The sequence below is a fragment of the Hwanghaeella sp. 1Z406 genome (genome assembly GCF_048892425.1).
In the GTDB taxonomy this organism is placed as follows: Bacteria; Pseudomonadota; Alphaproteobacteria; order UBA8366; family Aestuariispiraceae; genus Pacificispira.
Window position 1 is genome coordinate 229366 of sequence record NZ_JBLZHU010000005.1, and the last position, 56101, is coordinate 285466.

The 56101-nt window shown below is 54.8% G+C and carries 55 protein-coding genes, 2 tRNA genes and 1 other RNA gene (2 of these 58 running past the window's edge); 29 read left to right on the forward strand and 29 right to left on the reverse strand.

Translation table 11 applies throughout. The features are described 5' to 3' along the window. The 3 genes in view from ACOSDR_RS12215 to ACOSDR_RS12225 are tightly spaced (at most 9 nt apart) and all read right to left on the reverse strand, a layout consistent with a single transcriptional unit that may run on beyond the window. On the reverse strand, positions 1-29 hold the beginning of the coding sequence (locus tag ACOSDR_RS12215; protein ID WP_420724785.1) for a lysylphosphatidylglycerol synthase transmembrane domain-containing protein. 1012 nt of this gene lie to the left of the window's left edge; only the first 29 of its 1041 coding nucleotides appear in the window; the start codon lies at positions 27-29; its stop codon lies beyond the left edge, outside the window. After that, the gene (locus ACOSDR_RS12220) at positions 19-1041 is read right to left on the reverse strand and encodes a glycosyltransferase family 2 protein (RefSeq protein ID WP_420731449.1); all 1023 of its coding nucleotides are present in this window, start codon (positions 1039-1041) and stop codon (positions 19-21) included. The genes ACOSDR_RS12215 and ACOSDR_RS12220 overlap by 11 nt, the downstream gene beginning before the upstream one ends. A 9-nt stretch (positions 1042-1050) precedes the next feature. Continuing rightward, positions 1051-2412: a glycosyltransferase family 39 protein gene (locus tag ACOSDR_RS12225; RefSeq protein WP_420731450.1), complete on the reverse strand. Its 1362-nt coding sequence runs from the start codon at positions 2410-2412 to the stop codon at positions 1051-1053. A gap of 442 nt (positions 2413-2854) precedes the next feature. Here ACOSDR_RS12225 and ACOSDR_RS12230 point away from each other — a divergent pair, with 442 nt between their 5' ends. From ACOSDR_RS12230 to ACOSDR_RS12250, 5 genes are all read left to right on the forward strand, one after another. Continuing rightward, complete coding sequence (locus ACOSDR_RS12230) at positions 2855-3634, forward strand: DeoR/GlpR family DNA-binding transcription regulator (protein ID WP_420731451.1); 780 nt, start codon at positions 2855-2857, stop codon at positions 3632-3634. Further along, positions 3631-4755 carry an ABC transporter ATP-binding protein gene (locus ACOSDR_RS12235; RefSeq protein WP_420731452.1) on the forward strand — a complete coding sequence of 375 codons (1125 nt, stop codon included), beginning with the start codon at positions 3631-3633 and terminating at the stop codon, positions 4753-4755. Before ACOSDR_RS12230 ends, ACOSDR_RS12235 begins: the two co-directional genes overlap by 4 nt. Before the next feature lie 73 nt (positions 4756-4828). Then, positions 4829-6115: an ABC transporter substrate-binding protein gene (locus ACOSDR_RS12240; protein WP_420731453.1), complete on the forward strand. Its 1287-nt coding sequence runs from the start codon at positions 4829-4831 to the stop codon at positions 6113-6115. A gap of 62 nt (positions 6116-6177) precedes the next feature. Continuing rightward, positions 6178-7053, forward strand: coding sequence for a carbohydrate ABC transporter permease (locus ACOSDR_RS12245; RefSeq protein ID WP_420724779.1), 876 nt, complete (start codon positions 6178-6180; stop codon positions 7051-7053). Then, a complete protein-coding gene (locus ACOSDR_RS12250; protein ID WP_420731454.1) occupies positions 7050-7865 on the forward strand; it encodes a carbohydrate ABC transporter permease in 816 nt (271 codons plus the stop codon). Before ACOSDR_RS12245 ends, ACOSDR_RS12250 begins: the two co-directional genes overlap by 4 nt. Positions 7866-7897: 32 nt before the next feature. On the opposite strand, the gene ACOSDR_RS12255 is transcribed toward ACOSDR_RS12250, so the two are convergent. The 5 genes from ACOSDR_RS12255 to ACOSDR_RS12275 form a co-directional block, all read right to left on the reverse strand. Beyond that, a complete protein-coding gene (locus ACOSDR_RS12255) occupies positions 7898-8488 on the reverse strand; it encodes a mobile mystery protein B (RefSeq protein WP_420731455.1) in 591 nt (196 codons plus the stop codon). Then, positions 8485-8949 (reverse strand): mobile mystery protein A, encoded by a 465-nt coding sequence (locus ACOSDR_RS12260; RefSeq protein WP_420731456.1) that lies wholly within the window; start codon positions 8947-8949, stop codon positions 8485-8487. Before ACOSDR_RS12260 ends, ACOSDR_RS12255 begins: the two co-directional genes overlap by 4 nt. A 192-nt stretch (positions 8950-9141) precedes the next feature. Continuing rightward, positions 9142-9218 (reverse strand) — tRNA-Arg (locus ACOSDR_RS12265). A 65-nt stretch (positions 9219-9283) separates the two neighbouring features. Further along, entirely contained in the window at positions 9284-9730 is a 447-nt protein-coding gene (locus tag ACOSDR_RS12270) for a VOC family protein (RefSeq protein ID WP_420724775.1), read from the reverse strand. 88 nt (positions 9731-9818) lie between these two features. Next, complete coding sequence (locus ACOSDR_RS12275) at positions 9819-11129, reverse strand: nucleoside recognition domain-containing protein (RefSeq protein WP_420731457.1); 1311 nt, start codon at positions 11127-11129, stop codon at positions 9819-9821. 180 nt (positions 11130-11309) lie between these two features. Here ACOSDR_RS12275 and ACOSDR_RS12280 point away from each other — a divergent pair, with 180 nt between their 5' ends. The 9 genes from ACOSDR_RS12280 (at position 11310) to metZ (ending at position 20432) form a co-directional block, all read left to right on the forward strand. After that, on the forward strand, positions 11310-12743 hold the full coding sequence (locus tag ACOSDR_RS12280) for a hypothetical protein (RefSeq protein ID WP_420731458.1): 1434 nt from the start codon (positions 11310-11312) through the stop codon (positions 12741-12743). Between the two features lie 133 nt (positions 12744-12876). Next, positions 12877-14193 carry an ABC transporter substrate-binding protein gene (locus ACOSDR_RS12285; protein WP_420731459.1) on the forward strand — a complete coding sequence of 439 codons (1317 nt, stop codon included), beginning with the start codon at positions 12877-12879 and terminating at the stop codon, positions 14191-14193. Between the two features lie 195 nt (positions 14194-14388). Continuing rightward, positions 14389-15270 (forward strand): branched-chain amino acid ABC transporter permease, encoded by an 882-nt coding sequence (locus tag ACOSDR_RS12290; RefSeq protein WP_420724771.1) that lies wholly within the window; start codon positions 14389-14391, stop codon positions 15268-15270. Next, positions 15267-16214 carry a branched-chain amino acid ABC transporter permease gene (locus ACOSDR_RS12295; RefSeq protein ID WP_420731460.1) on the forward strand — a complete coding sequence of 316 codons (948 nt, stop codon included), beginning with the start codon at positions 15267-15269 and terminating at the stop codon, positions 16212-16214. The genes ACOSDR_RS12290 and ACOSDR_RS12295 overlap by 4 nt, the downstream gene beginning before the upstream one ends. Beyond that, positions 16211-16948 carry an ABC transporter ATP-binding protein gene (locus ACOSDR_RS12300; RefSeq protein WP_420724769.1) on the forward strand — a complete coding sequence of 246 codons (738 nt, stop codon included), beginning with the start codon at positions 16211-16213 and terminating at the stop codon, positions 16946-16948. The genes ACOSDR_RS12295 and ACOSDR_RS12300 overlap by 4 nt, the downstream gene beginning before the upstream one ends. A 3-nt stretch (positions 16949-16951) precedes the next feature. Beyond that, on the forward strand, positions 16952-17647 hold the full coding sequence (locus ACOSDR_RS12305; protein WP_420724768.1) for an ABC transporter ATP-binding protein: 696 nt from the start codon (positions 16952-16954) through the stop codon (positions 17645-17647). 415 nt (positions 17648-18062) lie between these two features. Further along, positions 18063-18689, forward strand: a complete 627-nt coding sequence (gene pncA, locus ACOSDR_RS12310) for a bifunctional nicotinamidase/pyrazinamidase (RefSeq protein ID WP_420731461.1) — start codon at positions 18063-18065, stop codon at positions 18687-18689. Positions 18690-18772: 83 nt separating this feature from the next. Then, positions 18773-19207, forward strand: a complete 435-nt coding sequence (locus ACOSDR_RS12315; RefSeq protein ID WP_420731462.1) for a rhodanese-like domain-containing protein — start codon at positions 18773-18775, stop codon at positions 19205-19207. A 25-nt stretch (positions 19208-19232) separates the two neighbouring features. Beyond that, on the forward strand, positions 19233-20432 hold the full coding sequence (gene metZ, locus ACOSDR_RS12320; RefSeq protein ID WP_420731463.1) for an O-succinylhomoserine sulfhydrylase: 1200 nt from the start codon (positions 19233-19235) through the stop codon (positions 20430-20432). Between the two features lie 10 nt (positions 20433-20442). On the opposite strand, the gene ACOSDR_RS12325 is transcribed toward metZ, so the two are convergent. Next, positions 20443-21201, reverse strand: coding sequence for a phytanoyl-CoA dioxygenase family protein (locus ACOSDR_RS12325; protein WP_420731464.1), 759 nt, complete (start codon positions 21199-21201; stop codon positions 20443-20445). 216 nt (positions 21202-21417) lie between these two features. Here ACOSDR_RS12325 and ACOSDR_RS12330 point away from each other — a divergent pair, with 216 nt between their 5' ends. Beyond that, positions 21418-22656, forward strand: a complete 1239-nt coding sequence (locus tag ACOSDR_RS12330; RefSeq protein WP_420731465.1) for an MFS transporter — start codon at positions 21418-21420, stop codon at positions 22654-22656. Here ACOSDR_RS12330 and ACOSDR_RS12335 read toward each other — a convergent pair whose 3' ends face one another. Beyond that, positions 22657-23454: an alpha/beta hydrolase family protein gene (locus ACOSDR_RS12335; protein ID WP_420731466.1), complete on the reverse strand. Its 798-nt coding sequence runs from the start codon at positions 23452-23454 to the stop codon at positions 22657-22659. Between the two features lie 245 nt (positions 23455-23699). On the opposite strand from ACOSDR_RS12335, the gene ACOSDR_RS12340 reads away from it, so the two are divergent. After that, positions 23700-25370 carry a P-loop ATPase, Sll1717 family gene (locus ACOSDR_RS12340; RefSeq protein ID WP_420731467.1) on the forward strand — a complete coding sequence of 557 codons (1671 nt, stop codon included), beginning with the start codon at positions 23700-23702 and terminating at the stop codon, positions 25368-25370. Positions 25371-25396: 26 nt separating this feature from the next. On the opposite strand, the gene rnpB is transcribed toward ACOSDR_RS12340, so the two are convergent. Beyond that, an RNA gene (gene rnpB / locus ACOSDR_RS12345) (RNase P RNA component class A) lies at positions 25397-25835 on the reverse strand. Between the two features lie 108 nt (positions 25836-25943). Here rnpB and ACOSDR_RS12350 point away from each other — a divergent pair. Beyond that, the gene (locus ACOSDR_RS12350; protein WP_420731468.1) at positions 25944-26996 is read left to right on the forward strand and encodes a GlxA family transcriptional regulator; all 1053 of its coding nucleotides are present in this window, start codon (positions 25944-25946) and stop codon (positions 26994-26996) included. A 259-nt stretch (positions 26997-27255) separates the two neighbouring features. Here ACOSDR_RS12350 and ACOSDR_RS12355 read toward each other — a convergent pair whose 3' ends face one another. Genes ACOSDR_RS12355 through argH form a run of 4 tightly spaced genes read right to left on the reverse strand, consistent with a single transcriptional unit; the run spans position 27256 to position 32810 of the window. Then, complete coding sequence (locus ACOSDR_RS12355) at positions 27256-29874, reverse strand: TIGR02302 family protein (RefSeq protein WP_420731469.1); 2619 nt, start codon at positions 29872-29874, stop codon at positions 27256-27258. Positions 29875-29891: 17 nt separating this feature from the next. Beyond that, positions 29892-31184 (reverse strand): diaminopimelate decarboxylase, encoded by a 1293-nt coding sequence (lysA, locus tag ACOSDR_RS12360; protein WP_420731470.1) that lies wholly within the window; start codon positions 31182-31184, stop codon positions 29892-29894. A gap of 45 nt (positions 31185-31229) precedes the next feature. Next, the gene (locus tag ACOSDR_RS12365; RefSeq protein ID WP_420731471.1) at positions 31230-31403 is read right to left on the reverse strand and encodes a hypothetical protein; all 174 of its coding nucleotides are present in this window, start codon (positions 31401-31403) and stop codon (positions 31230-31232) included. Positions 31404-31427: 24 nt separating this feature from the next. Then, positions 31428-32810 (reverse strand): argininosuccinate lyase, encoded by a 1383-nt coding sequence (gene argH / locus ACOSDR_RS12370; protein WP_420731472.1) that lies wholly within the window; start codon positions 32808-32810, stop codon positions 31428-31430. Between the two features lie 51 nt (positions 32811-32861). On the opposite strand from argH, the gene ACOSDR_RS12375 reads away from it, so the two are divergent. Beyond that, positions 32862-33509, forward strand: a complete 648-nt coding sequence (locus ACOSDR_RS12375) for a TlpA family protein disulfide reductase (RefSeq protein ID WP_420724756.1) — start codon at positions 32862-32864, stop codon at positions 33507-33509. A gap of 25 nt (positions 33510-33534) precedes the next feature. Here ACOSDR_RS12375 and ACOSDR_RS12380 read toward each other — a convergent pair whose 3' ends face one another. Beyond that, positions 33535-34809 (reverse strand): O-antigen ligase family protein, encoded by a 1275-nt coding sequence (locus ACOSDR_RS12380; RefSeq protein WP_420724755.1) that lies wholly within the window; start codon positions 34807-34809, stop codon positions 33535-33537. A 136-nt stretch (positions 34810-34945) separates the two neighbouring features. On the opposite strand from ACOSDR_RS12380, the gene ACOSDR_RS12385 reads away from it, so the two are divergent. Further along, positions 34946-36061 carry an alpha/beta fold hydrolase gene (locus tag ACOSDR_RS12385; protein ID WP_420731473.1) on the forward strand — a complete coding sequence of 372 codons (1116 nt, stop codon included), beginning with the start codon at positions 34946-34948 and terminating at the stop codon, positions 36059-36061. Positions 36062-36084: 23 nt separating this feature from the next. Beyond that, complete coding sequence (ltaE, locus tag ACOSDR_RS12390) at positions 36085-37149, forward strand: low-specificity L-threonine aldolase (RefSeq protein WP_420731474.1); 1065 nt, start codon at positions 36085-36087, stop codon at positions 37147-37149. Here ltaE and carA read toward each other — a convergent pair. After that, positions 37144-38352 carry a glutamine-hydrolyzing carbamoyl-phosphate synthase small subunit gene (gene carA, locus ACOSDR_RS12395; RefSeq protein WP_420731475.1) on the reverse strand — a complete coding sequence of 403 codons (1209 nt, stop codon included), beginning with the start codon at positions 38350-38352 and terminating at the stop codon, positions 37144-37146. The genes ltaE and carA overlap by 6 nt on opposite strands. A gap of 266 nt (positions 38353-38618) precedes the next feature. Between carA and ACOSDR_RS12400 the strand changes: the two genes are divergently transcribed. Then, positions 38619-39071, forward strand: coding sequence for a GatB/YqeY domain-containing protein (locus ACOSDR_RS12400; RefSeq protein ID WP_420724751.1), 453 nt, complete (start codon positions 38619-38621; stop codon positions 39069-39071). Positions 39072-39088: 17 nt separating this feature from the next. On the opposite strand, the gene ACOSDR_RS12405 is transcribed toward ACOSDR_RS12400, so the two are convergent. The 4 genes from ACOSDR_RS12405 to ACOSDR_RS12420 all read right to left on the reverse strand — a co-directional run bounded on the left by ACOSDR_RS12405 (position 39089) and on the right by ACOSDR_RS12420 (position 41326). Then, positions 39089-39580 carry a periplasmic heavy metal sensor gene (locus ACOSDR_RS12405; protein ID WP_420724750.1) on the reverse strand — a complete coding sequence of 164 codons (492 nt, stop codon included), beginning with the start codon at positions 39578-39580 and terminating at the stop codon, positions 39089-39091. Beyond that, positions 39577-40038 carry a hypothetical protein gene (locus ACOSDR_RS12410; protein WP_420724749.1) on the reverse strand — a complete coding sequence of 154 codons (462 nt, stop codon included), beginning with the start codon at positions 40036-40038 and terminating at the stop codon, positions 39577-39579. The genes ACOSDR_RS12405 and ACOSDR_RS12410 overlap by 4 nt, the downstream gene beginning before the upstream one ends. Before the next feature lie 23 nt (positions 40039-40061). Further along, entirely contained in the window at positions 40062-40673 is a 612-nt protein-coding gene (locus tag ACOSDR_RS12415) for a sigma-70 family RNA polymerase sigma factor (protein ID WP_420724748.1), read from the reverse strand. A 125-nt stretch (positions 40674-40798) separates the two neighbouring features. Beyond that, positions 40799-41326 (reverse strand): EF-hand domain-containing protein, encoded by a 528-nt coding sequence (locus ACOSDR_RS12420; protein WP_420724747.1) that lies wholly within the window; start codon positions 41324-41326, stop codon positions 40799-40801. 181 nt (positions 41327-41507) lie between these two features. Here ACOSDR_RS12420 and parA point away from each other — a divergent pair, with 181 nt between their 5' ends. Then, positions 41508-42143 (forward strand): ParA family partition ATPase, encoded by a 636-nt coding sequence (gene parA / locus ACOSDR_RS12425; RefSeq protein ID WP_420724746.1) that lies wholly within the window; start codon positions 41508-41510, stop codon positions 42141-42143. Here the strand turns inward: parA and ACOSDR_RS12430 are convergent. Continuing rightward, positions 42140-42808, reverse strand: a complete 669-nt coding sequence (locus ACOSDR_RS12430; protein WP_420724745.1) for a putative 2OG-Fe(II) oxygenase — start codon at positions 42806-42808, stop codon at positions 42140-42142. The two genes, parA and ACOSDR_RS12430, sit on opposite strands and share 4 nt — an antisense overlap. A 291-nt stretch (positions 42809-43099) precedes the next feature. Here ACOSDR_RS12430 and ACOSDR_RS12435 point away from each other — a divergent pair, with 291 nt between their 5' ends. Next, positions 43100-44026 carry an alpha/beta fold hydrolase gene (locus ACOSDR_RS12435; RefSeq protein WP_420724744.1) on the forward strand — a complete coding sequence of 309 codons (927 nt, stop codon included), beginning with the start codon at positions 43100-43102 and terminating at the stop codon, positions 44024-44026. Positions 44027-44029: 3 nt separating this feature from the next. Here ACOSDR_RS12435 and ACOSDR_RS12440 read toward each other — a convergent pair whose 3' ends face one another. The 5 genes from ACOSDR_RS12440 to ACOSDR_RS12460 all read right to left on the reverse strand — a co-directional run bounded on the left by ACOSDR_RS12440 (position 44030) and on the right by ACOSDR_RS12460 (position 49106). Beyond that, positions 44030-45481: a sensor histidine kinase gene (locus tag ACOSDR_RS12440; protein WP_420731476.1), complete on the reverse strand. Its 1452-nt coding sequence runs from the start codon at positions 45479-45481 to the stop codon at positions 44030-44032. Beyond that, the gene (locus tag ACOSDR_RS12445) at positions 45478-45993 is read right to left on the reverse strand and encodes a molybdopterin-dependent oxidoreductase (protein WP_420731477.1); all 516 of its coding nucleotides are present in this window, start codon (positions 45991-45993) and stop codon (positions 45478-45480) included. The genes ACOSDR_RS12440 and ACOSDR_RS12445 overlap by 4 nt, the downstream gene beginning before the upstream one ends. Before the next feature lie 16 nt (positions 45994-46009). Beyond that, the gene (locus ACOSDR_RS12450) at positions 46010-47080 is read right to left on the reverse strand and encodes a MaoC family dehydratase (protein ID WP_420731478.1); all 1071 of its coding nucleotides are present in this window, start codon (positions 47078-47080) and stop codon (positions 46010-46012) included. A gap of 120 nt (positions 47081-47200) precedes the next feature. Continuing rightward, positions 47201-48085, reverse strand: coding sequence for an HpcH/HpaI aldolase/citrate lyase family protein (locus ACOSDR_RS12455; RefSeq protein ID WP_420724740.1), 885 nt, complete (start codon positions 48083-48085; stop codon positions 47201-47203). 88 nt (positions 48086-48173) lie between these two features. Next, the gene (locus ACOSDR_RS12460; RefSeq protein ID WP_420731479.1) at positions 48174-49106 is read right to left on the reverse strand and encodes a DMT family transporter; all 933 of its coding nucleotides are present in this window, start codon (positions 49104-49106) and stop codon (positions 48174-48176) included. Positions 49107-49246: 140 nt separating this feature from the next. Between ACOSDR_RS12460 and pdxY the strand changes: the two genes are divergently transcribed. The 3 genes from pdxY (at position 49247) to ACOSDR_RS12475 (ending at position 52580) form a co-directional block, all read left to right on the forward strand. Continuing rightward, positions 49247-50104, forward strand: coding sequence for a pyridoxal kinase PdxY (gene pdxY / locus ACOSDR_RS12465; RefSeq protein ID WP_420731480.1), 858 nt, complete (start codon positions 49247-49249; stop codon positions 50102-50104). A gap of 122 nt (positions 50105-50226) precedes the next feature. Beyond that, complete coding sequence (locus tag ACOSDR_RS12470) at positions 50227-51255, forward strand: hypothetical protein (RefSeq protein WP_420724737.1); 1029 nt, start codon at positions 50227-50229, stop codon at positions 51253-51255. A 122-nt stretch (positions 51256-51377) separates the two neighbouring features. Beyond that, positions 51378-52580 (forward strand): permease, encoded by a 1203-nt coding sequence (locus tag ACOSDR_RS12475; RefSeq protein ID WP_420731481.1) that lies wholly within the window; start codon positions 51378-51380, stop codon positions 52578-52580. 43 nt (positions 52581-52623) lie between these two features. Here ACOSDR_RS12475 and ACOSDR_RS12480 read toward each other — a convergent pair whose 3' ends face one another. After that, on the reverse strand, positions 52624-53427 hold the full coding sequence (locus tag ACOSDR_RS12480) for a phytanoyl-CoA dioxygenase family protein (RefSeq protein WP_420731482.1): 804 nt from the start codon (positions 53425-53427) through the stop codon (positions 52624-52626). Between the two features lie 70 nt (positions 53428-53497). Between ACOSDR_RS12480 and ACOSDR_RS12485 the strand changes: the two genes are divergently transcribed. After that, the gene (locus ACOSDR_RS12485) at positions 53498-54418 is read left to right on the forward strand and encodes a LysR family transcriptional regulator (RefSeq protein ID WP_420731483.1); all 921 of its coding nucleotides are present in this window, start codon (positions 53498-53500) and stop codon (positions 54416-54418) included. A gap of 56 nt (positions 54419-54474) precedes the next feature. On the opposite strand, the gene ACOSDR_RS12490 is transcribed toward ACOSDR_RS12485, so the two are convergent. Continuing rightward, positions 54475-54551, reverse strand: a tRNA-Pro gene (locus tag ACOSDR_RS12490). Positions 54552-54717: 166 nt separating this feature from the next. Here ACOSDR_RS12490 and ACOSDR_RS12495 point away from each other — a divergent pair. Both ACOSDR_RS12495 and ACOSDR_RS12500 read left to right on the forward strand, forming a co-directional pair. Then, entirely contained in the window at positions 54718-55266 is a 549-nt protein-coding gene (locus ACOSDR_RS12495) for a DUF924 family protein (protein WP_420731484.1), read from the forward strand. A gap of 95 nt (positions 55267-55361) precedes the next feature. Further along, on the forward strand, positions 55362-56101 hold the 5' portion of the coding sequence (locus ACOSDR_RS12500; RefSeq protein ID WP_420731485.1) for an MFS transporter. It continues 427 nt past the right edge of the window; 740 of the gene's 1167 nt are visible here — the first part of the coding sequence; its start codon is at positions 55362-55364; its stop codon lies off the right edge, out of view.

Consider the following 56101-nt stretch of genomic DNA (forward strand, 5'->3'; position numbering starts at 1 on the left):
CGCAAACCTACCTGGAAATCAGGGCGCATCGGGCGCTTTCGGAAGTTTGGGGTGCAGGGCGGTTCGGGGTTGGTTGGCAATGTCGAAATTCAGGGCGGATAAGAACAGGTTCAGTCCAATAACGATAGGGAGTGCCGCGATCATGACGGTCCCTGCGGTTGCGGCAACGCCCTGGCTGGTGGCATTTACCCAACTGAGAACACCGAAAATAACGCCAAAAAGCATTAAAATCGGTCCCAGAACCCATTCCAGGGAGGCCACTGAAAAATCGCGCAGAAAGTAATTATAGAAAATGCGTCTGAAAAAGTTGCTGGTATGACGCGACAATAGGGGCCAGATCATTCTGCTTGGGACAAGATGGCTTTGTTCATCGCCATAAATTGACATGTGGGGAATATCGACCACGACGGCCCTCAGGGTGCCCAAGCGATATAGCATCTCTGTTTCAAACAGATAGGATCTGTCCAGTTTTTCCATCGGCATCAATTGCAATAGGGAACTGTGAATTGCGCAATATCCGTTGGTCGGATCAAAAATATGCCAATATCCAGATGAAAACTTGTTCAGAAAGGAAAGCACGGCATTCCCGATAAGGCGCCCTGCGGGCATGGCGCGAACGGAGTCGGGTTGGAAGAATCGGTTCCCTTTGGTGTAGTCCGCCAGCCCCAGTTGAATTGGTTCTATAAAGCGGGGAATCAGGGTCGGATCCATTTGTCCGTCGCCGTCAATCTTGACGATAATTCTTGCCCCATCTGCCATAGCCTGCCGATACCCGGTAAGGGTCGCCGCCCCAACGCCCTGGTTGTCTTCGTGACGCAGTACTGTAATCCGTGGGTCCGTCGCAGTGCGTTCCACATATTCACCGGTCTTGTCCGGACAGCCGTCATCAATGCAATAGATCTGATCAACACAGGCTGGCACTGCCGATAGGACATCGGCAATCAACCTTGTTTCCCGATAACAGGGGATAACAACGGCAATTTTGTCGGCGTTTCCCTTTGCACTGTTAATATCTTGTGCTGTCCCGGATTTTGGTGCCATCGGTCTCCTTCAGTCCTGGTTGATTGCTGTTGAAGTAGGCGCGCGGTTTACTCGATCCCAGATATAAAACCCTGCATAGGCGAAAAGTGCAGCATAAATGATGACGAGACTGTAATTATAGCGGGGAATGTTTATCGAAATGCCGGCATGGAAGCCGGCCATCAGGAAAAAAGGTGATGCTAATATCAAGAAGTTTTTGGCGCGCCCCTGTCGCCACAGCCCGGTCACAACGGGGATGAGTAACAATATCGCCGCCAACCCAACATATTTCGCCACCCATAGGCCACGCAAGAAGATCGGTATTGTGGTTGCAATATGGGTCAGGGGATGGGCTAGAATCCAATCCTTGATCAGGACCCCGGTCAGCCCCTGTGGCCCACCTGCGCGGGACAGTGCTTCGGCCATCAGGGCGGTGTTCCCGATCCGGTAAAATCCGTTCTGTGTAGAAAAATCAAGGCGTTGATAGGCTTCAATTGGAAATAGGGATGCCGCTAGGCTGTCCCCAAAATCCGGCAGCCAATAGATCAAAGCCACGCCCCATTCCACAGGCGTCATGGCGTTATAGGCAACGCGCTGAGCCAGGGTAATACCCCCGTAACTGCCCGTGAAGGATAAGCTGTCCACAATCAGAACATTGCGCAGGATCCAGGGTGTAAGCACGATAGTGAAACCGATCAGCATGGCAATCGACCCCCGCACACTGCGCGTTGCGAACAGCACAACCGGAATCATCATGAAGACCAGATAGAAAGTGCTGGGTCGGATCAGAGCCCCCAGCCCAATCACAGCCCCAACGGCCAACCACGATTGTGCGCCCTTTGATCGCAATGCGGTGACCAGGCAACCCGCAAGGACCATAAAGGCGGCAAGGGACAGGCCATCGGGCAGAATACTGGTTGCCAGCCGCGCCTGCAGCCCGACGGCCAGCAGGCAGACCAGCGCGGTATAGGCAAAAGCCGGGCGTGGATTTAGATGGCGATACGCATTAAACGTAAATAGCGTTGCACCGGCCAGCAAAACAGCCTGAATTAAAATCAAACTCAGTGGGATGGTGGCCATGCAATCACCGATCGGACCGACGGCACACCGCATTTGTTTGCGCATTTCAGGATCAAAAACAGCAATCGCCGCCAACAAAGCTGGATAGGCAGGGACGATATAGTTATCAGGTTGTGGCACTTCGCCAGACTGCCCCGTCCCCCGTGCTGTGGCGGAGGTGAAAACGCCAAATTCATACAGATCATGGGCCAGAACCAGATAAAATCGCTCATCTACCTGGCGGGGTTCAGGCTTCTGCCACAGCAATTGAATCGCAATAATCCCAAAACACAAAAAAGCCGCTATCGTGACTGGGGGAAACAGGTTTTTCATTAATACCCTATAAAAAGACGGGGCCCAGTTGGATGGAATCAAAAATTATAGTTTGGTCCATAGCGTAATCAATATCACGATAATACCCTGATTCTTTTTAACAGATGAATATGAACGCACCTAACTGATTGCGATAAAAAATGTGCCGCAACAATTCATGAATTTTGTATACGATATTTCGATTAATAAAGAATCTTATGAATTATGTGAATGCATGTATCAATAAGACCATTTGCCCCCTGGTGGACGCTCTGGGATATGGCGATCAGGATCATCCTTAAAAGTTTTTCCGCATACCTGCTTTTTTGCAGATAATACGAATGTTCGAATGAATGTTCATTTGAACGTCACACAATTATGACGTGGTTGTCATACCTGTCGGGTACCTCTTCTCGCATTGAACAGTCATTGACGATGCCAATGACGGCTGGCGGGGGTGTGTATGTATGTGACGACGGAGCGTCAGGCGGAGATTGCGGAGCGGGTTCGCCAGAGTGGTTTTCAGTCCGTCACGGATCTTGCCCAGCATTTTGGTGTCACAACCCAGACCATCCGTCGGGATATCAATGAACTGAGTGAAGCCGGTGCACTGCGTCGACGCCACGGCGGCGTGGAATTGCCCATTCCGACAGATAATATCGGCTTTGAAGAACGCCAGACCCTGAACTTCGCGGCCAAACAGCAGATTGCGCGCGTCGTTAAATCCCATATTCCGCATGGGGCCAGTATCGCGATCAGCATTGGCACCACGCCCGCATTAACGGTGCATCAACTGTCAGATTTGCGCGGTCTGACCATCGTCACCAACAATCTGATGGCGGCCCTGAATGCGTGCTCCTTGCCCGCTGTTGAGGTTCATGTTCCAGGCGGTGCCGTGCGCCCGGAAGCACGCGATATTCTGGGGCCGGAAGTCGAGGCTTTTTTTGAAAGCTTCAAGGTGGATATCGGCCTTTATGGTGTCGGAGGCGTTGATGATCAGGGCGAGCTTCTGGACTTCAGCCGGGATGAAGTTCAGGTACGCGAAATCATTCGCCGCAATTGCCGTCGGTCTTTTCTGGTCCTGGATGCCAGCAAATTCGGTCGTGCCGCCCATGTTCGGGGTGGCTGGATCAGCGATGCCGATGTTGTGTTTTGTGATCGGGATCCCCCCGCACAAATTCGCCAGGCGATAGAGGCGGCCGGCCATGAAGTGGTGCTGTGTTCAGAGGGCGGCGCGCCATGACCGCCATAACCCAAAATGCCGCGATTGAAGTGCGGGACTTACGCAAGGCCTGGGGCGATCAGGCGGCGGTTGATGATATCAGCTTTACCGCGCCAGCCGGGGAATTCACGGTGCTTTTGGGACCCTCTGGCTGTGGGAAATCAACCACATTGCGGCTGATTGCAGGGCTGGAAGATGCGACATCCGGCACTGTGATGATTGGCGGCGAAACGGTCACGAATAAAGCCCCGAATGAACGCCAGATCGCGATGGTGTTCCAGTCCTATGCCCTGTTTCCCCATCTGAATGTCGCTGAAAACATTCTTTTTGGCCTGAAAGTGCGCCGCGTTCCTGCCGCAGAACGGGCGGAACGATTGCAGCGCACGGCGGCCCTATTGGGATTGGACACATTATTGGACCGCCGCCCCAGTCAGATATCGGGTGGCCAGCAACAGCGTGTGGCCCTGGGGCGTGCGATCATTGCAGAAAAACCAATCTGCCTGATGGACGAACCGCTGTCCAATCTGGACGCCAAACTTCGCCATGAAATGCGGATCGAGTTGAAATCGCTTCAACGTAAGCTGGGTATCACGATGGTTTATGTCACCCATGATCAGGTGGAAGCCATCGCAATGGCGGATCGCATCGTGGTCTTGAACGGGGGGCGGATTGAACAATGTGCCGATCCTCGCAGCCTTTATGATTGCCCAGCCAGTGTTTTCGTTGCGCGTTTCATTGGCACGCCCCCGATGAATATTCTGACCCTTGCGCCTTGTCCGGGCGGCTTGGCGATCGCTGGGGATGCAACCGCCCTGGTCGCGGGCGATCAGAAAGGGGCGTCCTTTTACCAATTGGGCGTCCGGCCGGAAGACATTTCCATTTCTGAAACCGGCGGCGTGTCGGCAACGGTAGAGCAGGTCGAATATCTGGGGTCTGACCTGCTGGTCGATTGTCGTATCGCCGGGCAACCGTTGGTGATGCGTGCCTCAACCCAGGATGCGGTGCGACCGGGAGAGTCGGTGCACCTCACCTGGCCAAAACAGCGCCAACACCTGTTCAACGGGGATACCGGTGCGCGCATCGACGCGCATGAGGGCATTTCCCTATCAACATCCACGGAAACCGGAGTTTCCGATCCGTGACACAAGAGGGCCACGCCATATGGGCACAAGGCCCCTTCCTCCATTCAAGTTCTCTAACCAGGAGTAAGTTGACATGACCTTTCTTAAGACAATGACAACGACGTTAAGTGCCGCCGCACTGTTGGCGTCGACGGCGGGATCAGCCCTGGCGGTTGATCTTCAGTTTTTCTTTCCCGTCGCCGTCGGGGGTAAAGCCGCTGACACGATTCAGGCCCTGACCGACGAATATGCTGCCGCCCATCCCGATGTTAAAATCGACGCGGTTTATGCCGGCAGCTATCAGGACACGATCACCAAGACCCTGACGGCGGCAAAGGGCGGCACCCCGCCCCAGCTTTCCGTGATTCTGTCGGTGGATATGTTCACCCTGATCGAAGAAGACGCGATCATCCCCTTCGATGGTCTGGCAAAGACCGATGAAGACAAGGCCTGGTTGACCTCTTTCTATCCGGCTTTCATGGATAACAGCATGACCGGTGGCAAGACCTATGGCATTCCGTTCCAGCGCTCCACCCCTGTGCTGTATTGGAACAAGGAAGCTTTTAAGGAAGCCGGTCTGGACCCCAATACGCCGCCGGCCACCTGGGAAGAAATGGTCGAATTCGGTAAGAAGCTGACCAAGACCGACAGCAATGGCAATGTCACCCAGTGGGGTGTGCGGATCCCAAGCTCCGGTTTCCCCTATTGGCTGTTCCAGGGTCTGACGACTCAGAATGATGTGATCCTGGCCAATGATGCCGGTAACAAGACCAATTTCGATGATCCGAAAGTGGCCGAGGCCCTGCAGTTCCTGGTCGATCTGTCGGTGAAACACAAGGTCATGCAGCCCGGTATCGTTGAATGGGGCAGCACGCCCAAGGCCTTCTTTGAAGGCCAGGCCGCGATGATCTGGACCACGACGGGCAACCTGACCAATGTTCGCGATAACGCACCGTTTGATTTTGGTGTCGCCATGCTGCCTGCCAACAAGCGTCGGGGTGCCCCGACCGGTGGCGGTAACTTCTATATCTTCAAGGACTCCACCGACGAACAAAAGGCTGCGTCCTTTGATTTCATCAAATGGATTACGGCCCCGGAACAATCGGCTAAATGGACGATTGCAACGGGCTATGTTGCCCCCCGTGCCGATACCTGGGAAACACCTGCGATGAAAGACTATGTCGCTGGTTTCCCCCAGGCGCTTGTTGCCCGGGATCAGTTGGAATACGCGGTTGCTGAATTGGCGACCTATCAGAACCAGCGCATCACGACGATCTTCAACGATGCCCTGGAAGCAGCCATCACCGGGACGAAGACCCCAGCCGATGCCTTGAAGGAAGCTCAGGCTCAGGCTGAGGCAATCCTGAAAGACTATCGCTAAGCATACCCGCTGCCGGTCGGTCCCAGGGCTGACCGGCAGCCCTTTTTTGCTGGATATCGATCATGACCCACAGACGCGAATGGATCTATGCCTGGCTGCTGCTCAGCCCTGCGCTGGTATTGCTGTTCGCGTTTACCCATATCCCCGCGATTTCCACAATATGGGACAGTTTCTTTTCTACCCCGCGCGGCATTCGCCCGTCCAAATTTGTCGGCCTGGGGAATTACGAAAAGCTGCTGATGGATGAGACTTTCTGGCAGGTTCTTTCCAACAGTATCTGGTATGCGGTTGTCACCATCCCCGTTTCGGTCGCCCTGGCCTTGCTGATGGCGATATGGGTGGATGGAAAACTGTCGGGCCGCAGCTTTGTGCGGCTCGCCTATTTTGCACCCACCGTCCTGCCGCTGATTGCGGTCGCCAATATCTGGATGTTCTTCTACACGCCGGGCTTTGGCCTGATCGATCAGATCAGTGGGGCTTTGGGGTATCCCAGCGTCAACTGGCTGGGCAATCCAGAGCTCGCGCTGGGCTCCATCATGGTGGTGTCGATCTGGAAGGAGGCGGGGTTCTTTATGATCTTTTACCTGGCCGCCCTGCAATCCATCCCGCCGGTCCTGCGCGAAGCCGCCGCCATAGAAGGGGCCAGCCGCTGGACCTTTTTCCGGCGCGTCACCTTTCCCTTGTTGATGCCAACAACGCTGTTTGTTTCGGTCAATGCCGTGATCAATTCCTTCCGTATGGTGGATCATGTGTTTGTGATGACCGAAGGGGGCCCGAATAATGCCAGTTCGCTGTTGCTGTTTTATATATACGAAACAGCCTTTAAGTTCTGGGATACCGCCTATGCCTCGACCCTGACCGTTGTGTTGCTGGTTCTGTTGTCGGTCATTGCGCTGGGTCAGTTTCTCCTCCTCGACAAGCGGGTGCATTACCGATGATGGCGACACGGTTTGATCGCTGGTTGAATACGCTGGGTGCCTGGACCTTGGCGCTGATATGGTTTCTGCCGCTGATCTATGCGGTCTGGACTGCCATTCATCCCGGTGCCTATGCAACCCGGTTTGAGCTTTTCGCGCCGCTGACATTGGAGAATTTCTCCAATGCCTGGAACGCGGCCCCGTTTGCGCGATATTTCCTGAACAGCTTTCTGCTGGTGACCTTCATCCTGATTGGACAGTTTGTGCTGTGCACGCTGGCGGCCTATGCCTTTGTGCGCTTCACCTTTCCGGGGCGCGGAATTCTGTTCGCGCTGGTCCTGCTGCAGCTTCTGGTCATGCCCGATATTCTGATTGTGGAGAATTATGCGACGATGCGGAAGCTGGGGCTGGTCGATACGATCGCTGCCATTGGCCTGCCCTATATTGCGTCGGGCTTTGGCATTTTCCTGCTGCGCCAGACCTTCAAGACCGTGCCCAAGGAATTGGAAGAAGCCGCTCGGATCGAAGGGGCCGGCCCGCTGACGGTTCTGTGGCGGGTCTATGTGCCACTGGCTAAACCAACCTATCTGGCCTATGGCCTGGTTTCGGTCAGCCACCATTGGAATAATTTCCTCTGGCCGCTGATCGTCACCAATTCGGTGGAAACACGCCCGGTGACCGTGGGCCTGTCGATCTTCTCGTCGGTCGATCAGGGCGTAGACTGGTCCATCATCAACGCCGCCACCCTGATGACCTCCGGCCCCCTGCTGATCGCCTTCCTATTGTTCCAACGCCAATTCGTCCAAAGCTTCATGCGTGCGGGAATACGGTAGGGGGAGCGATTTTTATCCAGTGGTTCCTCTCCCTATCTGGCACCAACAAATATAAAAAGCGGGTCAAAATCACCAGCATCGGCGGCGCGCAATGCGGCTATGTAGTCCCTTCGGCGCGCGTTATCGGCCTGAAGATTGTACCCGCTGGCCCAGGCAATGGGGGGGTGCTTATAGGCCACATCCAGCAGGATATCTGTGGCAATACGCGCATGGCGCCCATTTCCGTTTGGGAAAGGATGTATCAGAACCATACGATGGTGAAAACGCGCGGCGGCCTCTAAGGGGGGGAAGATATCTTGTTCTGCCCAAAGTTGGGCATCCCCCAGAAACATGCGCAATTGCATAGAAATTTGAATGGGATCAATACCAATATTCTTTTCTGTCAGCCGGTATTGCCCGGCCCATCGCCAAACGTCACCAAACAGTTGTTTGTGTAGGGTTCGAATAAACATGTCATCGAAGATATCGACTTTTCGACGCCTGGACAGCCAGGCGAGTCCCTGTTCGATATTGGCTTGTTCCAACTCGTCCAGTTCTTCACGGGTGGTGATATGCCGGAATTTCAGCCCCTCGCATTCGTCCGGGTCCAGCGGCGTCGCCCCCTCTGGCTCAGTGAGATTCATTGTGGGTCCCAAAAATCGGGAGGCATTGTTCGGACCAACTCCTCTGCCAGGTCCTCAATCCGTGCCTGAATCTGGGGTTCGGGCAAGGATTGTTGCTCCAGGGCCATATGGCCGCTGACCCGCCTGATCCGTGCCTCTGCTTTCTGCAGCGCTTGTTTACGAATCACATCCTCAATGCGCCCGTCTGGGACGATGGCATAGACAAAGTGACACCCCATTGCCGTGGCAAGCTTCTCCATCTGGGCAAGGGTGATCACATTGTTGCGTTCATTGCGTTCGGCTTGGTAGACCGTATTGCGGCCCTGGCCCAGGCGTGCGGCAACATCCGCACCGGACATCCCAAGTGCTTTCCGGATCGTGGTCAACCACCCCTCTGATGGCTGCTTGATCCCACTGGCGGCTGCCGCTGCTGTATCTGCAGCGCGGATATACTGCCGTCTTGCTGTCGATTTTACATCCATTGAAAAGGGTTCCATGGGTTATGTTTAAATGATTTGCATATCTAAATATATGCAAAATAAATTTTTTGCCAACTTATAGATACTATAACTATCTAATTTTGCATATATATGAATATGCAAAAACGCGCGCAACGCCACATATCACGCTGAATTTCTCAGGTGTTCTCGCAATAGTGGGAAATTAAGAAAAAATGGTGTCCCCGACAGGAATCGAACCTGTGGCCTTAGGATTAGGAATCCTACGCTCTATCCTACTGAGCTACGAGGACACGCGACCGGGGCTATAGCACAGGTCGGATTGGCTTACCAAGTGTCAGTTTTTGCCGGCCCGGCCTTACCATGACCCCGTATTGGGCATGGAGCCCCAGGGTTCTTCGACGGCCAGTTTTTCGCCCCGTTGCAGCAATTCGATGGAGATGCCGTCGGGGGAGCGGATGAAAGCCATGTAGCCGTCGCGGGGCGGGCGGTTAATGGTGACACCCTGATGCATCAGGCTTTGGCAGGTCTCGTAAATGTTATCGACGCGGAAGGCCAGATGGCCAAAATTGCGACCGCCCTGATAGTCTTCCGGATCCCAGTTATAGGTCAATTCCAGCAAGGGCGCGCGCTGGGCATCGGCATTGGCCTTGTCGTCTGGTGCACACAGCATGACCAGGGTGAAGCGGCCTTTTTCGCTTTCCGTGCGGCTGTGTTCCTGCATGCCCAGCTTGTTGCAATAGAAATCCAGGCTTTCCTCCAGGTTGGAGACGCGCACCATCGTGTGGAGATATTGAAGTCCCATGAGCCAGAAGCTCCTCTTACCAGCGTGAATGTCTGGGCCATTAGGTAGCGGTGCGACCCCTTCAGGGCAACCCCACGACGCGGGATTCCTATTGCAGATGACCGAAAAGCAGCAGGCAGGCCCCGACTGCGGCGGCGATCCCGGCGGCATCTGCGGCGAGCGCGGCAAACAGGGCATGCCGGACGCGACGGATTTGGACCGCCCCGAAATAGACTGCCAGGACATAGAATGTCGTTTCGGTCGATCCCTGCAATGTCGTGACCAGATAGCCTGTATAGCTGTCGGGCCCGACCGTCGGGTCAGTGATTATGGCGACCATGATGCCATAGGCGCCAGAGCCGCTGAGCGGGCGCATCAGGGCCATGGGCAAGGCTTCTGCAGGCAGGCCAAAGGGGGCGGTGATCAGGCCGATGGGTTCTATCAACAGCGCCATCGCGCCAGACGCCCGGAACATGCCAACCGCCACCAGGATGGCGACCAGATAGGGGATGATCTTGATCGCAACGCCAAAGCCGTCTTTTGCGCCCTCCACAAAGCTTTCATAGATCGGCACGCCGCGCAGCATGCCGAAGCTGAGAAAGGCGATCATCAGGCCGGGAATAATCCAGGGGGCAATGGCGGGACCATAGAAGATCGTCAGGGGGACGAAACCGATCAACGCGCCCAAAGCCAGGGCAGAGGCCCAAAGTGGATAGGCCGCGCTGGCATCTGCGGGCAGGGCTTCTTGTGGCTCGGTCGGGTCTTCTGGCTGAGTCAGCGCATCGTGTGCGGGGGTTTTGAAACGACCCTGCAGCAGTTTTGCGGTGATAATGGCAATTGTGGTGGAACAGATTGTTGCAATCAGGGTGGTGGAGACGATACCGGCCGGATCGTTGGAGCCAGAGGCGGCACGGATCGCAATCACGCCGGTGGGCAGCAGCGTGACGGAGGATGTGTTGATCGCCAGGAACAGCGCCATGGCATTGGTGGCGGTCCCCTTATGGGGGTTCAGGCGATCCAGTTCCTGCATTGCGCGAATGCCAAACGGGGTGGCTGCATTGCCCAGGCCCAGGGCATTGGCGGAGATATTCATGATCATCGCCCCCATGGCCGGATGGTCGGCGGGAACGTCGGGGAACAGGCGCACCATCAAGGGGCGCAGCAGTTTCGCGATGATGCGCAACAGGCCGCCAGCCTCCGCCACCTTCATCAATCCCAGGAACAGCGCCATGACGCCGATGAGGCCCAAAGCCAGGGTGACGGAAGCTTCCGCCGTGCTGATCATCGACAGGCCCAAATGCTCCATCGGGGCCTTGGCGGCTTCTTCGCCTGCGGCCACAATCGGGGTTACCCAGGTCACCTGTTGATAGGCCGCGACCACAAATGAGATAGCGACCATGGCGAAGAATATATAGTTCATTGACGCCCCATCCTCTGTTTACATCAGCAGCGCGCGATTCGAAGAATTTGTCGAGCAGGTCACATCAGTTTCATCCGGGTCTGCCCTAGTGCCGGGGGATTTCCCCTTGCATGACTGCGCCAGTTCACGCTCAATTCCGGTGTCTTTGGGATTCTATCGGTTGGGTATTGGGGGCGTTGTATGCGGATCAGGACGATTCTCTGGGCAGTTCTGCCCTGTATCGCCATTCTGGGGCTCGTCCCATCGGCTTTCGCCCATACGTCAGAAAGCGGCTATATCCTGTTATTGCCCACCGAATATTATCTGCTGGGCGGTACGCTGTCGGTTGCCTTGTCTTTTCTGATCCTGTCGCTAACAGCCCCGAAAGCCGTGGTTGCGGGGTATCAGGGCCACCTGTCGCTGCCTTGGATTCCAGCGGGGGTGTTCGACACCGTGTTATCTGCGGTCGGGTTCTTTCTGTTTGCCGGATTGTTGTATTGCGGTGTTGAGGGCGCGCGCGATCCCCTGACAAATCCATTGCCCATGGTGATATGGTCTGTGGGATGGGTCGGTGTGACGGTTGCCCATGCGGTGTTTGGAAATTTCTGGTCGGTGTTGAACCCCTGGCGATTTCCGGTCCGGGTGCTGCGTCGACTTGCAGGCGCTGCGCCAGAAGGAAAGGGACCAGTCGCCCTGCCTGATTGGGTTAAGGGATGGCCCGCTATAGTACTGTTGATGGGGATCGCCTGGTATGAATTGGTGTCTTTATCACCAGAGGATCCCGACCTTCTGGCCTTTTGGGTTTCGGTCTATTGGGTCATTGGATTCATCGGCTGTCTGATCTTTGGAGAGGCCGTCTGGTTGCGTTCAGGCGAACCGCTTTCTGTCCTGTTTCGCTATCTATCGCTGTTGGCACCATTCTCTGTGGAGACGAAGGAGGGGGGGCAGCGGGTCCTGCTCTTGTCTAAACCGGGCAGGCGGGTGCTTGAGGCAGAGCCTCCGACCGTGCCCTTCATGCTGTTTCTGCTGCTCAGTCTGGCAACGGTCAGTTTTGATGGTCTTAGTATGACATTCTGGTGGTTGGGCCTGAATGATATCAATCCGCTTGAATTTCCCGGACGCTCTGCGGTGACAGGGATCAACACGGTTGGATTGGTATTGGCCTGGACTGGACTTGCCTGTCTGTATTGTGCGGCAGTCTGGACGGGGGAGAGGCTGCGCGGTGTCCAGGATGCAAGACCTGCATTGGGCCTGATGGTGTTGTCGATCCTGCCGATCTCTTTAGCATACCATTTCTCTCACTACCTGACCTATTTTCTGGTAAACGGGCAATGGGTGCTGATCGCGCTGAATGATCCGCTTGCCACTGGCGCGAACCTGTTTGGCTTACAGGGCTTTCGGGTGACGACATCCTTTCTGAACATGCCAGATACCGTAGAGAGAATCTGGCAGGCTCAAGTTGCCGCAATTACCATTGGTCATATCTGGGCGGTCATCCTGGCTCATGGGCTGAGTCATCGTCTGGCCGGTGGTCGGGCGTCAAGGCATCTGATCGGGCAAATCCCTCTTGGTATGCTGATGGTGGGGTATACTTTGTTTGGATTGTGGCTTCTATCCTCTCCCACAGGGGGATAAAGTGGCAAAATCGATCACAGACACTAGACACAAATTCATTTGTATGCGTACGATTTTTCCAAAGACCGTCGCATGCTTGGGTAAAGCCGGTAGACGAGTCTACAAACATCAAGTCTGAACAGGAGACTTCGCGATGACTGAACAGAAGACAAACAGCACCAAGACCAAGCACTTTACGCGTCGGGACACGCTGAAAACACTAGGGGCTGCGGCTGGCTTGGCCGCCGGGTCTCAACTGATGCCGCTGTCGGGTCGATATGCCCAGGCACAGAGCAGCGTGCCGATTAAGATCGGGTTCCAGGCCCACCGCACCGGCATTGGAGCTTCCTATGGTCGCTGGTACGAGCGCACCACAATGGCGGCGGCGCAGTTGATCAATGACGCGGGCGGGATCAATGGTCGCCCTATTGAAATCGTGACAGAAGATGATGGCACGGATCCCAAGCGCGGCGCGGAAGTGGTCGAAAAATTTGCCATTCAGCACAAGACCGATATCGTATTTGGCACCTTGTTCAGCCATGTCGTGATCGGGTCCGCCCCGCGCGCAGGCGAATTGAAGATCCCGTATTTTGTGGTCAGCGAGGGACACCATGTCGCCAGTGGCAAGCTGAACCGCTATGTCCTGCAGCCCGGCATTACGGATGTGAAAAGCCAGGTTCAATCCATGGCACCCTGGGTTGGCAGCAATCTGGGTAAGAAAGTCACGATGATCTTCCCGGACTTTGCCTTTGGCCATGACCACCGCGACTATTTCTCTGCGGCCATTGCAGCGCAGGGTGGTGAGGTGATTGAGAAGATTGCAATTCCACCGACGGAGCAGTCCTTCTTCAAATACTTCCCCCGCATCCCCAAGGAAACCGAGGTCCTGTACCATGTCATGGTCGGGCCGGGTGTTTTGACCTTTGTGAAGGAATTGGGCGAATTCTTTGGCAGCGACCGTCCGCAAATCTTCGGCTTTATCGACAGTCTGGAAGCGGTTGATCTGGCCAATCCGGGTCTGGAAGCACTGGAAGGCACCTATTTCTGGGAAGGCTTCCCGCGCTATGCCCAGAATGACGGGGCTAATCCGCATGATGCCTTCTATCGGGAAAAGGTCGGCGTTGATGCAAATGGGGCCAGCCTGAGCGATCCGAAGGATATTTCCACCTATGCCCATATGTTTGGGTGCTGGGAGACCCTGTATATCATTAAGCAGGGTATGGAAGCGGCAGACTATAAAGGTCCGGCGGATCGCGCCAAATTGATCGAAGCGGTTGAGAGCTTCACGGACTTCCCAGAAGGTCCGGAACATCCGCAAGGTGCGAAGATGTTTAATGGTCAGACCCACCAAGTCTTCGGCATTCAGAATATCAGTCAGGTCACCGATGGGAAATTAAAGGTGGTACACCGTACCTCCATCGAAGACAGCCTGTATGAGCCGGAAGTCGACTATACGAAGATGGCATTCTAGGGACCTTGGAAAGACCCCGTCGCCCCGGACGTGATCCGGGGCCCAGTGCGAATGGCAGGAAATGTCCGGGTTGCTCTGGAGTCCTGACTGCGCGGAATGACGGGACATGGTGCGGTTTCCTCTCTCCCACCTTGGGAGAGAGGAACTTCAGAGATGAAGCTCCGGAATTCTATCCGGCAAGGACAATTTGATTCCATGGATTTTGGACCCTATTTGCTTCTCGCCTCGCTGGAAGGGGCTGTTCAGGCAGCGGTTTTGGCACTGACAGCCCTGGGCCTGTCGCTGGTGTTTGGTGTCATGCGCGTGGTGAATGTCGCCCATGGCGAGTTCTTTATGTTAGGCGCTGTGCTGGCCTGGTGGATTTCCAGTCTGTTGACCGGCACGCCGCTGTTTGGGTTTCTGGCGGCGCTGATTTTTGCCCCCCTGATCGTCGGGGGGCTGGCGGCTGTCGCAGATCGCCTGATCTTGAAGCGCCTGAAGTATGATCCGGAGGCGACAATCGTCGCCACGATAGGGTTGCTGTATATTATCCAGCAGGGGGCCCTGACGCTGTATGGGCCCGATGCACGCCCGGTCGCAGCCCCGTTTGATTTTCGTGTCAGCTTCCCGTGGTTTGGCTATTCCGGGTATAAGATTTCGGTGATCCTGACCTGTATGGTGATGCTTTTGGGTGTCTGGGCCTTGCTGACCCGAACCCGCATCGGCCTGATCATGCGGGCGACCCAATATGACAGAGAGACCGCCCAGGCTTTCGGCATCCCTGTTGCGCGGGTCTATACGGGTGTTTTTGCCTTTGGGGCGATGCTGGCCGCCGTGGCGGCCGTGTTGATCGTGCCGACACAGCAGGCCTATTACCTGATGGGCCTGGATCCGCTGTTGCTGTCCTTTATTGTGGTCATTATCGGCGGGTTGGGCAGTTTGAAAGGGACCGTGCTGGCCGCCGTTGTGATCGGGTTAAGCGATGGGATCATAACAATCTTTTTTGACCCGACATTGGCGAAGATCCTCTCCACAATTCTGGTCGCGATGATTCTGGTCTTCCGACCAACGGGCCTGTTCGGGACGGCAACGCGATGAGCGGGGTCTTTAACAAGGCATTGATGGTGCATTTGGGCCTGATCGTCGTACTGCTGGCGCTGCATTTCATTCTGCCGGCCTATCACCATGTCAGCCTGGCACGCATCATGGTGTTGGCTGTCTATGCGCTGGGGTTCAATCTGCTCTTTGGCTATACCGGGTTGCTCAGCCTGGGCCATGCACTGTTCTTCGCAGCGGGTCTGTATGGCGCAGGCCTGTCGATGCAGTTCTTCCAATGGACGGCGGGGCCGGGTTTCGTTTTCGGCCTGTTCTGTGCCATCGCGGTGGCGACGCTGATCGGTATGCTGGCCCTGCGCACGGTGGGCGTGTCGTTCATGATTGTGACCATGATGTTCGCCCAGGTCGGGTATCTGTTGATCCTGTATTACAACGAATACACAAGGGGCGATGAAGGCTTCGTGATCCTGCGGGAATTGCGGGTCTTAGGCCCCCTTGATCTGTCGGCGGAAGATACGCGCTATCTGGTGGCCTTGGCCTTATTGGCGGCGGCGATCTTAATCAAGCTGGCGCTGGTGCGCTCTCCAACCGGGCGTATCCTGATCGCTATTCGAGAAAATGAGGAGCGCACCCGGATGCTGGGTTATGACCCGTTCCGGTACAAGTTGATGGCGATGGTGATTTCCGGCGCTTTTGCGGGGGCCGCTGGGGCAGCCTATGGGATTCTGTTTGGTTATGTCGGGGCCAGTTTCGCGTCCATCCAGTATTCTATTCTGCCCCTGTTATATGTTCTGATGGGCGGGGCTGGTGTGGTGCTGGGGCCATTGTTGGGGACGATTGCAATGTTCTATCTGATTGATATCGCAAGCGGGATGACCTCTGCCTATCTGTTTTTTGTGGGGCTTGCCCTGGTATTGTTGATCCTGGTCGCCCCAAAGGGCCTGTTGGGAACTGTGCGAGAACGGTGGGTACCGTGGCTGCCATGACGACATTATTGCAAACCAGAAACCTGTCGAAGAATTTTGGCGGCCTAGCGGCAGTTCAGTCTGTTGATTTTGATCTGCAGCAGGGTGAAATCCGGGCCATTATCGGGCCGAATGGGGCGGGGAAATCCACCCTGGTTGGGTTGATCAGCGGACGTATTGCGCCCAGTGCTGGAACCATCGCCTTTCAGGGGCAATCCATTACCAGATTGCCTGCCCATGCCCGTGTTGCGCGGGGAATTGCCTATACATTCCAGATCACCAGCATTTTTGCCAATCTGACATGTCGCGAAAACATCCTGTTGCCTGCCCAGCGCGCGGCGGTGGCGGCATCTGGAGTGTTCGGGCGCGTGGACGAGGCAGCCCTGATCACCCGCGCGGATGAGGTATTGGCCCGGGTCGGACTGCGTGATCAGGCCGATACCAAGGCAAAAGAGATGGCCTATGGGCATCAGCGTTTGCTGGAGGTTGGCATGGGCTTGGCGCTGGACGCGAAATTATTGATTCTGGATGAGCCGACACAGGGCCTGGCGGATTCCGAAATTGCCAATTTTATTGATCTGATCCGTGCGGTTTCCAAGGATACGACAATCCTGTTGATTGAACATAATATGACGGTCGTGATGGATCTGGCCCAGCGCATCACGGTGATGAATTTTGGCGAGGTGCTGGCGGAAGGCACGCCAGAAGAGATTCGCGCCAATCATGCTGTTCAAACCGCGTATCTGGGGGGATAGGCGATGCTGACAGTCACGGATATCGATTGTTTCTATGGCGATGTGCAGGTGTTGCGGAAATTTTCACTGTCAGCTGCCTCTGGGGAAATCCTGTGTCTGCTTGGGCGCAATGGCGCGGGGAAGACGACGGCACTGAAAGCAATCATGGGTCTGGTGCCGCCGCGTTTGGGCACAGTGCTTGTCGATGATGTTGATCTGACAAAACTACCGGCCCATGCCGCCCCGAAATACGGATTGGGCTATGTCCCCCAGGGGCGACGGCTGTTTTCGGAGCTGACGGTTTCGGAGAATATTGACATTGGCCTGATGGCGACCGGGCAGGGAAAGCCGACCCGCGATCGGGTGCTGGACCTGTTTCCAGTCTTGCGTGAACGGCTGTCCCAGGTGTCCGGCAAGTTAAGCGGGGGGGAACAGCAAATGCTGGCCATGGCCCGCGCCTTGTGCACGGAACCCAAGGTTCTGTTGATGGACGAACCGACGGAAGGATTACAGCCTTCCATGATTTCCAAGATTCGAGAGGTCGTCCTGTCCCTGAAACAGACTGGCGTTGCCGTCGTTCTGGTGGAACAGCGCGTTGATGCCGTCCTACCGGTCGCTGACTACGTCGCCTTCATCGAAAACGGTGTTAACCGAGACGTCGTTCCGGTGCAGCAATTGCGGGATGACCCAAGCCTGCTGCACCGTTATGTCGGTGTTTGAACGGGCAGTCTGTATGAATATTGTCATTTCCGCGCAGGCGGAAATCCAGAGACATAGGCAAGAATGATGAGTGCCGCTCTGGACCCCGGATCAAGTCCGGGGTGACCTTGAATGTTTGATCCGTTATGTCGGTGTTTGAAGGGGCATGTATTTGTCTGCGCCCGTGGCGGAGGGGTTTGACAACTCGCACATTTCTCATCCTGAGGAGCGGCGACGCCGCGTCTCGAAGGAGGGATTGTAAGTCGGGTGCTTTCAGGGGGCTCATCCTTCGAGACGCTGCGCTCCTCAGGATGAGGGTGCAATGACTTCCACCTGACAGAAGAGTGTAGCCGTTTTATTCACGACATCCGGTTCTTGCGAAGGTCTATTGGGATGTGGAAAACTGATGGCTGGTTCCAAAGAAAAGAGGTTTCCGATGATATCAGCGGATACGGCCTTTGTGGCGATTGATGTGCAGAATGACTTTTGTCCGGGCGGTGCCCTGGCTGTTGCAGAAGGCGACCAGGTCGTTCCCGTGATCAACCGCATGATGCCGCGCTTTCCAGTCAAGGTGCTGACCCAGGACTGGCATCCGGCGGATCATTTTTCTTTTGCAGCCAACAATCCGGGGGCAGAGGCTTTCAGCCTGATCGATGCGCCCTATGGGCCGCAGGTGATGTGGCCGATCCATTGCGTTCAAGGCAGTGCGGGGGCGGCCTTTCATCCCAAATTACAGATCGATTGCGCTGATCTGATCATCCGCAAAGGCTATCGCAGTCATATCGATTCCTATTCCGCTTTTTTTGAGAATGACCATACAACGCCGACCGGGCTGGAGGGATACTTGCGGGACCGGGGCGTGCAGTCTGTTGTCATGGCGGGGCTGGCGACAGACTTCTGTGTGCGGTTTTCTGCCGTCGATGCAGCGAAGCTGGGATTTGATGTGACGGTCCTGGAAGATGGCTGTCGCGCGATTGATATGGATGGATCCTTGGCGGCAGCCATGGCGGAAATGGCAGAGCATAATGTGGCAGTTGTTCCCAGCGCCGATTACGCGGTGTAATTCCCCTTTTCTCTTGTGTGAAATACTGCTAAAGCCCATCAACCCTGATGGGGCGATGATTTTACGGCAAAAGGGATGATGTGATGGGCGCTGGATATGCTGGGGATATAACGCCGAAAGAGGCGTGGAAACTGTTGAGCGAAGAGCCTGATGCGGTCTTGGTGGATGTACGCACAGCGGCGGAATGGCAGTTTGTGGGTGTCCCTGTCCTGAACAGTTTGTCCAAGCAGCCGGTTCTGGTTGAATGGATTCGGTTTCCCGGCGGTGCCCCAAATCCGGAATTTGTTGCACAAGTGAAAGAGGCCGTCTCTGAAAGTGCAGGTGATGCGGATCCGGCAATTGTGTTTCTGTGTCGATCCGGTCAGCGCAGCCAAGGCGCTGCCGCAGCCCTGACTCAAGAAGGGTTCAGCCGCTGTTACAATATCCTGGAAGGGTTTGAAGGCGATAAGAATGCTGATGGTCAGCGCGGCAAAGCCGGTGGCTGGAAAGTGGCTGGACTGCCCTGGGCCCAGGGTTGATTTATTTAATTAGAAAGAGATCGTGATGGATAGCGGTAAACCTGAAATCGGTGCGGGACGGCGGTATCGCCAACAGACGGAATTGGTGCGGGGCGGCCTGGAGCGCACGGATTTTCGGGAAACCAGTGAAGGCCTGTTTCTGACCTCTGGCTATATCTATGATAATGCGGAACAGGCAGAAGCCTCGTTTAAGGGCGAAACCACCAATTTCATGTATTCCCGCTATGCCAATCCCACCGTTGGCATGTTTGAAGAGCGCCTGGCGCTGCTGGAAGGCGCAGAAGGATGCCGCGCGACGTCCAGTGGGATGGCTGCTGTCTTTCATGCGCTGGCCTGCTTTCTGGGCCAGGGCAAGCGGCTGGTCGCGTCCCGCGCATTGTTCAGTTCCTGCTATAACATTTGTAATGACATCCTGCCGCGCTTTGGCGTGCAGACAACTTTTGTCGATGGGCATGACCTGAACCAGTGGGAAGATGCCCTGAAACAGCCGACCGATGCGGTGTTTCTGGAAAGCCCCTCCAACCCGATGCTGGATTTGGTGGATATCGAGGCAGTGTGTAAACTTGCCAAAAAGGCGGGCGCCCGTGTTGTTGTTGATAACGTATTCGCCACCCCGATGTTGCAGCGCCCGCTGGCATTGGGGGCGGATATCGTCACCTATTCCGCGACCAAACATATCGATGGCCAGGGCCGCACAATGGGGGGCGCAGTATTGAGCACCAATGCCTTCCTGAAGGATGTGTTTGAACCCCTGTATCGCCATACCGGCCCGTCGATGAGCCCGTTTAACGCCTGGGTCATGCTGAAAGGGCTGGAGACACTGCCGCTGCGCGTCGAAAGAATGTGTCAGAATGCCGACAAGGTCGCCCGGTTCCTGGAAGCCCATTCCGCCGTGATATTGGTGCGGTATCCTGGTTTGGAAAGCCATCCCCAGCATAACCTGGCCAAGCGCCAGATGACGGGTTTTGGCACCCTGGTCACCTTTGCGCTGCCCGGCGGGAAGGCTCAGGCGTTCAAATTCCTGAACGGCATGCGGCTGTTTGATATATCCAACAATCTGGGAGATGCAAAAAGCCTGGCAACCCATCCCGCAACCACGACCCACCAGAAACTGAAGCCCGAGGAACGACAGGCCCTTGGCATCGATGATGGCACAATCCGCCTTTCCATCGGTCTGGAAGATGTCGATGATCTGATCGAGGACCTGGATCAGGCGCTTGCGTGACCCCGCTGTTTCAGCGCATCACAAACCGTAATTCGAAGCTGCGCCGCTGTTTCGTCCGCTTAGGGGTGACATGACTGCGGTGCAGCGTGAATTGATCATGAATTATAAAATCGCCCAATTGCACTGGCGGCACCCAATGGGGCAAGCGATCCAACGTTTCGCCAAATACTTCCAGATCAAGCGTGCCTTGAGCATTGGACGGCAATTCCTGGTTAAGCCAGGCGGGCAGATATTCGATAGACGGCGTTTCATCGTCAATATCGTCCAGTGGAATCCAACATGTCACCGTCCGCTTGGGTTTGAAGTGGTCCTGAATGTTAGAAACCTTGTTAAAAGTCGGATAATCTTGATGAAAGCCGACATGAGCGGACGCACCGCCGTCATTCCGCGCCTCTCTGGCATAGGCCATGATATATTGTATTTCACTGCACCCGGCTGCGGCGGCGATGCTGTCACGATAGGGGAATTGTGGTGACAATACCTCGTTGAGCAGCATCACCAGTCGTTCATAGGTGGTGCGCATGGCGGGATCAAATTCACTGCGCATGACGGTGATGTAGGGCACGCGCTCGCCGACCTGATTTTCCAGCCAGGCAAGCCCGTCTAATATCTCCGCCTTGATGGCCGCAAGCGTTTCCAGTGGGATTGCGTTTTGAACATGCAGTACGCCAAGTCCTTGAAACAGCGCCGCAGCGCTTGCCGAGCGAAAGTCGCGCGTGTCGATGGAAAGCCGTGTATAGGACGGCGGTGCTTGATGTGCATCTTGCATGGATTATCAAATGATTAATGAATGATACGATTTACAATTCAATATAGCTGACCCGAACATCCTGTACCACTGACAATCTGATGGTTTTCAGGCGGTCTTGCAATTGTTGCATGCCTGACAGGCAAAACACTTGATCTACTACACTCTGTATTTGCCCCCCTTTAAAAGCTGGGATACGGATATCGTACCGCGCGTCTTTTGAAGTTGGATTTTTCTATGTCACAGGTTTCTGCTGACCATCCCGATGCAACTGACAGTCCCTATTCCTGGTTTAGGCTGGGGGTATGTCTGATCTTGAGCACGATCGGTGGTGTTGGGTTGTGGTCTTCCGTGGTCGTTCTGCCGTCCATTGAGCTGGAATTTGGTCTGGATCGTGGCGGGGCGTCGTTTCCCTATACCGCAACGATGATTGGCTTTGCCCTGGGGGGCGTGCTGATGGGTCGGTTGGTGGATCGCTTTGGGATCGCCATACCGGTTATCATGGCGGCTACGATGATCTGCGCGGGCTATGTCCTGTCTTCCTTTGCCCCGAATTTCTGGACTTTCCTGGCCTGTCAGGCCGTGCTGATTGGGATGTTGGGCAGTTCCGCGACCTTCGGGCCCATGGTGGCTGATGTATCTCATTGGTTTCTGAAGCGCCGGGGCCTTGCTATTGCGATTGTCGCCAGTGGCAATTATTTGGCCGGGGCGATTTGGCCACCGATCCTGCAGGAAGCGATTGTATCGATTGGTTGGCGGGGTGCCTATTTCTGGGTGGGTGTGTTTTGCTTCTGCACCATGATTCCCCTGGCCCTGTTGTTGCGGCGCCGCCCTGATATTGATCAGGGCTCTGTCCCCGTGGCGGCAAAGGCTGCGACCGCATCCGCGCCAGTATCGCCAAATGTCGTTCTGATGCTTTTGGTCGTTGCCGGGGTTGGATGCTGTGTGGCGATGTCCATGCCCCAGGTCCATATCGTCGCCTATTGCGGGGATCTGGGATACGGCCCGGCGGTGGGGGCGGAGATGCTGTCCCTTATGCTGGGGTTGGGCGTGGTCAGTCGGCTGGCATCAGGGGTAATTGCAGATAAGATCGGGGGCGTCGGTACGTTGATCCTGGGCTCGACCCTGCAATGCCTGGCCCTGCTCTTTTATCTGCCCTTTGATGGATTGGTCTCCCTATATCTGGTCTCTGCCTTGTTTGGCCTGTCACAGGGGGGGATCGTGCCCAGCTATGCCTTGATCGTGCGGGAATATTTCCCGGCCCGTCAGGCGGGGTCCCGGGTCGGGATCGTCCTGATGGCAACGGTTCTGGGCATGGCATTGGGCGGATGGATGTCGGGTGAAATCTATGATCTGACCGGCAGCTATCAGGCGGCCTTCCTGAATGGCATCGCATTTAACCTGCTGAACATGTCGATTGCCTTCTGGCTGCTGTATATCCGTCGCCCTAAAGGCCCAAAGGCGGCTGTGGCCTAATCACTGCCCGGTGACGACCTGGCGGACAGCGTCCTTGAATTCGGCGCTGTCTGCCATGTCTGCCGTCAGGTTATGCGGGGACCCAGAAACTTCGGCAAAGGTGGCATCAATGCCTTTGGCTGATGCGTCCGCCGCATAGTCGCGCGACAGCCGTGACCAGGTATTGGTGTCCCGCGACCCCGTCACCAGCCGGATCATGGTTCCAGCCGGAATGCGGTCGATATAATCAAGCGGGTTTTCCGCGCGCGACAAGGGCTTGCGGTTGTTGATCTGTCGCCAGGTTGGCACATCGCAGGGGCAGCTTAACAACATCGCACGCTGCACCAGGCCAGGATGACGCCCCAAAATCACGCCGGTCATCACGGCGCCGCCGCTGTGGCCGATCATCACAACGGTATCGGCCCCATGATGGGCTTTCAGGCGCGTGGTGGCGTCGGCGATGGCGTCCATCTCGTCGGGTGTATAGATTTCTGACCGGTTTTCAGATCGACTGGCCCGCCCGGTGGAGGACCGACCACCGCCGCTATACCCGATGCGCATCATTGCGACGCCGACGGCTCCCAATTCAGAGGCTGTTTCGGCAACGGGGAAGATATAGTCGGCGGGACCGCCGCTGCTGAGATCGCCATGCAGAACCACAACCAGCGTCTTGGATTGGGCAGGCGTGCCGGGCAGGTAGGTCTGGATCGCCAGACATTCATCCCCACCCTGAACATAGTGTATCTGGTCCGCGGGCCTGCAGTCGTCATCGGATGCATTAAGATGGGAAAAATTACATAGACCTAAGAGACTGAACATGCATGTGAATATCGTTAAGTGCTTCATCCTCTGTGTCCTGTTTTTTTCATTATCAGGTTCAAATTTGCTTATGTCCGGTTTGGATATCAAATTTAATTGAATTTAGTTTTGGCCTGCCGATTTAAGAGTATGAATTAGAATCTTTTTTCGTGCCATAAATTGTTATCAAGGCTACCTTAAGAATAATATGATTAGAAATACAATTTGGGAAATCATACACTATATTCGAAAATTTTGGGGGAAATATGTCCAGAAAAGGAAAAACACAGAATCATTTAGCAAATAAGATTGAACTACGGCCCGGAGAAAACATCGGAAACAACTCCGCAGAGAATGATGATGAGTTTTTATTTTCGTGCTTTGTAGATCATCCAGCTCTTTCTGTAGTTGCGGATATTACTTCATCAAAGCACTTTGTATCGGCAAGAACTGGTGCAGGAAAGACTGCGATATTGAGAATGATATCTAAGAATAACACAAATGTAAGTGAGGTTGATTTACTGGAGTTATCACTTAGCTATGTCGCAAATTCTGATATTATACAGTTTCTTAGTTCGATTGGTGTTGATTTAGATTTATTTTTCCAGGTTCTTTGGAAACACATATTCTGTATTGAATACATTAGATCAAGGTTTTCTGTCACGGATGCAAATAAGTCACGCAGTCTTTTTCGCAGAATTTTGGATACATTTGAAAGTGATGACAGGCGAAAATCGGCTCTAAAGTACTTGGCTGAATGGGAAAACAAATTCTTCATCACAATGGATGAAAATATTAAGGAGGTTACACAAAAAATAGAAAAACAAGTCGATACAAATCTTTCAGTTGATCTGGAAAAATTTAAATCAAAAGCAGGATACGCAAGGTCGTTGAGCCAGGAAAAGAAATCAGCCCTTGTCGCGCGCGCCAAGAAAATTGTCGATTCGGATCTTTTAGCGGATCTGGGAAAAGTTATGGACCTGCTTTCTACATTTGATAAAGAAGAAAAGTATAAGAAACAGAACCACTATATATTAATTGACGGCATTGATGAAAAATGGGTTGATGAAACGATAAGGTACAAGCTCATTAGAGCATTAATTGAAAGTTTGAGGTCTTTTAGGAAGATACAAAATCTAAAAATTATTGTGGCTATAAGAGCGGATGTTCTTGAGAGAGTAATTCAAGAGACAGATTTCTCCGGTGCTCAAAGAGAGAAGTATGATGATTATTTCTTAAGAGTAAAATGGAATAAAGATCAAATGTTTGATCTGGTAAATAAAAGAATAAATTTTCTTTTTAGGAAGAAATACTCTTCAGAAAATGTATATTATAGTGATATATTTGATCCAAAGGTTGGGAGTGTTGATTCTTTCTCTTATATATTGGATCGAACGTTATATAGGCCTAGAGATATAATATCTTACCTAAATATATGCTTAAAATTGTGTGAAGGGAAAAGCAAGGTTTCCCAAACCGTTATTCGGAAGGCTGAAGAGGAGTATTCTCGAATTAGACTCCAGGCTTTAGTAGAGGAATGGAATACTGCACTACCTTATTTGCAGTTTGTTTTCAGTGCAATTAGATCTCGTGGAAATGCATTTCAAGAAAGTGACTTTTTTGACCATACGTTTATTGACGAAATTGTTCTTTCCGTAGCCCAAGAAAATTATGAGCCTCGTGATCCGGTAAGTAAGTTGTCTAGGTCAAGTCTAACTCATGGAAATGAAATACCTTATGAAGATATGTCAAAGCAAATCATATCGGACTTGTATCGAATTGGCGTTATCGGACTGAAGACAAATGTGAATCAAAGTTTCATTTTTTCTCATAAAGATATTGCGACGGTGCTTCCGGCCACAATATCGAAGGACACAAAGATAAGATTTCATCAAATGACGCGTATTGGATTGAACCTGTCAAACGTGAAATCGTAATATGATTTAGTGATCAATAATCAAAATGGGCCAGACGGTCTGTAAGCCGGGTTCTGTCCTCCCCCCGCTGACCCAAGGATCATTGGGGCGATGGACGGCCATTCCTCTGGGACACCCGTTGCCGGGTGCCTCTCGCAACCTACCCGGATGGGGCGCGGAAACCCGCCTGCCGTCTTCCAGGGGCGATATCTCGTGAAAGATCAACCCCAGTGCGGCTACCATCCCTACTCGGTTTTGCTCCCGGTGGGGTTTACCATGCCTCTTCCGTTGCCGGACGAGCGGTGCGCTCTTACCGCACCCTTTCACCCTTACCCCGATTGAAATCGAGGCGGTTTGCTTTCTGTGGCACTTTCCCTAGGGTCGCCCCCGCCGGTCGTTAACCGGCACCGTGTTTCCGTGGAGCCCGGACTTTCCTCACCCAGACGGGTTTCCCCATTGCCTGGGCGCGACCGTCCAACCGTCTGGCCCAGGGGAGGAGATACGCTCTATTGTGGATGCTTTCAACGCCGGTGACATCCGAATAGACTAAAAGCCATGAACAGGGATGATCGTATGTCGGGCAAGGGATCAGGTATGGCCACAGGCGGAACTGTGCCAGCGGCCTTAAATGTTGGCATTGTGCCCTTACCTAATTTCACGCTGAACGCCTTTGCGTCCTTTATTGATGCCCTAAGATTAGCCGCTGATGAGCGGGACCGATCGCGCCCGATCCGATGCCGCTGGGAGGTGATGTCCCATGATGGGCGCATGATCCCGGCAAGCTGTGGTGTCAGCATTACCGCGACCGGCACATTTCTGTCCCCGGAACGCTTTGACTATGTGGTTGTGATTGGTGGATTGCTGGGCCATGACGAGGATAAGGAAGATCCTGTCCTGGACTATTTGCGCCAGGCCGCCAGCCAGGGTGTCGCATTGGTGGGAATCTGTACCGGTGTTTTTGCGATGGCGCGGGCGGGATTACTGGATGGGCGCAAGGCCTGTGTCAGTTGGTTGCATTATCAGGATATGATCGACCGCTTTGATACGGTGGAACCCGATGCCAGCCGCCTGTTCGTCGCGGATGGCAAGCGTATCACCTGTGCAGGCGGTGTCGGCGCGGCGCGTTTGGCTGCCTGGATGATCGAACGGCATCTGGGGCGGGATCTGGCGCAAAAGGCCCTGAGTATCATGATGGTGGAAAACAGCCGTGCGACGGCAACGCCGCAACCCCAGCCCCCGGTGGCCCAGTCGGTGCGCGACCCCCGCGTTGCGCGCGCAATTCTGCTTTTGGAGGAAAAGCTGTCCGATCCACCGCGCATTGATCAATTGGCGCACACAATCGGTATTTCCAGGCGACAGTTGGAACGCGGTTTTCGCGAAGAACTGGGCATGAGCTTTGGGAACTTTTCCCGGGCATTGCGGCTGGATCATGGCCTGTGGCTGGTCCTGACAACGGACCGATCCATTCTGGATATTACACTGGAATGTGGATTTAACGGTCAGTCCCACTTTGCGACTTTGTTTCGCAAGGCCTATGGCCTGACCCCGACAGAGGCACGGGGTTTACCTTTGTTGGACCGGGATGCGCTGATGCAGTCAAAACTGCGGTTCCGCCCTAGAGTCTCAAATGATCAAAAAACACACTAGAGCAATATCAGGTCATTCATGGTCACTCTGATGTCTTTCGGCGAGGACGATGCGAGGCACCCGCCGCAGAGCGATGCGGGGCATCGCGCAAGGCGGGTAACGCAGCAGCGGTCCGCCGAAAGTCACCGTTCCGGCCGGATGTTTTAAGGCTGGCCTGCGTCGCAGCTCTTGCCCGTAGCCCCGCTACGCGCAGCAAGCTGCTCCTAATCCAGCCTTAAAACATCTCGGTCAGAGCGACCATGAATGACCTGATATTGCTCTAGAATTGATCCAGCAGCCGGTCGATATAGTCCAATTCCTCAGGCGGACGGGCGCGCTCTCCCGCGCGACGGCGTAATTCATCACGAATTTCCCGGGCTTTTTCCAGGCCGCCTTTATCAGGAACTTTCACCTGACCCTGCATGCTGCCCCGGAATGTATCACTGGCTTCGCGTCCAAAGGGGTCCATTGTCTGTTCGCCAGACTGGCCGGGCACTTGCTGACCCATTCCCATTTGTTGTTCAAACCGTTCAATAAAGGCATTTCGCGCTGCATCGGCGGCCTCCTGCATCGCATCCAGTGCCTTGCCTTGTGACTCAACGGCTTCGCCGGGCCTGCCATCGCCCAATTGCTCAGTTGCCTCGCCCATGCCTTCATCCGCGCGGCCAAAGGGTTCTGGAATCTGCCCCATCATTTCGCCAAATTTGCGCATCACTTCACCCAATTGTCGGCGCAGGGCATCCTGCAGGACGGCATCTGCACTATCCTGCGCACGCTGTTGGTCGCCGGATTCTCCCCGCTGGCCCTGTTCAGCCTGGCCCTGGCTTTGCTGATTGCGCTGGGCCTGGTTTTGCTGTCCGGCCTGCCCCTGTTCCGGGTTGCTTTCGCCCCGGCGTTCCAGGTCGCGGCGATGGGTTCTGTCCATCAATTCGCGCTGGCTTTCCATGATATCTTTCATGGAATTCAGCATTTCCATGGCTTGCTGATTCTGCGGGGACATTTGCTGCTGCATCCCTGCTTGCATGTTTTCCATCATATTACGCAGCTGTTCCAGCATCTGCTGGGCGCTTTCGGTCATGCCATTCTGCATCATGTCGCGCAATTGCTGCATCATGTCTTCAAGGTCGCGCTGAGAAATGACATTTTCGCCGGGGGCCATTTCGGGGGGCTGTTCACCCTCGGCAAGGTTCTGGCGCATCTGGTCTGCCATGGCCTGCATGTAATCCTGCATGGCCTGCTGCAGTTCATCCATCAATTGGTCCAGTTCGGCCGCATCGGCGCCATTCTGGAGGGCGTCCATCAGGGCCTGTTGTGCCTCACGCAAGCGCTGCAGGGCCAGGGATACGCCACCATCTTCCAGATACAGCGCCGTTTTCCATAATAATTCGATCACAGACGCAATGGCCTGTGGCTCAGGGGCGGCACCGGTGCGGCGATGGGGCGTCAGGGCGCGCACTGCCTGACGCAGCGCCATGAAAACCGTAACCTTGTCATCAAATGTGTTATGTTCCCACGACAAGGCATCCAGCGCGTCTGAAACGGCCCGATAATTTTGTATCGGATTCCAGGCCAGTTCACGCCGCAAGTCGATAATGATCTTAGCCACTGGGTGGTTGAACTCCCGCGCGGGCAGGATCAAGGTCACGGGCTCGGATCGACCCTCCTGGCCCAGGGCGTCGGTTGCCACCAGGGTCAGGCGCACTTCTCCGCCGGCCCAGGGATGGGCGGTATAGTCCCGGTAGGCGCGGCGTTTGGTGCCGTATTTGCTGGGGTCCGGGACGGGCAGTTGGGTGATGATCTTCATTTCCTCATTCCCCTGAGCACTGCTTTGCGCAGAGCCCGCAAGCCTGTCCGCGCGCTCTATCTCCGCCCTTAAGGAGAGAACGCCAAAGTCATCGCTGACCGTATGGGTGATGGTCAGGGCGCGCTGAACACTGGCAATCGGGGGTTCTGGCAGGGTGACAACGGGGGGCGCATCCGGCACGGCGCGAATTTCCCAGGAGGCAACGGTTTCACCCTCAGACTGAATGGAAAATGTGCCGGACTTTAGAATTTCATGCTCCAGCGCCACGGCATTCTGGGCAAATTGCGCCATTGGTTTTGGACCCTGCGGCGTTATCAGGGTCGCCCCGTCCGGGACGCCGCTGACCTGAACCACCAGGCGGGACCCGACCGGGGTGCTGTGTTCATCGCCCTGCATTGCTGTTGGGATCGTATCGGTCGTGTCAGGCGATTGTTTCTTGCTGCTGGACATAAAAAGCGGGGGCAGACCGGTATAGTCCGGCGGCGTCAGCCAGGCATCAATGCCAACCGTCAAGGTCGGTCCGCTGGTGCCGATATTGGGGACCAGTGCAGTCCGCAGGCGCTGAATACTCTCCCCGCCCGCAGCGATCAGCGCGATGATCAGGAAGAATGGCGCAATCAGGCGCAGGGCGCGGGGATCGCGCCGTGCCAATTGGGGATCCGGGGCGCCCACCGACAAGCTGCCGATTCGTTGACGCAGGCGCGCCTGATGCGCCTGCCACAGGGCCAGTTGAATTGGATTATCGCTGCTGGGACGATCCGCCAGACTTTCCAGTGGGCGGTGATCCAGTTTGTTGACCCGTTCGACCCGACGACGCGCGGCTTCATACCGGGGCAGGTGAAACCGTCGATAGCCCTGAACCATCAGGCCAGCGAAAAGGATGGCCGATACTGCCAGGACGGTCGCATGCAGCCAGGGAGCAAGGTCTGGCAGAAGTCCGGTGATTGCGATGGCAAGAAACAGGATCAGGACGCTGACAGGTTTCCAGAAGGCAACTTCCAGCGCCTCCCAGATCAAAACCGCGCGGGAGAGACCGATGGGCATTTCCATACCCGTCGCGTCTTTTTGGCCCCCCCGAGCCGAGTGATCTGTCATCCTGTCGCTCCAATCCTTTAAGCGGCGTGATCCTTTGAACCAGTCTGTAACCAATCTGGAATTCTGTCCATGCCGATCAACTCTTCATAGGTCTGCCGAGGCCGGATCACAGCATAGTGATCGCCATCGATCAAAACCTCTGGGACCAGCAACCTTGTATTATAGGTCGATGCCATCACGGCGCCATAGGCCCCTGCCGTCCCGAATGCGACCAGATCCCCTTCTTCTATCAAGGGCAGCATGCGGTCTTTGGCAAAGGTATCGCCGGATTCGCAAACTGGTCCTACAACGTCAACCGGCATCAGCGGCGCATCCGCACCTGGTTGTTTGACGGGGCGCAAACCATGGTGACCATTGTACAGGGCAGGGCGGATCAGGTCATTCATGGCCGCATCCAGGATCAGGAAGCGCTTCGCCTCGCCGGGCTTCACGACCAAGGCCCGCGACAGCAATATCCCGGCATTACCGACGATCATGCGTCCCGGTTCCAGCATCACCTGACAGTTCAAATGCGCGATTTCTTCTGCGGCCATTTTCGCATAGGCATCCGGCAGGGGCGGGTTTTCCGCGTCGTAAGGGATGCCCAGGCCACCGCCCAGATCAACGCGGGTGATTTTGTGCCCCAGGCTTCGCAGCCGCTCAACCAATTGAGCGACCCGGCGAAACGCCTGACGATAGGGATCCAGATCGGTCAACTGGCTGCCGATATGGACAGCAACCGTGACTGGGGCAAGGCCTGGAAGAGAAGCAGCCAGTGCATAAATTTCCTCGGCACGGTCAATATCAATGCCGAATTTATTTTCCTTTCGGCCGGTCGAAATCTTCTCATGGGTTTTGGCGTCAACGTCCGGATTGACCCGAACAGCGATTTCCGCCGTCACATTCATGCTGGCGGCGATCCGCGATAACAGCCTGATTTCACTTTCGGATTCCACATTTATTTCATGAATTCCGGTTTCCAGGGCAAACCGAAGCTCACTTTCGCTTTTGCCAACGCCGGAAAAGACGATGCGGTCCGGGGGGATTCCAGCAGCCAGGGCACGGCGCAATTCCCCTTCGGATACGACATCCGCCCCCGCACCCAATTGACCCAATAAGGCTATTACCGCCAGATTGCTGTTCGCCTTGACGGCATAACATATCTTGGCATCTAGACCAGCGGCGCGAAATGCGTCGGCAAAGACCGTATAGTGGCGGGTCAATGTTGCCCGGGAATAGACATAGACGGGGGTTCCGACCTCTTGCGCGATCTGCGTCAGGGGCACATTTTCAGCGCATAAAACCCCATTGTGATACTCAAAATGGTTCATTTCACAGGTGCCAATCTATATGGATGCAATTACAAAATCACGATGTCAGGAAGGGGCCGCCCCGGACGGATAGGTCCGCGGATAGGGCGCTTCCTCGCCTGAGGGTGGCTCGGGTTGCGATTTTTTGCCACAAGCCGCCAGGGGAAGACTGACCACAACGGTTAACAGCAAGGCTGTTCCGGCCCGGCGCAATAGTGCGCGACGTGTCGTTTCTTCCATATCCAGTTACTCCCTGCCAAATACTTACAGATACTGCTTTCTGGCTGCCGCCGCTGCTTCCCGCACGCGGCTGGGCGCAGTTCCGCCAAAACTGGTCCGGCTGGCGACTGATGCCGCAGGACTTAGCACAGAATATATATCAGATGTAATGCGCTTTTCCACCGATTGCATCTCTTCCAGGGACAGTTCCGCCAGATCAACGCCGCGCGCTTCTGCCTTTGCAACCAGTGCGCCGGTCACATGATGGGCATCGCGGAAGGGCAGATTGAGGACCCGCACGCACCAGTCGGCCAGATCGGTTGCAGTGGGGAAACCCTTTTCCAGCCCGGCCAGCATACGGTCAGGGCGGGGCTGCATATCATCGACCATGCCAGCGGTCGCTGCGACGGCCAGGGTCAGGGATTCTACAGCATCAAACAAAGGTTCCTTATCTTCCTGCATATCCTTACAGAAGGTCATGGGCAGCCCCTTCATCATCGTCGATACGCTGATAAAGGCACCCAGCAACCGCCCGGGTTTTGCGCGCACCAATTCTGCGGCATCGGGGTTTTTCTTCTGCGGCATGATGGACGACCCGGTGGTGAAGGCATCGCTGAGCGTGATGAATGCGAAACGGTCCGACATCCACATCACGATTTCTTCGGCCAGACGGCTGAGATGGATCGCATGAATGGACCCCGCAGCCAGGAATTCCAGAATGAAATCACGGCTGCCAACGCTGTCCATGGAATTGGCGGTGGGTCGGTCAAAACCCAGGGCCTTGGCGGTCATCTGGCGATCAATGGGGAAGGAAGTACCGGCCAGCGCGGCTGCGCCCAGCGGGCACTCATTCAAGCGCCGACGGCAATCCGCCAATCGTCCGCGGTCCCGTCCGACCATTTCGACATAGGCCATAAGGTGGTGACCGAACGTCACCGGCTGGGCGCTTTGCAAATGGGTATAGCCTGGCATAAGGACATCGGCATGGGCTTCGGCCTTGTCGATCAGGGCGCGCTGAAGATCTGCCATCAGCGCGTCCAGACCGTCCAGGGCGTCACGAGTCCACAGGCGCACATCGGTGATAACCTGGTCGTTGCGGCTGCGTCCGGTATGCAGGCGCGCACCGGGATCGCCGATCTTTTCGCGCAGCCGGGCTTCCACATTCATGTGGATATCTTCCAATTCAGTCTTGAAATCGAAGGTTCCCGCCTCGATTTCATGTTGTATCTCAGCAAGGCCCTGATGGATCGCATCGCGGTCTTCGTTCGTGATGATGCCCTGGGCGGCCAGCATGTCAGAATGTGCCAGGGACCCCTGGATGTCCTGTTTATAGAGGTTTTTGTCGAAACCGATGGAGGCGTTGATCTTTTCCATGATTTCCGCCGGACCGCCAGAGAACCGACCGCCCCACATATCGTTCTTAGACATACTGTCTCACCCTTGTTATCGTTACTCTATGATGAATTGGAGGTTCAGCCCGTGACCAATCCCGTGAAAACATCCCCTTTGGCGCCGACACGCCGCGACTTTGGCCTTGGTGCCTGCGCGATTGGCCTGACTGCCCTTGCGCCATCCATACTGCATACACGCCCGGTTCAGGCGGCGGCGGACTATCCTCCGACAAATGGGGAGATGCAAGAATTCGTTCTGTTAAAGGAACGCGCGCCTGCCCCCGTTACACCATTTTTTGATGGTGATGGCGTTGAACATCATTTCACTGATTTTACCGGGAAAGTGTTGCTGGTCAATTTCTGGGCGACGTGGTGTGCTCCCTGTATCAAGGAAATGCCCAGCCTGGCCCGTTTGAACGATGTCTTGGCCGGGCCGAATTTTCGCCTGTTGACGATCAGCCAGGATCGGGGTGGTAAGGCCGTCGCAGAGCCCTTTCTGCGCGATCGGTTGGGACTGTCAGATCTGGAGCTGTTCTATGACCCCAAATTGAAGCTGGGTCGGGAACTGGGTCTGCGCGGCCTGCCCAGTACTTATTTGATCGATCAGCAGGGGCATTTGGTTGGCGGCCTTGCGGGTGCTGCGGAATGGGACAGTCCAGAGGCTATTGAAATGATCAAATTTGTCATGCTGCAAGGCGGTGACATGCAAAAGACGGAAGATAATTCCAGCACTTAGTGTGTCAGAATTTCCGTCCGTTGTGTCACTGTGTCTTGTGCCTGTCTGCCAATAGTTGAGAGACAGGAAGCGCCAGGACGCACAGGAAGGAAACCTGCCACCAGGACGCCCAGATAGAGAAATTGGCCAGGGAACTGGTCCAGAACGACGCCATCACGGCGCAGGCAATCCAGGCACTGCCATTTCCGCGCAATGCTTTACGGGCGACCGCGATCACCAACAGCAATTGCGTGATGCAAAATAGAACCAGCCCCACGATGCCGGTTTCCGACCAGATTTCCAGAATCCAGTTATGTGGATGCCCTGGCACATATTCCGCATGCTGAAGACCGGGAACCATTTCAAGGGCGCCTTTGGTTTTATTGATCGTGTTGATGCCATACCCCGTCACAGGCGCATCCAGTGCCTTCTGATAAACGAAGCCCCAGATTGCTTGCCGGTGAAAATCGATAACGGGTAGCGGGGGGGACGATACATCGTTTTCCGTGGTCGGGGGATGGGGCAACACCTGAAAGACAGAGACACCAAGTGCCACACAAAGGCCAAGAGTGGCGATAATCAAAAGGACACGGCCAGGTCGGGACAAATGGCGCGCGACAAACAGTAAAAACAGGATCAGGCTGGCCCCCATCATGCCACCAATCGCCGATTCCGCAGTCTGACCCGTGATGCCTGCGAACAGCGCGATATCACAAATCAGGGCAACGGAGACCACGCCGATCCAGACACCGCGCCGTTGCCACGCCAGATACAGCAGAACCGGTACGGTCAGGGCCAGAACAGATTGTAAGGATTTAAACATGTTCTCAGCCATAATTGGGCCTTCATGCAACGGCTTGAAAACATGCAACAGGGAGGGTTCGACAATAACTGCAATAACGGCCAGGGTACCCAGAACGGCAGAGCCAATCATAATGCTGGATTCAGCGATCTGGCGGGCCTTTGGACGTTCCGCCAAAGCAACGATCACCCAGATGAAGGCCATGATGTAAACCGCCATGCGGCTGACAACCTGTATCGAACTGACAGGATCAATAGAGGTGATGGCAACGCCGACCCACCACAGCAATGTCAGCAACGCAGCCGTTCCAACCCGGGTTTTGGCCAGCGCCTTGGCCTGTTGCCTCGCGGATGGGTTTGCCATGGCGACAGCCGCCAGAAGCGCCGCAAAGCCAAAGGCGATGGCAAGGGCCAGATTACCCATATATGTGACAGGTACGGCTATACCGATCAGTAACCCCAAAGCCCAGGCATATCCACGACTGTAGGTGAACTGCTGGGGATTAAGTACGGTGGCCACGTTCACGCCCTCAGTGACCGGCCAGAGGGATTTCTGGCAACGGTTTCTAAACGCTTGGTTTGTAAGAAAAAGTCTATTAGTTCTATGACACAAAGCGTTTAGCACGCCGATATCAGCAGCGCAATTGGCAGATTTTATGGCAAGATTTAGATGGATTTGGGCGATCCTCGCCACTATTGCAGCACTGGGGCTGCTGGTAGCGTTCGTCCGCACCAATGATGCGGCCTTTACAGTGTACAAACGCCTTAAGGCGAAAGATCAGTATGTCTATGAAGAGGTCCGGCCCAGTCTTGTGACACAGGATCCCGCTACTTTTTTATCAATCAAGACACCTGCGGATGTTATGGCGTATCGCGATACGTTGACGCACTTGGTCTATGGCGCGGATGGTCTACGCCGGGCAGAAATCCCGATCCCGGCCGATGAAGACAGTTCAATTCTGAACGTCGTCCGACAGTTTTCAGGGGTTGCGGAGGCACATCGTTTTGCATTGGAGGTCCGACCCGGCCTTTATTCCTATATTTATCTTATGGTCCCAGCGCGCCCGATGCCGCAGCGTGGATTGATCTATCATCATGGCTTTGCAGGCAGTTTTCCCCAGCGCCAGGATTTGATTGAGGCCGCCCTGAAAAAGGGGCTGACGGTTATCGTCATGGACCAATTGGCCTATGGGGAGAATGTCGGGCAGGCCCCCTGTGATTTTCCCGCTGATGGTACTTGCCACGCAAATTTGCAATTTGATCTGACCAAATTGAAGACCCCCCTGGCGATCCATGTTGAACCCGTACGTGTCGCAATTGATCTTTTGAACCAGCGGGGTATCAGCGATGTGACCGTAGTGGGCTTCTCCGCAGGGTCAGGAACAATCGTTCTGACCGCTGCTTTGGATGAAAGAATACGAACATCCATCGCGGTGGCGGGAACCTTGCCCTATTACCTGCGTGAAGGGCAGGACGCCCCGATTGGGGTTGCGGATTATGCCCCCTTGCGGGATGCGATGAGTTTGATGGATCTGTATATCCTGGGGGCATCGGGAGAAGGACGGGTGCAAACGCATCTTTTCAACCGATATGACCGATGTTGCTTTCGGAATGTGAAAGGGTTGTTGTACGAACCGGTGATTTCTGATCGCCTGAAGGAACTGGACCTGGGCGGTCAGTTCCAGATACGCATCGACGAAAGTCACGCCCATCATGGTATTTCGAAATGGGGGATTGCCATGATCTTTGAGCTTATGGGGCTTCAGGAATAGTCCCTTTTCAAGGAGGATTTAGAATGACCAATGTTTATGCCGGGGCTTCTGGCGCTGCTGTGGGGCACAATCACGCAGACTTTGTTGATTTGCGCAGCGATACCGTGACGCGTCCGACACCTGGCATGCTGGCTGCCATGGCGGGGGCTGAGGTTGGGGATGATGTCTATGGCGATGATCCAACCGCCATTGCCTTGGAACAGAAAGTAGCGGAAACCTTTGGCAAAGAGGCCGGGCTGTTCCTGCCCACCGGAACCCAGAGCAATTTCTGCGCCCTATTGGCCCATTGCGGGCGCGGGGAGGAAGTCTTGGTGGGGCGGGCCTATCACGTCTATTCCTATGAAGCCAAAGGGGCCTCTGTTTTGGGCGGTATAGGGCTGGAGCCATTGGATGTTGCGGCAGATAACGGGCTGGAACCTGAAACTGTCGCGAAGGCAGTCAAGGGCAATGACCCGCATTTGCCCATCACGCGCCTTTTGTCCCTGGAAAATACGGTCAGCGGCAAGGCCGTTCCCCTGACGCGGCAGGAGGCGGCGGCGGCAGCTGCGCGCGATGTCGGCCTGTCTGTGCATCTGGATGGTGCGCGGGCCTTTAATGCTGCGATTGCCCTGGGCATTGATCCCAAAACATTGGCGCGCTGTGCGGATTCCGTTTCGGTGTGCTTGTCAAAAGGACTGGGAACACCGGCCGGGTCGGTCCTGTGTGGTTCCAAATCTCTTATCCAGAAGGCACACCGATATCGCAAAATGTTGGGTGGTGGCATGCGTCAAGTCGGGATTCTGGCCGCAGCGGGGCTGTATGCGTTGGAACACCATGCCCCGAATCTGGCGCAGGATCACCAGCGCGCAGAAAAACTGCGGCTCGCCTTAAGTGAGATTCCTGGCCTTTCTGTCGATCTGTCGCCGCTGCAAACCAATATGGTTCTGCTGCAAACACGCGATGTTGATGCGGCGTCGCTGGTCGTTGCCTTAAAGGCACAAGGGGTAATCGCCAGCGGCTCAGGGAAAAATATGCGCCTGGTCGTTCACCGCGATATCAATGATGATGGAATCGACCGGGTGATCGCAGGATTCAGGGCAAGTCTATAGACGCGCCGCCATCAAATCGACAAAGCGATTGAACAGATAATGACTGTCCTGCGGTCCGGGGGAGGCTTCCGGGTGGTATTGCACCGAAAACACGGGGCGCCCGGTGACTTGCAGGCCCGCCAATGACCCGTCGAACAGGGAAAAGTGGGTGCCCTCAACGCCATCTGGCAGGCTGTCCTTGTCGACCACGAAACCGTGGTTCTGGCTGGTGATTTCAACCTTATTGGTGGTCAGGTCCTTGATGGGGTGATTGGCACCATGATGGCCCAAATGCATCTTTGCGGTCTTGGCGCCCAGCGCTAAAGCCAGCATCTGGTGGCCCAGGCAAATTCCGAAAACCGGCGTGTCGGTCTTCAGGATGCCTTGGATCATTGGCACCGCATAGGTGCCGGTCGCCGCCGGGTCGCCCGGACCATTGGACAGAAAGATACCATCTGGCTTATGGGCCAGGACTTCGTCGGCCGTAGCGGTCGCTGGCAGGACCGTGATTTCACAGCCCAGTGTCGCCAACCGGCGCAGAATGTTTCTTTTGATCCCGAAATCAATGGCGACAACCTTGTATTTCGGATCTTTCAGGGTGCCGTATCCGTCCTTCAGGCTCCAGTCCGACTGGGACCAATCATAGGCCTGGGTGCAGGATACATCTTTCGCCAGGTCCATGCCTTCCAGTCCGGGCCAGTCGCGGGCCTGTTCCCACAGGGCGTGCAGGTCGAATTGACCATCGGCGCGATGGGACAGGACGGCATTAGGTGCACCAGCATTGCGAATGCGGCGGCTCAACTGGCGCGTATCCACCCCAGTCAGGGCTGGCAGGCCCTGTGCCTTCAACCAGCCGTCTAAATGGCTGACTGCGCGAAAATTTGATGGTTCGGTGATGTCCGCGCGCAGAATGCAGCCGCAGGCAGAGGGGGTTGTTGTTTCCAGGTCTTCCAGATTTGCGCCGACATTGCCGATATGAGGGAAGGTGAAAGTCACCATCTGTCCGGCATAGGATGGGTCAGTCATGATTTCCTGATAGCCGGTCATTGCCGTGTTGAAACAGACCTCGCCAACCCTAGTAACTTCCGCGCCTGCGCCGCGTCCCCACAATACGGTGCCATCTGCCAGAACCAGGACAGCCGTTGCCCCCTCGGGCTGAGGCGGAAAAGTCGGACCAGGGCTGCTTGAGACCGTGTTGTTGGTTGGCGCGCTGTCGGTGGGCATGGTGTCATTCTTCCAGTCTGTCAGAGGGTTAAGTCGAACCTGACGGTTTCAAAGACTGGGCTTCTGCGGGATGCCTGCTGAAGACCAGCGGATGGATACGCGACCCACACGAAAAGGTCAACCCAGATTTGATTCGTAAAACATATGTTTTTCAATAGCTTAGTGTTTTTCGTCTGAGTTGCGGGCGGCGGGTTGATCGGTTAATGTCCGCCACTTACAGCAAGAGCGTTCTTGCACTATTGTGAAACCGGGATGGGAGAGACCCAATGCGCGATGCTTTAACCCAGGCGCTTAAGGAATCCATGCGCGCGAAGGATGAGCGCGCGGTATCCACGTTGCGCCTGATCCTGGCGGCTTTGAAGGACCGGGATATTGCGGCGCGTTCCAAAGGGAACACGACGGGCATTACGGATGATGAAGTCCTGCAAATGCTGCAAAGCATGGTCAAACAGCGGCGGGATTCGATTGCGATGTACGAACAGGGCGGGCGTCTGGAACTTGCTGAACGCGAGCAACAGGAAATCGATGTCATTCAGCGGTATCTGCCAAAGCAGATGACGGAAGACGAAATTGAACAGGCCGTGCAGGATTTGATTGAAGAGATGAATGCTTCCGGTCTGAAGCAGATGGGTGCCGTGATGGGGGAGTTGCGGGATCGCTATGCGGGCCAGATGGACTTTGCCAAGGCTTCCCCCATTGTTAAGCAAAAGCTGGCTTAATCGGACCGATGTGCCCCCTATTTCGGCTCGGGGCGCCGTTTCTCAGCCAGCATCTTGTATCCTTCGTCCGATAGACTGCCTGCAATATCCAATAGCAGGGCATTGGTCTCATCAAAGTAACGCGTCTGGGCATCGCGCGTCTGTCGCAGCGCTGCGGTCAACTGTTCCGGGTCCCGAACGCCATTCTGCATCAAATCCCGCAGGCGGGCGCGTGTCGCCCATGTTTCCGCTTTTGCCCGGGACAGGGCAGGGCCGTGTTTCTCCCTCAACGTGATCAGGGCGTCACGATCCTGATCAGGCATGTGCTTGAGGAAATGTGCGGACCGCCCCTCTTCACCCGGCGCATCGGTCTGCATGAACCGCATCATTTCGTAAAACGGACGGGGCGGTCGGTCATGGTCTTCATGATGCCGGAAAAACCCTATCGCCAAAAAGCCAATCAGGAACAGATTGAGCGCCAGTGACCCAATCAACACCCAACGCCGCGTTGTCACTGCAGGGGTGATCATAATGAATCCTCCGATCCCAGCAGGAATGCATCAAAGGGCGATGACGTATCCGTAGTATCTGTTGAGACATATTGTCCGGTCATGTCGGCCAATGCGGCTGATGTATCCGGATTGGCAAGGCCCAGCATAACCCCCAGCAACAAGGCCGCAGCCAATGCGCCAGTGGGTTGCCAGACAGGACCCCACCAATCAAACAGAGCACGCAGCCGTATCATCAGGCCAGGCTGGGCCTTCGCCTGCATCGCGGTAATCGCTGATTCCGAAAGGGCGGGGACTGCTGCCGTTGCCAGCATCTGGTCCAGTATTCGCGCCTGCGCCAGCGCCTGGCGGATTGCCGGTGTATCCGTCGCGGCCCTTTGTTGCGCTGCCGTGCGCTCCGATTCCGGCCAGTGCAGCGGATCCGCGCCATAGGCGGCGATCAGCACAAGCAATCGGTCTTCTGATATTTCAGAGAGCATGTCCGAACCCTTTCTTCCCATCATCATAGCAAATCCTGCTTTTCGTCCAACAACTGGCTGCGCAAAGTGCGTCGCCCGCGGGCTAAAAGTGATTCGAGAGCATCAACAGAGATTCCCATCGAAGTCGCGGCCTCGCTCTGTGAAATGCCTTCAAAATGAACCAGCGCCAGGGCTGCGCGTTGTCGATCTGGCAGACCTGCCAAGGCAGCTTGAACCCGAATGCTGATGTCTTGTGTCTGATGTAGCGCCTCAGCATTGGGCGTATCGTCTGGTTGCGCGTTCATCGTTTCGTCATCGGTAATCCAGCGTTTGCGCCGTCGCAGCTTGTCGATGCAAAGATTGCGGGATGTGCGCATCAGCCATCCGCCAGCATCGCGGTCTGGGGCCTGTGCGCCGGTATTGTTGCTTAATGCTTTCCACAGCCTGGAAAAACTTTCCTGCGTAGCGTCTTCGGCCTCACTGGATTCACCCAGGACGCGGTAACAATTGGCGAACACCCGTGTCATATAGCGGTCCAGCAAGTGCCGAAATGCCGTTCCGTCGCCTTTTGCGGCTGCGGATAACAGGTCGCCATCCCCTGATTGGCCATAAGAGGGAGCCTGGTTCTGGTTTGCGCCCGATGGCGGGGCTGTCATACCGTATCCTAGTGCTGATGGTTTTGCTGGTCGCGGTTGCAGACAAGAGGGGGCGGCGCCAGTAACGGTGGCTTCTGAAAGCAAAACCGCCATCCTGCGCCGCCCAACACGTCTCATGTCCGTGCTTAATCCTTAGGCTGATCATGCATGGGTTGCAACTCTTCCACACTGATGGTGTCGTCATTGTCGCGATCCATATGTTCGAACATATGATCTGACATTTCAGCCATTTCGGCGGCTTCAATACGGCCACTGCCATCCTTGTCCATACGCCAGAAGCGCTTGCCACCGCGATGAGGGCCCATGTCAGACGTCAGGAATTCTTCCTGTGTGACGGTGCCATCGCCATTTTTGTCCAGCATCTTGAATTTCATCAATCGGGCTGCCGTCGCCATTTCTTTTGGTGTGATGGCGCCATCGCCATTGGTGTCTGCATCGGCGAATTTTGCGTCCCGAAAGGCCTGGGCTTCCGCTTTGGTAACGGATCCGTCGCCATTGGTGTCCATTTCAGCGATCATGCGTTCCATATGGGGCCCCGCCATTTTGTGCGGGCCGCCCTGCCATCCATTCGCCATGACCGTGGTGCCACCCAATGCTGCGCCAATCAGACCAGCGCCAATCAAAAGGGCAAGTTTTTTGTTCGATAGTGCCATGTTGCGATCCTTCATTTACTGTTACGTCTCAGAGGGGTTGTCCCGCTGTCATGTCTCAAGGACGCTGGGTATTGTGTTTTCCGTCGCGATTATTTTGCATATGCGAAATAGCATTGCGGGTATCGGGCAGGCATGCGAATTTAAGCAAGATGCCCTGTCCTGATTGGAGGAGAGCCGTGCTATGACTGGAAAAATACTGACTATTGCCCAGCAGAAGGGCGGTGCCGGTAAGTCAACACTGGCGGCTCATTTAGCCCTGGCCTGGGCCCTGAAAAGGAAATCCGTCGCCCTGGTTGATATCGATCCCCAGCAAAGTCTGGCGGCATGGTACGACCAACGGGAAATCACTTTGGGTGCGGATCAGACCCAAATCACCTTTGCATCCGCAACCGGTTGGCGTGCCGCTGGCGTCGTTGAGAAATTGGCGAAAACCCATGACTATGTTCTGATCGACAGTCCCCCCCATGCTGACACCGACGCGCGTGTCGCGGTTCGGGCGGCGGATCTTGTGCTGGTCCCGGTACAGCCCAGCCCGTTGGATGTCTGGGCCACATTACCCACTTTGGAAATGGCAGTGAAGGAAAAGTCAGCGGTGCTGCTGGTGCTCAACAGGGTACCGCCGCGGGCTAATCTGACGGCCCAGATGATCACCAAACTGGGCGGGTACAAGGTTACTGTCGCCAAATCGACGATCGGGAATCGTGTCGCCTTTGCCGATGCCATGGTTTCTGGCCGAACTGCCTTGGAAACAAAGGCGTCGTCGGTTGCTGCAAAAGAACTGCGCGCCCTGGCCAATGAGCTGTCAAAAGCACTTTAGAGCAAGGGCTGATCGGCGACCTTGCCTGCCAGCTTCTCGCGGGCAATGTTCCAGGCGATGCTGATGCGATGCCCATCGCCCAGATAGGGCGTGACGTAATGCACAACAAAACTTGGGAACATCACCAAAGTGCCAGGATCCAGCGGTGGATAGATTTGTGATGTGACGCATCCAGGCGATGTCGGGCAGCATTTTGCCACGCGCGGGTCTGTTATTCCCAACGCTCCATTGAATTCCGCGCGGTCCTTAGGATCAGGCGGCTCCAGATGATAGACAAGGCTCATTTCCGTGCGACGATGCGCATGGGGACCAATGAATTCGCCTTTACGATATACGCTGGCCCAACAATCATCGATCTCTGCTGTTTTTGCCTGGGTAATCATCTTAAAGGCCAGTTTTGCCCGTTCATGCAGCAGTCTCATCGCAGGACAGGGCCAGGACCCGATATCGCGGACCTTAGCACCTCCGGCACCGACCCAGCGATCCCCTTCCGCTTTCCGAAAGGCTTCTTCGCCCGCCAGCAGTTTTGGCCCGGCGACAGACCGGATCAAATCATTGTCTGGAAAAACCGCGAAATAGACCATCGGGTCCATGTTTTGGATGCGAACACCCTTTGGCCAAATTGGCACCGATATCGGCCCAATCTGGATATGCTCATCCGTCATCAGGAATTCCCCCCCGGGTAATCCGAATTTTTATTACAATTTCACGAATTCGTGACCGGGGCAACCGCTCTGTGTAAAAATCAAGAAAAAACCCAATCAAAACGACCATTACTTGGATATATTATTTAAAAAATCGTTGTGTAAATGTTTTCAATACTACCCATGGAATAGTGTGCTGAACCATGTTAAGGCATTGTATGTAGTATGCTAATATTTCGTCCAGAATAGATTACCTAGTAGGGCGTCCTGAGGAGATATTTCATCGCTATTTTTCTTTGAACCGGGGGGTGTATGAAAATCTTGTTGATCGGGATTATTGGTCTGGGGATTATTCTGTTTGTTGTAGGCGTTTGGTTTTGGACATCGGACAAGCCGCGCACTGAATTACAGGCGCGGTATCTGGAACGGCCGTCCGACCTTGTCGACGTGTTGGGGATATCCCTGCATGTAAGAGACCGCGGCCCGCGCGACGGGCCCGTCCTTATTATGATGCATGGATTTGGGTCCAGTTTGCATACATGGGACGGATGGGCAGATGAATTGGCAGACCGCTTTCGCGTCATTCGCTTTGATCTGCCTGGCAGTGGATTGTCCATGCCGGACCCGACAGGAGACTATTCTGATGCCCGGACATTGGACATTCTAAACATCTTAATGGATCAGTTGGGCATCGAAAAAGCAGCAATGATCGGCAATTCCATTGGGGGGCGATTGGCCTGGCAAATGGCGGCCAAATTTCCGGAACGGGTTACGAAGCTGGTTCTTGTCTCCCCGGATGGATATGCCAGTCATGGATTTGACTATGGTAAGGCCCCGGATGTTCCGATATCGATCACTCTGATGCGGTATTTCCTGCCGAAATTCCTGTTGAAAATGAGCCTGCTGCCGGCCTATGGCGATCCCAGTCGTTTGGACACAGACACGGTTGATCGGTATTATGATTTGATGCTGGCCCCTGGATCGCGACAGGCCTTGATCCATCGCATGGAACAAACGGTGCTGGTCGACCCGGATCCTCTGTTGGCCACAATACAGGTGCCCGTTCTGCTGGTATGGGGCGAAAAGGATGCGATGATCCCGATATCCAATGCAGCAGACTATCAGCGGGTACTACACGACAGCACCCTGGTTCGGCTTGAAGGGTTGGGCCATGTGCCGCAGGAAGAAGCACCAGCATTAACACTGCCCCCGGTTCGCGCCTTTCTTGAGCGCAAATAGTAACTATTCGGGGGTGGCCTTAGACGGCGTGTCGCGGCGGCGTGCGGCGGGGAAACTTAGTGTAACCGTTGTGCCTTCACCAACGGTGCTTTCAATCAGGATTGTTCCATCATGGTGATCCATCAGGGCCTTTGTGATCGACAGGCCCAGGCCGACACCATCAATGACGCCCCCATCACTGCCCATGCTGCCATGATTGCTGCCGCGTTCGAAGGCGTTCTGAATGCGGGGCAGATCCTCTTTGGGAATGCCAATGCCAGTGTCGCGTACGATAACATCCAAACTGCCCTGAGGACCTTCCGTCAATTGCAGCTCGATAAATCCGCCGCGTTGGGTGAACTTAATGGCATTGGTGACCAGATTGATCATCATCTGCTTGGTGGCGTTCCGATCTGCGAACAGGACTGCATCCCGCAAGGGGGCATCCCTGTCAGGCTGCAGCAATTTAAGATGCTTCTGGGGCAGACCCAGCGACATCATGTCCGACACTTCATCCAATATCGGCCCAATCGGAAACTCACTTTCACGCAACTCGGATTCTCCCAGTTCAATTCGGGACGTATCCAGGATCGAATTCACCAGCGATAAAAGATGCATGCCGCTCATATAAATATCTTCAGCATAATTCTTGGCACGATCGCTGACGTCGCCCGCATAATTCAGTCGGATCATATCCGAAAAGCCGATTATGGCGTTCAAAGGTGTTCGCAACTCGTGGCTCATCCCCGCCAGGAAGTTTGATTTTGCCTGACTGGCCCGCTCTGCGGCAACGCGCGCCTGGAGGAGTTTTTTGGAAGTGTCCAACAAGGATACATTCGCCTCTGCCAACTTATCCAGCTGGCGCATATGTCTCCATACGATAAATCCAGACGCGACCAAGACCGCGACCACCAGAAGTATCAGGAACCGAAGACCAATCAGAATACGATTCTGGGAGTCTTGTCGCCGTTCCGCCATGTCCTGATTGATGCGCGATGCGAAGGACGCAAATACGGCGTCATATCCATTCAGATATCTTAGTGCTTGTGACGCCAGGGCAGGCACGTCCTCGGGCTGCGCGTTCCTCAGCTTGTTAATGATTGGGTCCGCGTTTCGGGTCGCGTCCTGAATCAGGGACAGTTTTTCAGCAAATTCTCCATCAACATGCCCACGATAGGGCGGGCGCATGGGCAGACTGCTGATTCGTTCATAAAGAATATCATAAGACAGGATGGTTTCTTCAACATTCGCATCGGCGTCAGAATGTGCCAGTTCAGTCAGGCCCAATCGAATTTTCGTATAATGGGTGCGCAGCTGATAGGCTGCGATTGGCGCACTTTCATAATTGATTTGTTGAAGGAAGATGCGTTGGGAAATTAGGATTATGAACAGACCTAACAGAAAAAAAACACAGATCGCCATTGCGATTACAAAAGTCCGTGTGGAGACGATCCGGCCCGTTGGGGTTTGGCTCATTGAAATGCAATCCGTTCAATCTGCCAGACAGAACGGGCGGAATACTCCATTCCTCTGAGTTCAGAGGCACTATCAAATGGATAGATCAGCCACAATGGGCCTTTTTCCCGGATCGTCATAACCTTACCATTTCGTGCCCAGGCTAGGATTGGATCAAATTCTTTGATATCACTGGTGGGCACTGTCACCTCATACCCATCCAGGGCTGTTACAAACATGATTGTCCCATCGGCACCGGTTGCCTCCATCAGTTTCGATAGCCGGCATCCGGTGAATTCTGAAACACCCACATCCCAGGGGGTGGATGTCGTTATAGTGAACGTGTCCAGGTTCGCCAACATGGCGTGATCGAATACGGCCCTTTCACCATGGTTCTTATTGGTGATCTTTCCTTCTATGGTCAGGATGATTTTGCCCTTGGGTTTTGACAAGGGGGTGTCGGCATGAAGTCGCTGCAGGGACATCAGGTTGAAGAGCATGATGACAGAGAGAAAACACACGATGTACTTCATTGAAATCTCCCAAATGTTACCGTCTGGGCAGGATTACGGTGTAATCTAAAGACAGGACAAGGTTATCCCCCGACTCCTGGAACTCTGTGCAAGGCTCGTTTTTGATTGCCCTTGTTACCACTCGTAAGGCTCCAATGTCAGACCGGTTTTGCAGGGCGATACATTCCTTGACCTCGGTCCAGGCATAAAGCGTGTCACCGGCATAAACGGGTGCTGAGTGACGTCCTGCATTGATGGCGGACAGAATGCATGCATTTGCTAAACCGTTATAAGATAGCGCCCGGGCAAGGGCAATGACATGCCCGCCGTAAACCAGGCGTTGGCCGTCGGCACTGTTCTTCATCTTCAAACCGTCGAAATGAACGCGCGCCGCATTTCGGTACAGCCTGGTTGCGGTCATATGTTCTGCGCCTTCTACCGTGACGCCATCAATATGATCGATTTTTTCACCGGCCTGAAAATCTTCCCATCGATAGGGGGATCCTGTGCGCAGGTCATTCCAGTTGCGGTTCAACCTGTGCGGCGGGACGGTAATCGGGTAGACATGGTCAGGTAGATCCGGAACATGAGAGTCTCGCGGGGGGCTGTTTGGGTCTCGTTTGGGGATCAGAACCCAGCGGATGAATCGAAGTATAGGGACGTCACGATGGTCCAATCCTTCGGTTAGAACATAGACAATACCACTGTCCCCGGATGAAGTTTCGCGCAGGCCAATAACCTTTGACCGGGCGGAAAGCGTTTCACCTGTAAAAACCTGCGCCAGAAAATCGCATCCGGCATAGCCCAGATTGGCTTTAGCGTTGCGGGAGATATCAGTGACCGATAGGCCAAATACCGCATTGAACAGGAAAATATCATCAATGGGTGCCGTGCTGTAGCCGACATCCCGCGCAAACTGATTAGACGTCTGAAGCGTGAAACGATTGCCGGTCAGGGCATGATACAGGGCTACATCGCCATCGGAAATCGTCCTGGGGGCACCATGGATGATAACTTCATCAAGTGTGAAATCTTCAAAAAACCGCCCATTGGAGGATTTGGATCCCTTTGTGCCAATGGGGCCTTGAGAGGAAGCCAAAGGTGACATTTGAGCATTCTCCTGAACGGATGAGAGAAGCGGCGAAAAGACTATACAGGGTATAATCCTGTGAAATCAGACATATGGACCTGCCATTACCTAGGTACTCATCATCCGGTTCGACTATATTTACTCCTTTTCCGTTGAGAGGTCTTCAATCATTTGCGCCAGGGTCAGGATGCGCCGTGCGTTCTCAACGTGCAAATTTTCAACAAGTTTTCCATTCAGCACCACGACCCCTTTTCCGGCAGACTGGGCTTCCTCAAAGGCCGCAATAATCTCTTTGCTGCTTTCCACTTCCTGCGCGTTGGGTCCAAAGGTCTGATTGGCCTGATCGATGGTTTTTGGATGGATCAGTGTTTTACCGTCAAACCCCAATTCCAGCCCTTGCTGACAACTTTCCGTGAATCCCTGATCATCAGACAGGTCCAGATGCACGCCATCTAATGCCGCCAATCCATAGGCGCGGGCAACCAGAACAACGTGGTTCAGGCTGGTCATGAACGGCAAGCGCTGGGGTGTATGCAGGCAATGCAGTTCTTTCGCCAAATCGGACGTCCCCATCACGAAACCAGCCATGCGCGGTGACGCGGCGGCGATTTCTTCGGCGTGTAGCACACCCATGGGCGTTTCAATCATGCACCAGATGGCCAGATCGGCGGGACCGCCCGCCGCATCCAGGATCGACAGCGCCTTGCGCACCGCATCCGCGCTTTCGACCTTTGGCAGCAAAATTCCATCCGCGCCGCAAGATGCCAGGTCGGACAAATCCTCACGCCCCCAGGGGGCGTCCAACGCGTTTACGCGCACCAGAATCTCGCGTTTTCCATATCCGCCCTCCGCTAAAGCCGCAGCGATGTTGGTACGGGCAGCGGCCTTGGCATCCGGTGCAACGGCGTCTTCCAGATCCAGAATCAGCACGTCTGCCGACAGAGTGCGACCTTTCTCCAAGGCGCGGGGATTGGATCCTGGCATATAAAGAACGGAGCGACGGGGGCGGGCAGATGCAGGCATTCACAGTCTCCTGTAAGGGATTTTCCACTAGTTGGAATGTATTTCATTTTTTTAGGGGGTTAAATTCTTTTCTCGCGTCTGCACAGTTTTACTGTGTCGCTGGTGTGTCGCCGGGCATTTTCTTCCGTGCCAGATTCTCTCGCCAGGTCAGCAATAATGCGCCGCATACAATCAGACCTGCCCCCACCAGGCTGTATAGACCCGGTATTTCATTGAATACGATCCAGCCGTAAACGCTGGCAAAAATCAGTGTTGTATAGAAGAACGGGGCGGCGACATTCGCTTCTGCCATGGCGATGCCTTTCAGGAATAGGGACTGTGCAGATACCATGATGACGCCCAAGGCGACCAGCATGACCCATTGTATGGGAGTTGGTGGTTTCCAGAAGAAAATCACGGCAATGCTGATAATCAGGGCCGCGACGCCATTATTGATTGCCAGAATCTTCAACGGTCTTTCGCGCCCGCTCAGCAGTTTGATGAAAATCAGTTCGACCCCCAAAAAGGCGGCTGCGGACAGCGCGATCAATGCAGCGGGTTGGAACGTATCCAAACCTGGTCTGGTCAGGACCATGGCACCCAAAAAGGCAATGCCTGCGGCCAGCCAACGCCAGGGGCCGATGGTTTCCCGCAAGAAAAAGATGGCAAAAATCATGCTGAACAGCGGGCTTAGAAAGCTGATAGCCGTCGCATCGGTCAAAACCATCAACCCGGCGGCGGCGAACATTCCGATCACCCCGCCAAGCCCCAAGAGAATTCGCCCCAGATGCAATAGCCAGGGTGTATCGTTCAGCGTGACGCCTCGCATCATTGCGATGGGTAGGATCGTGCAGGCCGCGAAAAAGAACCGGGCCCAGGAAACCTGAACCGGATGCAGGGCTGCTTCTCCCGCAATTTGCGGCCCTAAGGCCCGCGCGATCAATGTTGTCATCGCCACCAGGACGCAACACATAACGATATAGGCGGCGCCCTGCACATTGTTGGGGGCGGGCGCTTTGAAGATATAGGACTGGCTTGGCACCGAAAGGAACACTCTCTAGAACAGAGGATAGGATTGCAGCGCAATGATAGGAATGGGTTTCCCGATTGGCAATGTCGGGAGTAACCCTTTAAACAAGCGCATCGCTGATATCCCGCACAATGTTAGGCGCACGAGGTACCATGGCCATTTTATCCATCCAATCGCATGTTGCTTACGGTCATGTGGGAAATGCCGCGATAACCTTTCCGTTGCAACGTTTGGGGCGCGAAGTCTGGGCGGTTCACACTGTCATGTTTGCGGCCCATGCCGGCTATGGTCCCCCAATGGGACCGGTGTTTTCTGCGCAAACCATACGGGATGTTGTTTCCGGGCTGGAGCAGATGCAGGTGCTTCCCCGATGCAAGGCAATCCTCAGCGGCTATTTGGGAGATGCGGATTTGGGTGCGGCTGTTCTGGATGCTGTGGCAACAGTCAAGCAAGCTAACCCGTCGGCTCTATATTGTTGTGACCCTGTTATGGGGGATGTTGCGCCTGGCATTTATGTGCGCGATAACATTCCAGCCTTTATGAAAGAACGTGCAATACCCGCCGCTGATATTGCGACCCCGAATGTGTTTGAATTGACCCTGCTGACCGGTATCGCGGTAACGGATATCGCATCCGCTCTGGCTGGGTGTCGGGCCCTTCTGGCGCTCGGCCCCAAGTTGATATTGCTGACCAGTTTAGAGGGGGATCAGACCCCACAGGGGCATATAGAAATGCTGGTTGTGACACAGCAGGCCGCGTGGCTGGTTTCCACACCCAAGCTGGATCTGAATCCTGCGCCGAATGGAGCGGGGGATTTAACGGCGGCCCTGTTCCTGGCATTTTATTTGGAAAATCGACAGGCGGATGCGGCTTTGGCGCGAACCGCCGCGGCCGTGCACGCAGTTTTTGGCGCAACCCAGGCGGCTGGGACGCGGGAATTGGCGTTGTTGGATGCCCAGGATGATATCCTGCACCCGAGACAGCTGTTTCAGGCGAGAATTGTTTCGTAATAAATTTTGTTAACCTTATTTAATACGAGGCATTGCAAAATTGCGCTAATATGCGAAATATCTCGGGCAAATAATGTCGTGCGCTGGATGGGGCGATGGGCGCGGACAAAGGACAGTGAACAGTGGATGAGGCGCTGAAGCCGACAACCGAGCAACAGGATAGCCTGCATATCCTGCCATTATGTATGATTCCGATAAAAACACCGGCTTTGCGCCGCGCCTGCCTGGTCAAAAACAGCCGGCTGGAAACAGCCGTTGAATTGTTCAGGGACAAGGCGGGGGTCAGCGGTCAGCTGTATGTGCAGGACCTGCCGGATTTTTTTGAAGAAACGGACGCTGAAAGTCTGCCCGACGATATGGTAAAAATCCGGGGCTTGGACAAGATGCCCAGCTTCGACGTTTATTCCTGTCGGATCTCCTTGCGCGCGCTGGGCATCGCCGTGAATGATGAAGAATACCTCAAGCTCTCTTCGGAGCGTCAGGCGATCCTGGCGGATCGAATGCGGGAATTCACCAGACCATTGATCGCGCAGGTTTTTGGCACGGATGTGGACGGGCTGGATGAAAGCATCGATCTGATCGCGATGTTGCGTAACCCGCATCAGGAGGATACACGCTCTAATCTTGCGAAATTAGCGCGAGAGCTTGATGTGAAGGTGATGGATATTCCCCGGTTCGTTGAAGATTATGGGGATATCTTCCTGTCGCTGGCCTATTTCCGGGACTGCCTGGATAAGATTGCGCCGACCGTAGAGCGATTCATTGTCTGGCTTCAGGAAATGAAGGGGGCCTGGACCATTCGCAATGATCGACCCAAAGAGCGAATGATCGATCAGGTCGAAGCGGATATGAAGGAAATTGTCCGCCTTATCAATTTGCGTTTCGACACATTCGACCGCAAAACCCATGATTTCTGGGATAATGCCTCTGCGGAGCATTTCAAGGCCGTTCGGCAATATATTACCAGCCACCATACCTCTGTTGGCGGCGTCCTGTGTGGTCTGACCATGAAAATGGATTCCTGGAAGACCCGGTTTCCAAACAAAAACCCGGGTGGACCCCAGGCTCGTTTAGAGTTTTTGAATGGTGAAATCCTACCTGGCCTGGATACGATCAAGAAACTGGAACGCTCTGCAATTGATCTGAAGTAGCGGCTTTTGTGATTGAAATACTGGTTGCTTAACTTACGTGAAAACCAGTCTTTTAATAACAAATGGGCACGGATTGGGCTGTTTAACCTGCTTCTTCGCCATGATCGGTTGCCGTACACGCTATGTTTAGTTCTGAATTTTGGAATATTTATGCGGAGGCGACAAAGACCGCTCTTGGCTTTTTCTGGAAGGCCGGGTGGGCTTTTGTCCTGGGGTATTTTATCAGTGCAATGATTCAGACCTTCGTGCCCAAACGGAATTTAACCCGTGTTATGGGCAAGGCTTCGCCTCAATCTATCCTTTTTGCAACAGGCTTTGGCGCCGTATCTTCCTCTTGCTCCTTCGCTGCCTTGGCAGCCGCTAGGGCTCTGCTCAGCAAGGGAGCGCATTTCATTGCGGCGGTCGCGTTTATGTTTGCCTCAACCAATTTGGTTATCGAGCTGGGAATTCTGATTTATATCTTTCTGGGCTGGCAGTATTTGGCCGCCGAGATTATCGGTGGCTTGATCCTTATTGCGATCAGCAGCGTTTTAATCCGCCTGACCTATCCCAAATCTTGGATGCAGCGCGCCCGCGAGAAGGTGGAAGGAGAAGCCGAATCCGGCACGGACGATTTCGATTGGCGCCAGCGGTTGGTTAGCCGGGAAGGCTGGCAAATGGTCGGCCATACCTTCGTGATGGATTGGCTGATGGTCTGGAAAGAGGTGCTGATTGGCTTTGTCGTTGCGGGCTTTGTCTCTGTCCTCGTTCCACCAGCAGTCTGGGGCCAGATATTCTTGATCGATATGACATCGACACTGCCAGCTTGGGTGATCGCTGTTGAAAATGCGCTGGTCGCACCCTTCGTTGCGGCAGCCACCTTCATCGGATCAATGGGTAACATCCCACTGGCAACAGTGCTCGCCTCCAATGGGGTGATGTTTGCCGGTTTGATGGGTTTCATCTATTCCGATCTGATGGTGCCTCCGCTGGTTGCCGTGAATGCAAAATACTATGGTTATCGCGTCGCCCTGTATATCGCTGGTATCATGTATATCAGTATCGTCGCCACCGCGCTGATCCTGTCCGGCAGCTTTGCCCTGCTGGGAATTTCCCCGGAAAGTGCGCGCACGGTCACTGATATCGTTCAGTTCCAGATTGACTACACATTCTGGCTGAACCTGGCCTTTATGGCCGTGACAGCCAGTCTTCTCTTCTTAGCCTCCAAACACAAACATGACGGTCATGGCCATGATATGGAAGGCGATGGCCCGATCAAACGTGTTGCTACCGCAGGGGCGATAGCGGTCTTAGGCGGAGGGGTTCTGGTTTGGGCCTTTGTCTGATGGTTATCGTATTGCAACAGGTCGTCCTTTAACGTCGCTCTTATCAAGCGGGGATAAGGACCGGAAATTCATCCGCCTGCAGCGGATCTCCGTCTTTTAACTGGACCTGAGTGAAGGGCGGGGAGGTGACAATACCCTCGCGCCGGGCGAACCGTACCCCATCGCCGACCAGGCGCAGGGAAAAGGCGCGGCGCTGTTCGCTGGGGCTGTTGTTTGCCGGTGCCCCATGGATGGTCCGATAATCAAAGGCAATGGCATCGCCCGGGGATACGTCCCAGGAGACAATGTCATAGTCGCCCCGGTTCTCATTCACATTGGGGATATCTTCCAGGATATCATTTTCGTTCAACGGCTGACCGTTAAACCGCTGCGGGCGATAGAATTTGCCCCATAGGTGGGACCCTGCGATGAATTCGACGCCCCGTTCACGCGGGACCTCATCCAGGGGAATCCAAAGGCTGGCCGTCTTGGGGCCATCCACACAGTAATAGGGCATATCCTGGTGCCAGGGCGTTGGCACCCCAGCCTGAGCCTCTTTGACCAATACATGTTCGTGAAACAACTGCACCATCTTGCTGTCCATTAACTCTGCCCCGATTTCTGCGGCGGGAGAGTTAAAGATAAAGTCCTTGTACTGGGGGATACGCTGCCAATTGCAATAGTCGACGAAGAAGCGGCCACCGCCATTCTCCCCGGTATAGATACGGGCCGTCGGATCTGGTTCACGCATGTTCAGGGCAACGCCGTCGCGCAGCGTTTCAACCCAGTCCTTAAACACACCCCGCATTACAGTCACGCCATTGTTGCGGAACTCTGAAACGGTCCGTTCATCAAGATGCTGTGTCATGTCTACTCCGCGCGTTGAAAGGGCTGAGGGCATCTTTACAAAACATTAGTCATCAAAGATAATAATATTAATGTATACTCAATATCAAAAAATCAAATCGATAACTCTGAAACAAATCATTTATGCGCTGGCGGCTGCGGATGCGGGCAGCGTGACGGCGGCGGCGCATAATCTGCATGTGTCACAGCCATCGATTTCTACCGCCATTGCGGCCTTGGAACAGCATTATGGTCTGAAGCTGTTCACGCGGCATCCGGCCCACGGCGTCTCGCTGACACGGTTTGGTGTGAAGGTCATGGCGGAGGCCCACCTGTTATGCGATCAGGCGCAAACAGTTGCCGCACTGGCAGGCCCCAATGCAGGATTAAGCGGTGAAATCGGCCTGTGCTGTTACGAGGCGATTGCGCCTTACATCCTGCCCCGGCTGCTAATGCGCCTTCGGGAAAAGCTGCCCGACGTCATCGTCCGCTATACGGAGGCGGATATGGAAGGGGTGGCCAACACCCTGAAACGGGGCGCGGCGGATCTGGCCATCACCTATGATTTGGGTCTGGAAAGCGATATGCTGACCCAGACGATCTATAGCTTACAGCCCCATGTGATCTGTCCGGTCGATCATGAATTTGCCGACAGAAAGAGTGTGTTTCTGTCTGAATTGCATAATCAGAAACTGGTCCTGTTGGATCAACCGTTAAGCGCCCAATATGTCCTGGGGCTTTTGAGGGCCAGCAAGGTTGATCCCATCATCACGGCACAGGTCCGTGGCTTTGAACTGCTGCGGTCACTGGTCGCCAATGGGTTTGGCATTGCTGTTACCCACACTCATCCCAAAACCGCCGTCACCTATGATGGCCGCCCCATCTGTTCCATCCCCATCGCCGATGATCTGGCGGAACAGCGGATCCTGCTGGCCTATATGCCCCAAACCCAAATCCGCCCCGTCCTGAAAGCCGCCCAGGCGGAAATCATCAGCCTGTTTGCAAACGACTAATGCATACAGCAGAGGGCGCAAATTGTGCGCCCTCAAACTGCATGATATTTTTGAATTGGTCGGAGAGGCAGGATTCGAACCTGCGACCCCCTGCTCCCGAAGCAGGTGCGCTACCAGGCTGCGCTACACTCCGATAGGGTGCGATCGGATGATGGCGAACCATCACCATAAAGCGGAACGGCTTATAGCGCTCCGGCTCAGGCGGTGCAAGATGTGGATTGCATCGGGTCCTGGAATTTTCAAAACCGGCGGGAGTGCGATAGGCTTGCGGAAATAGACAGCAAGAGGGTGTTTCTTCAGTGATTACGGATGTTCTGGATTTTTGGTGCACGCAGCATGGACCCAAGGATTGGTTTGCGCGGTCCGACGCGTTGGATGCGGCGATCCATCAGCAATTTTCTGATCTGCATCAGTCATTTTGCGATAGCAGCGAGGCGGCCTGGGCGGTGTCGGATACGCCGCTGGGCGCGCTGGCGGTGGTGATCGTGCTGGATCAGTTTTCCCGCAATTTGTATCGCGACTCGGCAAAGGCCTTCGCGATGGATCCATTGGCCCGGGACATTGCCCGCTATGTCATTGCGCGCGGATTTCATACCGATCCCGGTCTGCCTACCCTGTCGGAGCTCTTCTTCTATCTGCCATTTGAACACAGTGAATCCCTGGCAGACCAGGACTGGTCCTGTGCGCTGATCGCCAGTATGGGGGATGAAACCTATGACGAATATGCCAGGCAGCATCGCGACATTATCGTTCGGTTCGGGCGCTTTCCCCATCGCAATGCGGCGCTTGGTCGGATCAGCACCGATGCAGAGCGCGACTTTCTGACCCAGCCAGGCTCTTCTTTCTAGGCATCGGGGCCAAATGCCTTTTCCTGACGCGGCGGGTCCAGTATGACTTTCGCACGTCAACAGATAATCCCGCCCCTTCTTCTCTTTGAGTTGTGATGTCCAGTCTCCGCCCCATCCTGCCGCTTATTCTGGCCACTGTGTTCAGTATCATCGGCCTTGGCATCATCGTGCCGGTGCTGCCCTTTCAGGTGACGGCGCTGGGCGGTGAGTCGGGCGCGGCGCCGCTGATTTTTTCTGCATTCTCCATGGCTGCTGTGATCAGCGCACCGGTTTGGGGCTGGCTGTCTGACCGGATCGGGCGCAAGCCGGTGCTGCTTGCCTCTGCTTTGGCGACGGTGCTGTCTTATCTTTGGCTGGCGAATGTTGAGGGACTGGCTGAAGTTTATGCCAGCCGGGTCATGGCGGGGCTGGCGGCGGGATGGTTCACAGCGGCGGCGGCCTATGTGTCGGATGTGACATCGGATGCAGACCGGGCAAAGGGTATGGGGATGCTGGGGGCTGCTTTCGGGGTCGGCTTTTGCATCGGGCCAGGCCTGGGTGCCTGGGCGGTCGGGGGCGATGCGCCAAATTATGCGCTGCCCGCCTATGCGGCGGCAGGCTGTGCGGCGCTGGGCCTGTTGATCGCGGTGCTGTTCGTTAAAGAACCCGCGCGACACAGTGACGACCAAATCGTTCGCTTTGCCACCAATGTGCTGCGCAACAACAATATCTCCCTGTTATTGGTGCTGCATTTCACAATCCATCTGGTCTTCACTGCGATGGAAGGGGTATTTGCCATTTGGGCGGCCGCAGAATTTGGGCTGGGCGCGCGGGATGTTGGGTATTATCTGGCCTT

Coding starts and splice junctions, on each gene's coding strand:
- ACOSDR_RS12220 (WP_420731449.1), bottom strand. CDS start 1,041: ATGGCACCAAAATCCGGGACAGCACAAGATATTAACAGTGCAAAGGGA.
- ACOSDR_RS12225 (WP_420731450.1), bottom strand. CDS start 2,412: ATGAAAAACCTGTTTCCCCCAGTCACGATAGCGGCTTTTTTGTGTTTT.
- ACOSDR_RS12230 (WP_420731451.1), top strand. CDS start 2,855: ATGTATGTGACGACGGAGCGTCAGGCGGAGATTGCGGAGCGGGTTCGC.
- ACOSDR_RS12235 (WP_420731452.1), top strand. CDS start 3,631: ATGACCGCCATAACCCAAAATGCCGCGATTGAAGTGCGGGACTTACGC.
- ACOSDR_RS12240 (WP_420731453.1), top strand. CDS start 4,829: ATGACCTTTCTTAAGACAATGACAACGACGTTAAGTGCCGCCGCACTG.
- ACOSDR_RS12245 (WP_420724779.1), top strand. CDS start 6,178: ATGACCCACAGACGCGAATGGATCTATGCCTGGCTGCTGCTCAGCCCT.
- ACOSDR_RS12250 (WP_420731454.1), top strand. CDS start 7,050: ATGATGGCGACACGGTTTGATCGCTGGTTGAATACGCTGGGTGCCTGG.
- ACOSDR_RS12255 (WP_420731455.1), bottom strand. CDS start 8,488: ATGAATCTCACTGAGCCAGAGGGGGCGACGCCGCTGGACCCGGACGAA.
- ACOSDR_RS12260 (WP_420731456.1), bottom strand. CDS start 8,949: ATGGATGTAAAATCGACAGCAAGACGGCAGTATATCCGCGCTGCAGAT.
- ACOSDR_RS12270 (WP_420724775.1), bottom strand. CDS start 9,730: ATGGGACTTCAATATCTCCACACGATGGTGCGCGTCTCCAACCTGGAG.
- ACOSDR_RS12275 (WP_420731457.1), bottom strand. CDS start 11,129: ATGAACTATATATTCTTCGCCATGGTCGCTATCTCATTTGTGGTCGCG.
- ACOSDR_RS12280 (WP_420731458.1), top strand. CDS start 11,310: ATGCGGATCAGGACGATTCTCTGGGCAGTTCTGCCCTGTATCGCCATT.
- ACOSDR_RS12285 (WP_420731459.1), top strand. CDS start 12,877: ATGACTGAACAGAAGACAAACAGCACCAAGACCAAGCACTTTACGCGT.
- ACOSDR_RS12290 (WP_420724771.1), top strand. CDS start 14,389: ATGGATTTTGGACCCTATTTGCTTCTCGCCTCGCTGGAAGGGGCTGTT.
- ACOSDR_RS12295 (WP_420731460.1), top strand. CDS start 15,267: ATGAGCGGGGTCTTTAACAAGGCATTGATGGTGCATTTGGGCCTGATC.
- ACOSDR_RS12300 (WP_420724769.1), top strand. CDS start 16,211: ATGACGACATTATTGCAAACCAGAAACCTGTCGAAGAATTTTGGCGGC.
- ACOSDR_RS12305 (WP_420724768.1), top strand. CDS start 16,952: ATGCTGACAGTCACGGATATCGATTGTTTCTATGGCGATGTGCAGGTG.
- pncA (WP_420731461.1), top strand. CDS start 18,063: ATGATATCAGCGGATACGGCCTTTGTGGCGATTGATGTGCAGAATGAC.
- ACOSDR_RS12315 (WP_420731462.1), top strand. CDS start 18,773: ATGGGCGCTGGATATGCTGGGGATATAACGCCGAAAGAGGCGTGGAAA.
- metZ (WP_420731463.1), top strand. CDS start 19,233: ATGGATAGCGGTAAACCTGAAATCGGTGCGGGACGGCGGTATCGCCAA.
- ACOSDR_RS12325 (WP_420731464.1), bottom strand. CDS start 21,201: ATGCAAGATGCACATCAAGCACCGCCGTCCTATACACGGCTTTCCATC.
- ACOSDR_RS12330 (WP_420731465.1), top strand. CDS start 21,418: ATGTCACAGGTTTCTGCTGACCATCCCGATGCAACTGACAGTCCCTAT.
- ACOSDR_RS12335 (WP_420731466.1), bottom strand. CDS start 23,454: ATGTTCAGTCTCTTAGGTCTATGTAATTTTTCCCATCTTAATGCATCC.
- ACOSDR_RS12340 (WP_420731467.1), top strand. CDS start 23,700: ATGTCCAGAAAAGGAAAAACACAGAATCATTTAGCAAATAAGATTGAA.
- ACOSDR_RS12350 (WP_420731468.1), top strand. CDS start 25,944: ATGGCCACAGGCGGAACTGTGCCAGCGGCCTTAAATGTTGGCATTGTG.
- ACOSDR_RS12355 (WP_420731469.1), bottom strand. CDS start 29,874: ATGACAGATCACTCGGCTCGGGGGGGCCAAAAAGACGCGACGGGTATG.
- lysA (WP_420731470.1), bottom strand. CDS start 31,184: ATGAACCATTTTGAGTATCACAATGGGGTTTTATGCGCTGAAAATGTG.
- ACOSDR_RS12365 (WP_420731471.1), bottom strand. CDS start 31,403: ATGGAAGAAACGACACGTCGCGCACTATTGCGCCGGGCCGGAACAGCC.
- argH (WP_420731472.1), bottom strand. CDS start 32,810: ATGTCTAAGAACGATATGTGGGGCGGTCGGTTCTCTGGCGGTCCGGCG.
- ACOSDR_RS12385 (WP_420731473.1), top strand. CDS start 34,946: ATGGCAAGATTTAGATGGATTTGGGCGATCCTCGCCACTATTGCAGCA.
- ltaE (WP_420731474.1), top strand. CDS start 36,085: ATGACCAATGTTTATGCCGGGGCTTCTGGCGCTGCTGTGGGGCACAAT.
- carA (WP_420731475.1), bottom strand. CDS start 38,352: ATGCCCACCGACAGCGCGCCAACCAACAACACGGTCTCAAGCAGCCCT.
- ACOSDR_RS12400 (WP_420724751.1), top strand. CDS start 38,619: ATGCGCGATGCTTTAACCCAGGCGCTTAAGGAATCCATGCGCGCGAAG.
- ACOSDR_RS12405 (WP_420724750.1), bottom strand. CDS start 39,580: ATGATCACCCCTGCAGTGACAACGCGGCGTTGGGTGTTGATTGGGTCA.
- ACOSDR_RS12410 (WP_420724749.1), bottom strand. CDS start 40,038: ATGCTCTCTGAAATATCAGAAGACCGATTGCTTGTGCTGATCGCCGCC.
- ACOSDR_RS12415 (WP_420724748.1), bottom strand. CDS start 40,673: ATGACAGCCCCGCCATCGGGCGCAAACCAGAACCAGGCTCCCTCTTAT.
- ACOSDR_RS12420 (WP_420724747.1), bottom strand. CDS start 41,326: ATGGCACTATCGAACAAAAAACTTGCCCTTTTGATTGGCGCTGGTCTG.
- parA (WP_420724746.1), top strand. CDS start 41,508: ATGACTGGAAAAATACTGACTATTGCCCAGCAGAAGGGCGGTGCCGGT.
- ACOSDR_RS12430 (WP_420724745.1), bottom strand. CDS start 42,808: ATGACGGATGAGCATATCCAGATTGGGCCGATATCGGTGCCAATTTGG.
- ACOSDR_RS12435 (WP_420724744.1), top strand. CDS start 43,100: ATGAAAATCTTGTTGATCGGGATTATTGGTCTGGGGATTATTCTGTTT.
- ACOSDR_RS12440 (WP_420731476.1), bottom strand. CDS start 45,481: ATGAGCCAAACCCCAACGGGCCGGATCGTCTCCACACGGACTTTTGTA.
- ACOSDR_RS12445 (WP_420731477.1), bottom strand. CDS start 45,993: ATGAAGTACATCGTGTGTTTTCTCTCTGTCATCATGCTCTTCAACCTG.
- ACOSDR_RS12450 (WP_420731478.1), bottom strand. CDS start 47,080: ATGTCACCTTTGGCTTCCTCTCAAGGCCCCATTGGCACAAAGGGATCC.
- ACOSDR_RS12455 (WP_420724740.1), bottom strand. CDS start 48,085: ATGCCTGCATCTGCCCGCCCCCGTCGCTCCGTTCTTTATATGCCAGGA.
- pdxY (WP_420731480.1), top strand. CDS start 49,247: ATGGCCATTTTATCCATCCAATCGCATGTTGCTTACGGTCATGTGGGA.
- ACOSDR_RS12475 (WP_420731481.1), top strand. CDS start 51,378: ATGTTTAGTTCTGAATTTTGGAATATTTATGCGGAGGCGACAAAGACC.
- ACOSDR_RS12480 (WP_420731482.1), bottom strand. CDS start 53,427: ATGACACAGCATCTTGATGAACGGACCGTTTCAGAGTTCCGCAACAAT.
- ACOSDR_RS12485 (WP_420731483.1), top strand. CDS start 53,498: ATGTATACTCAATATCAAAAAATCAAATCGATAACTCTGAAACAAATC.